The sequence below is a fragment of the Roseovarius sp. CH_XMU1461 genome (assembly GCF_037027165.1).
In the GTDB taxonomy this organism is placed as follows: domain Bacteria; phylum Pseudomonadota; class Alphaproteobacteria; order Rhodobacterales; family Rhodobacteraceae; genus Roseovarius; species Roseovarius nubinhibens.
In genome coordinates this window covers 1-54,703 of record NZ_JAYMDV010000002.1, presented here as the reverse complement: position 1 = coordinate 54,703, position 54,703 = coordinate 1, and the positions used below count along the sequence as shown (strand labels likewise).

The 54,703-nt window shown below is 64.7% G+C and carries 60 protein-coding genes and 1 tRNA gene (1 of these 61 cut by a window edge); 18 read left to right on the top strand and 43 right to left on the bottom strand.

Annotated features, from left to right (window positions below; translation table 11 throughout):
- From WA237_RS05680 to miaB, 4 genes are all read right to left on the bottom strand, one after another.
- Positions 1–498: the beginning of a PhoH family protein gene (locus WA237_RS05680; RefSeq protein ID WP_050754088.1), read on the bottom strand. Its footprint begins 516 nt before the window's first position; only the first 498 of its 1,014 coding nucleotides appear in the window; it begins with the start codon at positions 496–498; its stop codon lies off the left edge, out of view.
- 161 nt (positions 499–659) lie between these two features.
- On the bottom strand, positions 660–956 hold the full coding sequence (locus WA237_RS05675; RefSeq protein WP_336096982.1) for a hypothetical protein: 297 nt from the start codon (positions 954–956) through the stop codon (positions 660–662).
- Between the two features lie 12 nt (positions 957–968).
- A complete protein-coding gene (locus tag WA237_RS05670) occupies positions 969–1,466 on the bottom strand; it encodes an OmpA family protein (protein WP_246557921.1) in 498 nt (165 codons plus the stop codon).
- 345 nt (positions 1,467–1,811) lie between these two features.
- Positions 1,812–3,134 (bottom strand): tRNA (N6-isopentenyl adenosine(37)-C2)-methylthiotransferase MiaB, encoded by a 1,323-nt coding sequence (miaB, locus tag WA237_RS05665; protein WP_336096981.1) that lies wholly within the window; start codon positions 3,132–3,134, stop codon positions 1,812–1,814.
- Positions 3,135–3,242: 108 nt separating this feature from the next.
- On the opposite strand from miaB, the gene WA237_RS05660 reads away from it, so the two are divergent.
- Positions 3,243–4,112, top strand: a complete 870-nt coding sequence (locus WA237_RS05660; protein WP_336096980.1) for a glycosyltransferase family 2 protein — start codon at positions 3,243–3,245, stop codon at positions 4,110–4,112.
- A 289-nt stretch (positions 4,113–4,401) separates the two neighbouring features.
- Here the strand turns inward: WA237_RS05660 and WA237_RS05655 are convergent, their stop codons facing one another.
- From WA237_RS05655 to fabA, 3 genes are read right to left on the bottom strand one after another with little or no spacing between them, the layout of a single operon-like run.
- The gene (locus WA237_RS05655; protein ID WP_009812184.1) at positions 4,402–5,181 is read right to left on the bottom strand and encodes an enoyl-ACP reductase FabI; all 780 of its coding nucleotides are present in this window, start codon (positions 5,179–5,181) and stop codon (positions 4,402–4,404) included.
- Between the two features lie 18 nt (positions 5,182–5,199).
- The gene (gene fabB, locus WA237_RS05650; protein ID WP_336096979.1) at positions 5,200–6,429 is read right to left on the bottom strand and encodes a beta-ketoacyl-ACP synthase I; all 1,230 of its coding nucleotides are present in this window, start codon (positions 6,427–6,429) and stop codon (positions 5,200–5,202) included.
- A 26-nt stretch (positions 6,430–6,455) separates the two neighbouring features.
- Positions 6,456–6,965 carry a bifunctional 3-hydroxydecanoyl-ACP dehydratase/trans-2-decenoyl-ACP isomerase gene (gene fabA, locus WA237_RS05645; RefSeq protein ID WP_009812186.1) on the bottom strand — a complete coding sequence of 170 codons (510 nt, stop codon included), beginning with the start codon at positions 6,963–6,965 and terminating at the stop codon, positions 6,456–6,458.
- 159 nt (positions 6,966–7,124) lie between these two features.
- On the opposite strand from fabA, the gene irrA reads away from it, so the two are divergent.
- From irrA to WA237_RS05600, 9 genes are all read left to right on the top strand, one after another.
- Positions 7,125–7,544, top strand: a complete 420-nt coding sequence (irrA, locus tag WA237_RS05640; protein WP_009812187.1) for an iron response transcriptional regulator IrrA — start codon at positions 7,125–7,127, stop codon at positions 7,542–7,544.
- A gap of 42 nt (positions 7,545–7,586) precedes the next feature.
- A complete protein-coding gene (locus WA237_RS05635; RefSeq protein WP_336096978.1) occupies positions 7,587–8,576 on the top strand; it encodes an NADPH:quinone reductase in 990 nt (329 codons plus the stop codon).
- Between the two features lie 106 nt (positions 8,577–8,682).
- Positions 8,683–9,369, top strand: coding sequence for a haloacid dehalogenase type II (locus WA237_RS05630; protein WP_009812189.1), 687 nt, complete (start codon positions 8,683–8,685; stop codon positions 9,367–9,369).
- Positions 9,369–10,202, top strand: coding sequence for an alpha/beta fold hydrolase (locus WA237_RS05625; RefSeq protein WP_336096977.1), 834 nt, complete (start codon positions 9,369–9,371; stop codon positions 10,200–10,202). Before WA237_RS05630 ends, WA237_RS05625 begins: the two co-directional genes overlap by 1 nt.
- Positions 10,199–11,179: a threonine ammonia-lyase gene (locus WA237_RS05620; protein WP_336096976.1), complete on the top strand. Its 981-nt coding sequence runs from the start codon at positions 10,199–10,201 to the stop codon at positions 11,177–11,179. Before WA237_RS05625 ends, WA237_RS05620 begins: the two co-directional genes overlap by 4 nt.
- A 14-nt stretch (positions 11,180–11,193) precedes the next feature.
- The gene (locus WA237_RS05615; RefSeq protein WP_336096975.1) at positions 11,194–12,399 is read left to right on the top strand and encodes an endonuclease/exonuclease/phosphatase family protein; all 1,206 of its coding nucleotides are present in this window, start codon (positions 11,194–11,196) and stop codon (positions 12,397–12,399) included.
- Complete coding sequence (locus tag WA237_RS05610) at positions 12,396–13,196, top strand: alpha/beta fold hydrolase (RefSeq protein ID WP_336096974.1); 801 nt, start codon at positions 12,396–12,398, stop codon at positions 13,194–13,196. The genes WA237_RS05615 and WA237_RS05610 overlap by 4 nt, the downstream gene beginning before the upstream one ends.
- Positions 13,197–13,256: 60 nt before the next feature.
- Positions 13,257–14,342 (top strand): Zn-dependent alcohol dehydrogenase, encoded by a 1,086-nt coding sequence (locus tag WA237_RS05605; RefSeq protein WP_009812194.1) that lies wholly within the window; start codon positions 13,257–13,259, stop codon positions 14,340–14,342.
- A gap of 67 nt (positions 14,343–14,409) precedes the next feature.
- Positions 14,410–15,639: a mandelate racemase/muconate lactonizing enzyme family protein gene (locus tag WA237_RS05600; protein WP_336096973.1), complete on the top strand. Its 1,230-nt coding sequence runs from the start codon at positions 14,410–14,412 to the stop codon at positions 15,637–15,639.
- Between the two features lie 159 nt (positions 15,640–15,798).
- On the opposite strand, the gene WA237_RS05595 is transcribed toward WA237_RS05600, so the two are convergent.
- Genes WA237_RS05595 through WA237_RS05565 form a run of 7 tightly spaced genes read right to left on the bottom strand, consistent with a single transcriptional unit; the run spans position 15,799 to position 22,270 of the window.
- Positions 15,799–16,728, bottom strand: a complete 930-nt coding sequence (locus WA237_RS05595; protein ID WP_009812196.1) for an AEC family transporter — start codon at positions 16,726–16,728, stop codon at positions 15,799–15,801.
- 3 nt (positions 16,729–16,731) lie between these two features.
- The gene (locus WA237_RS05590; RefSeq protein WP_336096972.1) at positions 16,732–17,541 is read right to left on the bottom strand and encodes an MBL fold metallo-hydrolase; all 810 of its coding nucleotides are present in this window, start codon (positions 17,539–17,541) and stop codon (positions 16,732–16,734) included.
- On the bottom strand, positions 17,538–18,341 hold the full coding sequence (locus WA237_RS05585; protein ID WP_336096971.1) for a TatD family hydrolase: 804 nt from the start codon (positions 18,339–18,341) through the stop codon (positions 17,538–17,540). The genes WA237_RS05590 and WA237_RS05585 overlap by 4 nt, the downstream gene beginning before the upstream one ends.
- A 27-nt stretch (positions 18,342–18,368) precedes the next feature.
- Positions 18,369–19,484, bottom strand: coding sequence for a DNA polymerase III subunit delta' (locus WA237_RS05580; protein ID WP_336096970.1), 1,116 nt, complete (start codon positions 19,482–19,484; stop codon positions 18,369–18,371).
- Entirely contained in the window at positions 19,481–20,113 is a 633-nt protein-coding gene (tmk, locus tag WA237_RS05575) for a dTMP kinase (RefSeq protein ID WP_336096969.1), read from the bottom strand. Before tmk ends, WA237_RS05580 begins: the two co-directional genes overlap by 4 nt.
- Entirely contained in the window at positions 20,110–21,321 is a 1,212-nt protein-coding gene (locus tag WA237_RS05570) for a D-alanyl-D-alanine carboxypeptidase family protein (protein ID WP_336096968.1), read from the bottom strand. Before WA237_RS05570 ends, tmk begins: the two co-directional genes overlap by 4 nt.
- 28 nt (positions 21,322–21,349) lie before the next feature.
- Positions 21,350–22,270 carry an SPOR domain-containing protein gene (locus WA237_RS05565; RefSeq protein WP_336096967.1) on the bottom strand — a complete coding sequence of 307 codons (921 nt, stop codon included), beginning with the start codon at positions 22,268–22,270 and terminating at the stop codon, positions 21,350–21,352.
- A 234-nt stretch (positions 22,271–22,504) separates the two neighbouring features.
- Here WA237_RS05565 and WA237_RS05560 point away from each other — a divergent pair.
- Positions 22,505–22,594 (top strand) — tRNA-Ser (locus WA237_RS05560).
- A gap of 37 nt (positions 22,595–22,631) precedes the next feature.
- Here WA237_RS05560 and WA237_RS05555 read toward each other — a convergent pair.
- Positions 22,632–23,087 (bottom strand): hypothetical protein, encoded by a 456-nt coding sequence (locus WA237_RS05555; protein WP_009812208.1) that lies wholly within the window; start codon positions 23,085–23,087, stop codon positions 22,632–22,634.
- A gap of 197 nt (positions 23,088–23,284) precedes the next feature.
- Between WA237_RS05555 and WA237_RS05550 the strand changes: the two genes are divergently transcribed.
- Positions 23,285–24,643, top strand: a complete 1,359-nt coding sequence (locus tag WA237_RS05550; RefSeq protein ID WP_336096966.1) for an autotransporter outer membrane beta-barrel domain-containing protein — start codon at positions 23,285–23,287, stop codon at positions 24,641–24,643.
- 235 nt (positions 24,644–24,878) lie between these two features.
- On the opposite strand, the gene WA237_RS05545 is transcribed toward WA237_RS05550, so the two are convergent.
- The 6 genes from WA237_RS05545 to WA237_RS05520 all read right to left on the bottom strand — a co-directional run bounded on the left by WA237_RS05545 (position 24,879) and on the right by WA237_RS05520 (position 31,440).
- A complete protein-coding gene (locus WA237_RS05545; RefSeq protein ID WP_254655626.1) occupies positions 24,879–26,636 on the bottom strand; it encodes a TRAP transporter permease in 1,758 nt (585 codons plus the stop codon).
- 146 nt (positions 26,637–26,782) lie between these two features.
- A complete protein-coding gene (locus tag WA237_RS05540) occupies positions 26,783–27,745 on the bottom strand; it encodes a TAXI family TRAP transporter solute-binding subunit (protein ID WP_336096965.1) in 963 nt (320 codons plus the stop codon).
- Between the two features lie 107 nt (positions 27,746–27,852).
- A complete protein-coding gene (locus tag WA237_RS05535; RefSeq protein WP_336096964.1) occupies positions 27,853–28,623 on the bottom strand; it encodes an iron ABC transporter ATP-binding protein in 771 nt (256 codons plus the stop codon).
- Positions 28,620–29,564, bottom strand: coding sequence for an iron chelate uptake ABC transporter family permease subunit (locus WA237_RS05530; RefSeq protein WP_336096963.1), 945 nt, complete (start codon positions 29,562–29,564; stop codon positions 28,620–28,622). Before WA237_RS05530 ends, WA237_RS05535 begins: the two co-directional genes overlap by 4 nt.
- Entirely contained in the window at positions 29,557–30,513 is a 957-nt protein-coding gene (locus tag WA237_RS05525) for an iron chelate uptake ABC transporter family permease subunit (protein WP_336096962.1), read from the bottom strand. Before WA237_RS05525 ends, WA237_RS05530 begins: the two co-directional genes overlap by 8 nt.
- A gap of 3 nt (positions 30,514–30,516) precedes the next feature.
- Positions 30,517–31,440: a siderophore ABC transporter substrate-binding protein gene (locus tag WA237_RS05520; protein WP_336096961.1), complete on the bottom strand. Its 924-nt coding sequence runs from the start codon at positions 31,438–31,440 to the stop codon at positions 30,517–30,519.
- A 137-nt stretch (positions 31,441–31,577) separates the two neighbouring features.
- Between WA237_RS05520 and WA237_RS05515 the strand changes: the two genes are divergently transcribed.
- Positions 31,578–31,877 carry a DUF2218 domain-containing protein gene (locus tag WA237_RS05515; protein ID WP_336096960.1) on the top strand — a complete coding sequence of 100 codons (300 nt, stop codon included), beginning with the start codon at positions 31,578–31,580 and terminating at the stop codon, positions 31,875–31,877.
- A gap of 99 nt (positions 31,878–31,976) precedes the next feature.
- Here WA237_RS05515 and WA237_RS05510 read toward each other — a convergent pair whose 3' ends face one another.
- From WA237_RS05510 to WA237_RS05465, 10 genes are all read right to left on the bottom strand, one after another.
- Positions 31,977–32,378: a VOC family protein gene (locus WA237_RS05510; RefSeq protein ID WP_336096959.1), complete on the bottom strand. Its 402-nt coding sequence runs from the start codon at positions 32,376–32,378 to the stop codon at positions 31,977–31,979.
- Between the two features lie 223 nt (positions 32,379–32,601).
- Entirely contained in the window at positions 32,602–34,551 is a 1,950-nt protein-coding gene (locus tag WA237_RS05505) for a TonB-dependent receptor domain-containing protein (RefSeq protein WP_336096958.1), read from the bottom strand.
- Positions 34,552–34,729: 178 nt separating this feature from the next.
- Complete coding sequence (locus tag WA237_RS05500; RefSeq protein ID WP_336096957.1) at positions 34,730–35,017, bottom strand: hypothetical protein; 288 nt, start codon at positions 35,015–35,017, stop codon at positions 34,730–34,732.
- Positions 35,014–35,679, bottom strand: a complete 666-nt coding sequence (locus tag WA237_RS05495) for a hypothetical protein (protein WP_336096956.1) — start codon at positions 35,677–35,679, stop codon at positions 35,014–35,016. The genes WA237_RS05500 and WA237_RS05495 overlap by 4 nt, the downstream gene beginning before the upstream one ends.
- A 63-nt stretch (positions 35,680–35,742) precedes the next feature.
- Positions 35,743–37,158 (bottom strand): APC family permease, encoded by a 1,416-nt coding sequence (locus tag WA237_RS05490; RefSeq protein WP_216016773.1) that lies wholly within the window; start codon positions 37,156–37,158, stop codon positions 35,743–35,745.
- A 3-nt stretch (positions 37,159–37,161) separates the two neighbouring features.
- Complete coding sequence (locus tag WA237_RS05485) at positions 37,162–37,338, bottom strand: hypothetical protein (protein WP_009812222.1); 177 nt, start codon at positions 37,336–37,338, stop codon at positions 37,162–37,164.
- A gap of 25 nt (positions 37,339–37,363) precedes the next feature.
- Positions 37,364–37,741 (bottom strand): hypothetical protein, encoded by a 378-nt coding sequence (locus WA237_RS05480; RefSeq protein ID WP_009812223.1) that lies wholly within the window; start codon positions 37,739–37,741, stop codon positions 37,364–37,366.
- Between the two features lie 11 nt (positions 37,742–37,752).
- Entirely contained in the window at positions 37,753–38,049 is a 297-nt protein-coding gene (locus WA237_RS05475) for a hypothetical protein (protein WP_246557911.1), read from the bottom strand.
- A gap of 235 nt (positions 38,050–38,284) precedes the next feature.
- Complete coding sequence (locus tag WA237_RS05470; RefSeq protein WP_336096955.1) at positions 38,285–38,881, bottom strand: amino acid synthesis family protein; 597 nt, start codon at positions 38,879–38,881, stop codon at positions 38,285–38,287.
- A complete protein-coding gene (locus tag WA237_RS05465; protein ID WP_336096954.1) occupies positions 38,871–39,929 on the bottom strand; it encodes an LLM class flavin-dependent oxidoreductase in 1,059 nt (352 codons plus the stop codon). The genes WA237_RS05470 and WA237_RS05465 overlap by 11 nt, the downstream gene beginning before the upstream one ends.
- Before the next feature lie 150 nt (positions 39,930–40,079).
- Here WA237_RS05465 and WA237_RS05460 point away from each other — a divergent pair, with 150 nt between their 5' ends.
- On the top strand, positions 40,080–40,955 hold the full coding sequence (locus WA237_RS05460; protein WP_336096953.1) for a LysR family transcriptional regulator: 876 nt from the start codon (positions 40,080–40,082) through the stop codon (positions 40,953–40,955).
- A 32-nt stretch (positions 40,956–40,987) separates the two neighbouring features.
- On the opposite strand, the gene bfr is transcribed toward WA237_RS05460, so the two are convergent.
- From bfr to hemP, 3 genes are read right to left on the bottom strand one after another with little or no spacing between them, the layout of a single operon-like run.
- Entirely contained in the window at positions 40,988–41,473 is a 486-nt protein-coding gene (bfr, locus tag WA237_RS05455; protein WP_009812228.1) for a bacterioferritin, read from the bottom strand.
- Positions 41,440–41,715, bottom strand: a complete 276-nt coding sequence (locus WA237_RS05450; protein WP_009812229.1) for a (2Fe-2S)-binding protein — start codon at positions 41,713–41,715, stop codon at positions 41,440–41,442. The genes bfr and WA237_RS05450 overlap by 34 nt, the downstream gene beginning before the upstream one ends.
- Before the next feature lie 7 nt (positions 41,716–41,722).
- Positions 41,723–41,881, bottom strand: coding sequence for a hemin uptake protein HemP (hemP, locus tag WA237_RS05445; protein WP_083780950.1), 159 nt, complete (start codon positions 41,879–41,881; stop codon positions 41,723–41,725).
- A 359-nt stretch (positions 41,882–42,240) separates the two neighbouring features.
- Here hemP and WA237_RS05440 point away from each other — a divergent pair, with 359 nt between their 5' ends.
- Both WA237_RS05440 and WA237_RS05435 read left to right on the top strand, forming a co-directional pair.
- A complete protein-coding gene (locus tag WA237_RS05440) occupies positions 42,241–42,774 on the top strand; it encodes an RNA polymerase sigma factor (protein ID WP_336096952.1) in 534 nt (177 codons plus the stop codon).
- Complete coding sequence (locus WA237_RS05435) at positions 42,758–43,519, top strand: hypothetical protein (protein ID WP_336096951.1); 762 nt, start codon at positions 42,758–42,760, stop codon at positions 43,517–43,519. The genes WA237_RS05440 and WA237_RS05435 overlap by 17 nt, the downstream gene beginning before the upstream one ends.
- Positions 43,520–43,593: 74 nt before the next feature.
- Here the strand turns inward: WA237_RS05435 and WA237_RS05430 are convergent, their stop codons facing one another.
- The 9 genes from WA237_RS05430 to WA237_RS05390 all read right to left on the bottom strand — a co-directional run bounded on the left by WA237_RS05430 (position 43,594) and on the right by WA237_RS05390 (position 51,945).
- On the bottom strand, positions 43,594–44,355 hold the full coding sequence (locus WA237_RS05430) for a c-type cytochrome (protein WP_336096950.1): 762 nt from the start codon (positions 44,353–44,355) through the stop codon (positions 43,594–43,596).
- Between the two features lie 72 nt (positions 44,356–44,427).
- Complete coding sequence (locus WA237_RS05425; protein ID WP_336096949.1) at positions 44,428–45,723, bottom strand: sulfite oxidase; 1,296 nt, start codon at positions 45,721–45,723, stop codon at positions 44,428–44,430.
- Between the two features lie 224 nt (positions 45,724–45,947).
- Positions 45,948–46,289 (bottom strand): RidA family protein, encoded by a 342-nt coding sequence (locus tag WA237_RS05420; RefSeq protein ID WP_009812235.1) that lies wholly within the window; start codon positions 46,287–46,289, stop codon positions 45,948–45,950.
- Positions 46,286–47,701 carry an FAD/NAD(P)-dependent oxidoreductase gene (locus tag WA237_RS05415; protein ID WP_336096948.1) on the bottom strand — a complete coding sequence of 472 codons (1,416 nt, stop codon included), beginning with the start codon at positions 47,699–47,701 and terminating at the stop codon, positions 46,286–46,288. Before WA237_RS05415 ends, WA237_RS05420 begins: the two co-directional genes overlap by 4 nt.
- Positions 47,691–47,999, bottom strand: a complete 309-nt coding sequence (locus WA237_RS05410; RefSeq protein ID WP_336096947.1) for a (2Fe-2S)-binding protein — start codon at positions 47,997–47,999, stop codon at positions 47,691–47,693. Before WA237_RS05410 ends, WA237_RS05415 begins: the two co-directional genes overlap by 11 nt.
- Positions 47,977–49,074 (bottom strand): NAD(P)/FAD-dependent oxidoreductase, encoded by a 1,098-nt coding sequence (locus tag WA237_RS05405; protein WP_336096946.1) that lies wholly within the window; start codon positions 49,072–49,074, stop codon positions 47,977–47,979. The genes WA237_RS05410 and WA237_RS05405 overlap by 23 nt, the downstream gene beginning before the upstream one ends.
- 75 nt (positions 49,075–49,149) lie before the next feature.
- A complete protein-coding gene (gene dctP / locus WA237_RS05400; protein WP_336096945.1) occupies positions 49,150–50,142 on the bottom strand; it encodes a TRAP transporter substrate-binding protein DctP in 993 nt (330 codons plus the stop codon).
- Between the two features lie 37 nt (positions 50,143–50,179).
- Positions 50,180–51,478, bottom strand: coding sequence for a TRAP transporter large permease (locus WA237_RS05395; protein WP_009812240.1), 1,299 nt, complete (start codon positions 51,476–51,478; stop codon positions 50,180–50,182).
- On the bottom strand, positions 51,475–51,945 hold the full coding sequence (locus WA237_RS05390; protein WP_009812241.1) for a TRAP transporter small permease: 471 nt from the start codon (positions 51,943–51,945) through the stop codon (positions 51,475–51,477). Before WA237_RS05390 ends, WA237_RS05395 begins: the two co-directional genes overlap by 4 nt.
- Before the next feature lie 120 nt (positions 51,946–52,065).
- Here WA237_RS05390 and WA237_RS05385 point away from each other — a divergent pair, with 120 nt between their 5' ends.
- Both WA237_RS05385 and WA237_RS05380 read left to right on the top strand, forming a co-directional pair.
- Entirely contained in the window at positions 52,066–52,995 is a 930-nt protein-coding gene (locus WA237_RS05385) for a LysR family transcriptional regulator (protein WP_336096944.1), read from the top strand.
- Between the two features lie 441 nt (positions 52,996–53,436).
- Positions 53,437–53,910 carry a hypothetical protein gene (locus WA237_RS05380; RefSeq protein ID WP_336096943.1) on the top strand — a complete coding sequence of 158 codons (474 nt, stop codon included), beginning with the start codon at positions 53,437–53,439 and terminating at the stop codon, positions 53,908–53,910.
- The last annotated feature ends 793 nt before the right edge of the window (positions 53,911–54,703 follow it).

Below are 54,703 nucleotides of genomic sequence, written 5' to 3'. Positions count from 1 at the left end.
CCCCACCGCCACCGCAAGATAGGTCTTGCCGGTGCCCGCAGGCCCGATGCCAAAGGCCATCTCATTCTGAAAGAGCGAGGTGACATAGGCCTTCTGCGCCTCGGTGCGCGGCTCCACGAGCTTCTTGCGGGTCTTGATCTCGACCCGCCCGCCCTGAAACATCTCGAGCTGCCGCTCGGTGCCGCTCTCGCCCTCGGCGGGGTGGCCCATGCGCAATTCGCGGTCGATGTCGCCGGGTTCGAGCCCCTTGCCCCCTTCGAGCCGCGCATAAAGCGCCCGCAACACCTCGATCGCCTCCGCCCGCGGCTCGGCCTCACCGAAGACCGCAAGCTGATTGCCCCGGCGGAGAATCTGCACACCCATCGCGCGCTCGATCTCGGCCAGGTTCCGATCATGCTCTCCGCACAGATCGATCAACAAAAAGTTGTCTGGAAATTCAATGACCTCCTCGCCAATGGCAGAGTGGTCGGGCTCAGGCGTCAGCGTTGTCGTAGACAATCAATGCTCCCCAAAACAAGTGTCATAACTCATCGTGCCCCCTCGCCGCCCCTGGCGCAAGGCAGAATGCCCCGATCATTGCCATACTGACGAAATCGGCAGAAAAAAGCCGCGCCCCTTTCGGAGACGCGGCCCTTGGTTGTGCTGGCTGTCGCCCGACATCAGATCGGATCGGGGACGGTCGTGCCTTTGTTATAGGGGCCCACCGCCGTGTTCGGCGGCGCCACGCCGGAACAGACCGGCTTGCCATATTTGTCGAGACGCTGCGACAGATAGCCTTCGATGCCGTCGTCGATGATCCAGTGGTCACAGCCATTGGGATCGACCCAGATCCCGGCCTTGAGCTGGCTCAGGTGCTTGCTGTCAAAGCCGCGGTCAACGGTCTTGTTCTGCTTGTCGTCGCAGGCGCCAAGCGCGATTGCCGCGGTCAGGGCGAGCGTGATTTTGGTCAGTTTCATGATCTCGTCCCCTTAGCGGATGCAGATGATTTCAACGCGCCGGTTGGCCTGCATGCCCGCCGCCGTTGCGTTCGATGCCTTGGGCATCCGTTCGCCATAGCCCCGGACATCGGCGATACGCGCGCCGGTCTGGACCGCCACCCGCGCCACCGAATTGGCCCGGCGCAGCGACAGGTTCATGTTATAAGCATCCGAGGCCCGGCTGTCGGTGTGGCCCGTGATGATATAGGACACCGCATTGGCGTCGCGGAAAAACTGCTGCAGCCGCGCCCGGCCCGACGGGCTGATATTGGCGCTGTCGGTGGCAAAGAGCTGGTCGGAATTCATCACGCCACAGACATTGCCCCGGCGGCAGACCGGAATGCCCTGACGGTTGGTATGGGGCGACATATAGCCTTCCCAGCCATCGTCCATGACCCAATGCTCGCACCCGTCCGGATCAACCCAGATTGTCGGTGTATAGTCGTTCTTGCGGCTCTGCGCCTCAATCGGTGTACCTGCGACAAGCATCGTGACCCCAAGAGCCATGGCCGCAAAGCCACCAATGATGCGTCGCGCGGACGTAGAAAATCTCTCCGTCACAGCCTCTATCCTTCTATCTGTTCCCCCAAGGCGGCCACACAGATCAATGTTTCACACACCCAGTTTGCCGCCAGACTATATTATCTTGCGACCTTACCAGCTTTCCTTAACTTGTGAAGCCTAAAACGGGCAGGCCAAAGCGCATACAATCAAAGGATGCTACCCTCGCGCGTTTCAGCAACAATATGCTGCGTCCCGACCAATTGTTTCAGACCCGGGCACGTTAACCTTTGGCCGCGCCCCAGCGCCCGCGCCACACGCCCCGATGAGACCTCAGATCAATTCGCCTGCCAACGAGTTGGTCATGCTCTCGACGATCCGCACCCGGCGCAGATCGCCCACCGCAACCGGCGCATCTTTGACATGGACCGCATGCAGGTAATCCGACTTGCCGACCATCTGCCCCTCGAACCGCCCCGGCTTTTCGAACAAGACGCTCATCTCGCGCCCGACCATGCCGTCCTGGATTTCGCGCTGATGCCGGGTGATCAGATCCTGCAACCGTCCGAGCCGCTCGGTCTTGACCGCCTCTTCGACCTGCGCCCGCTCTGCCGCCGGGGTGCCGGGCCGGGTCGAATATTTGAACGAATAGGCATAGCCGTATTTCACCGCCTCCACGAGGTCGAGCGTCGCCTGAAAATCCTCTTCGGTCTCTTCCGGAAAGCCCACGATGAAATCGCCGGACAGCACGATATCGGGCCGCGCCGCGCGGATCTCCTCCATCAGCCGCAAATAGCTCTCGGCCGTATGGCTGCGGTTCATCCGCTTGAGGATCCGGTCCGACCCCGACTGCACCGGCAGATGCAGATAGGGCATCAGCTTGGCACAGCTCCCCAGCGCCTCGATGAGCGCCGCATCCATGTCGTTGGGATGGCTGGTGGTGAACCGGATGCGCTGCAACCCGTCGAGCTTGTCCAGCTCCCAGATCAGCCGCGCCAGCCCCCATTCCGCCCCATCCGGCCCCTCGCCGTGATAGGCGTTCACATTCTGCCCGAGCAGGGTGATCTCGCGCACCCCGCGCTCGATCAGATCGCGCGCCTCGTCGAGAACCGCCTTGACCGGGCGGCTATATTCCGCGCCCCGCGTATAGGGCACCACGCAGAAGGCACAGAACTTGTCACAGCCCTCCTGCACGCTGAGAAAGGCGCTCGGCCCCCGCTGCGCCTTGGGCCGCCCCTTGAGCCGGGCAAACTTGTCCTCTTCGGGAAAATCGGTGACCAGCGCCTTCTGGCCCTGCCGCGTCTTCTCTTCCATCTCCGGCAGCCGGTGATAGCTCGACGGGCCGACCACCAGATCGACCAGCGGCTGCCGCCGCATGATCTCTTCGCCCTCGGCCTGCGCGACACAGCCCGCCACGCCGATCTTGAGATCGGGCTTGGCCTCCTTGAGACCGCGCATCCGGCCCAGCTCGGAATAGACCTTTTCCGCCGCTTTCTCGCGGATATGGCAGGTGTTGAGCAGAATCATATCCGCCTCTTCCGGGCTCTGGGTCTCGACATAGCCCTGCCCGCCCAGCGCCTCCGCCATGCGCTCGCTGTCATAGACATTCATCTGACAGCCATAGGTCTTGATATAGAGTTTCTTGGCATCGGACATGCTGTCTCTCCCGGATCGCGCTTTGGGCGCTTGCTATATCAGATGCCGGAGCACTTGCAATGCAAGGGCATTTCCCCCAGTCTTTGACGAAAACGCCCGAGGCCCGATATGCAGTTCTCCCAGTTTGACGATTTCCTCACAAATGGCCGCGACCTGCTGGCGAAAGGGCCGATCGCGCTCGTTTTTCTCGAAGACGACACCGAGATCGACAGCACCCTGCGCCACCATCTCGACGCGGGCTTCAAATCGGTGCTGGTCTTCGCCCCCGATCCCTTCCCGCTCGCGCCCGACGTCGCCGAAGAGGTGCACCGCATCTCCTTCGACCGCACCCGTGGCGATGATTACGTGACCGCGATCAACAAGATCATCCCGCTGGCCGCCGGCCAATGGCTCTATTACTGCTTCAACGCCGAATATCTCTTCTACCCGTTCTGCGAGACCCGCAACGTGGCCGAGCTTCTGGCCTTCCATGCCGAAGAACGCCGCGACGCGATGCTGAGCTATGTGGTCGATCTCTATGCCGACGATCTCGACCGCTTCCCCAATGCCGTCTCGCTGGAAACCGCGCTTCTCGACCGCACCGGCTATTACGCGCTGGCCCGGCTCGATGCGGCCAATCACAACCACCCCAAGGACCGCCAGCTCGATTTCTACGGCGGGCTGCGCTGGCGCTACGAGGAACATATCCCCGCGCCCCGGCGCAAGATCGACCGCATCGCCCTCTTCCGCGCCAAGGACGGCCTCACCCTGCGCCCCGACCACACCTTCTCGGACGAGGAATACAACACCTACGCCTGCCCCTGGCACAACAACCTGACCTCGGCCATCGTCTCCTTCCGCACCGCCAAGGCGCTGAAACAGAACCCCGGCTCGACCTTCGACATCCAGACCTTCAAATGGCACAATTCGACGCCCTTCGAATGGCACTCGCGCCAACTTCTCGACCTCGGCCTCATGGAACCCGGCCAGTGGTTCTGAACTGACGCGCCCAACACCCCGCCCCCCGCTTCCCCCCCGCTTCTTCTGGCCAAAAAATATCCCGGGGGTCCGGGGGCTGGCCCCCGGCCAGGCCGCAATCCTTAACACCGCCGGTCGCACTCCGGCCCCAAACCCCCACAGTCGCAATACCGCCGTAATACCGACGCGTCACCGACCCGCCATTTTCACCCCCTCCGCCCCTGCGGCCCAAAAGCTTAACAACGAAAACCGGCCGCGGGATCGCCCCCACGGCCGGTCTCAAATGTCACAGTCTGAGCCGCTCAGAGGCTCAGAGATTGTCCGCCTGCGGCATGCCCAGCACATGGAACCCGCCATCGACCCGGATGATCTCGCCGGTGGTGCAGGCCCCCGCCTCAGAGGCGAGATAGACCGCAGTCCCCCCCACCGCCTCAAGCGTCGCATTGGCCCGCAAGGGCGCGTTCTGATCGCAATGCTTATAGGTCCGCCGCGCGCCGCCGATTGCCGCGCCCGCTAGGGTTTTCATCGGCCCGGGCGAGATCGCATTGACGCGGATGCCATCGGGGCCGAGGTCATTGGCGAGATAGCGCGTCGCGCTCTCCAGCGCCGCCTTGGCGACCCCCATCACATTGTAGTTCGGCACCACCCGGTTCGACCCTTGATAGGTGAGCGTGATCAGGCTGCCGCCCTTCTCCTTCATCAACGGATAGGCGCGCCGCGCCACGTCGATAAAGCTATAGGCCGAGATATCCATCGAATGTTTGAAATTGGCGCGGCTGGTGTTAAGGAACCGCCCCGTCAATTCGGATTTATCCGAGAAAGCAATGGCATGGACGACAAAGTCAATGCTGTCCCAGCGCGCTTGCAGCGCCTCGAACGCCGCATCGAGCGAGGCATCATCGGTCACATCCACATCGAGCAGCAGATCCGATCCGACGCTTTCCGCCAGCGGCTCGAGCCGCTTGCCAAAGGCTTCGCCCTGGTAGGAAAAGGCGAGCTCGGCGCCGGCCTCATGCATGGCCTTGGCGATGCCCCACGCGATGGAGCGGTCATTTGCCACCCCCATGATCAGGCCGCGTTGGCCCTTCATTGCACCCATAGCTTTACCCTACCCTTGAAACTTGCTCAGCAGCATCGAGCCATTCGTGCCGCCAAAGCCAAAACTGTTGGTCATCACCGTGTCGAGCCCGGCATTGTCGACCCGCGCCGTCGCGATCTCTTCCGGCTTCAAGGCCGGGTCGAGCGTGTCGACATTGATCGAGGGGATGATGAAATCATGCTCGAGCGCCAGCAGGCAATAGACCGCCTCCTGCGCGCCGGTCGCGCCCTGACTGTGGCCGGTCATCGACTTGGTCGAGGAAATCGGCGGTGTCGCCCCCTCGCCAAAGACCCGGCGCACCGCCTCCACTTCGCCCACGTCACCCACCGGGGTCGACGTGCCGTGTGCGTTGATATAGCTCACTTTTCTGCCCTCAGGCAGCCCATCGAGCGCCAGCCGCATGGCCCGCTCGCCGCCCTCGCCCGACGGCGCGACCATGTCGGCCCCGTCCGAGGTGGCGCCAAAGCCGGTGACCTCGGCATAGATCTTGGCCCCGCGCGCCCGCGCGTGATCGAGCTCTTCGAGCACCAGAATGCCGCCGCCGCCCGAGATCACGAACCCGTCGCGATCCACATCAAAGGCCCGGCTCGCACGTTCCGGCGTGTCGTTGAATTTCGACGACATCGCGCCCATCGCGTCAAACAGGCACGACAGCGTCCAGTCGAGCTCTTCGCCGCCGCCCGCGAACATCACATCCTGCTTGCCCATCATGATCTGCTCGGCGGCATTGCCGATGCAATGCAGGCTCGTCGAACAGGCCGAGGTGATCGAATAGTTGATCCCCTTGATCTTGAACGCCGTCGACAGGTTGGCCGAGATCGTCGAACACATGGTTTTCGGCACCGCAAAGGGCCCGATCCGCTTGGTCGATCCGGTTTTGAGCACGGTCTGATGCGCCGCCAACATGGCGCTGGTCGACGGCCCGCCCGACCCGGCGATGAGCCCGGTGCGCGGGTTGACGATATCGCTCTCCTCGAGCCCGGCATCGGCAATCGCCTGGCTCATCGCGATATGGGCATAGGCCGCCCCCGGCCCCATGAACCGCAGCGTGCGCTTGTCCACATGCTCCGACACATCCAGATTGACGGCCCCCGCCACATGGCTGCGGAACCCGTGTTCCTTCATGTCCTCATTGGCGGTGATCCCCGATCGACCCGCCTTGAGCGAGGCGAGTACCTCCTCGGCATTGTTGCCGATCGAGGATACGATCCCCAGCCCTGTCACGACCACGCGGCGCATGGCTGCCTCCTTTTTTCAGTGATGGTTTAGCTCTCGGAAAGAGCGACCTTCATATCCTTGACCTGATAGATCACCTCGCCATCGGCCTCGACCCGACCATCGGCCACCCCCATGGTGAGACGCCGGGTTTGCACGGCTTTGGTGAAATCCACGTAATAGGTGAGCATCTTGCGATCCGGCCGCACCATCCCGGTGAGCTTGACTTCGCCGACGCCGAGCGCATAGCCCCGCCCCTGCCAGCCGCGCCAGCCGAGGTTGAACCCGGTGAGCTGCCACAGCCCATCCAGGCCGAGACAGCCGGGCATGATCGGGTTGCCGGGGAAGTGGCAGTCAAAGAACCACAGGTCCGGGGTGATGTCGAATTCGGCAACCACATGACCCTTGCCATGGTCACCGCGGTCGGCGCTGATATCGGTGATCCGATCCATCATCAGCATCGGCGGTTCGGGAAGCTGTGCGTTGCCCGGGCCAAACAACTCGCCACGCGCACATTTCAGCAGATCGTCCTTATCGAAGCTGCTCGGGTAATCGGCCATGTAGGCATCCTTCTCATTTCTGGTGCCGGTCTTTAAGTCCCTCTAACATCGGCGGCAACGACCATGCAAGCGCGTCCGATTGACTGAGGTGCCGGATTTCCGTTTGAAATCCCCGGTAATCCCCCTTTATATTTAGCTCATCTGAAAGGATGCCAGCATATGACGCCGCAAGCGATCGAAAGAGGGACCGAATGGCTGACCCAAGCCGGGTTGCGCCCCACGCGTCAGCGCGTCGCCTTGGCGACCCTGCTGATCGGCGACGGTCAACACCGCCATGTCACCGCAGAGAGCCTGTTCGCCGCCGTGCGCGACACCGGCGACAGCGTGTCGCTGGCCACGGTCTACAACACGCTGCGCGCCTTTTGCGAGGTCGGGCTTCTCAACGAGGTGACGGTCGACGGCTCCAAGAGCTATTTCGACACCAACACCCATGACCACCCGCATTTCTTCTGGGAAGACGAAAACCGTCTCTCCGATGCCCCCGCGGATCAGCTCGAAATCACCCGCCTGCCCGACGCCCCCGAAGGCGCCGAGATTGCCAAGGTCGATGTGGTGATCCGCCTGCGCAAACGCAGCTAAGCCCGCCCCTATTCGCTCACCCCTATTTACCGGAGCCCAACCATGCGCGCCGTGACCTATTCCCGCTTTGGCCCTGCCAGCGATGTCCTCTCCCTCGCCGAAATCGACCGCCCCAGCCCCGCTGCGGGCGAGGTTCTGGTGCGTCTCGCCTTCTCTGGCGTGAACCCCTCCGATGCCAAGGCCCGCGCTGGCAGCCGTCCGGGCGTGACGCGGCCCGATCACCCGCTGATCGTGCCGCATTCCGACGGCGCCGGCGTGATCGAGGCGGTGGGCGACGGGGTTGATCCGTCCCGCGTCGGCCAAGAGGTCTGGCTCTGGAATGGCCAATGGCAACGCGCCCTTGGCACCGGGGCCGATTACATCGCCCTGCCCGCCGCTCAGGCCGTGCCCCTGCCCGAGGGCATCAGCCTCGAGACCGGCGCAACCCTCGGCATCCCCGGCCTCACCGCCGCCCATACGGTCTTTGCCAGCGGCGCGGTCAGCGGTCAGACGCTGCTCATCAGCGGCGGCGCAGGCTCGGTCGGCCATAACGCGGTGCAATTGGCGAAATGGGGCGGCGCCAAAGTCATCGCCACCGCCAGCGCCTCGGCCCATGACCGGGTGCGCGCCGCCGGGGCGGATCACGTCTTTGACTACCGCGACCCCGATCTGGCCGCCAAGATCCTCGCCGCCAGTGATGGCGCGGGCATCACCCGCACGGTCGAGGTGGAATTTGGCCAAAACGCCGCGCTTCTGGGCGAGGTCATGCGCCCCAATGGCACGATCTGCGCCTATGGCTCGGGCGGCGACATGACCCCTACGATGCCCTTCGGCCCCTATCTGTTCAAGGCGCTGACCCTCGACATTGCGCTGGTCTATATCCTCCCCGAGGCCCAGCGAGAGGCGGCCATCGCCCATCTCCATAAGGCCCTGACCGCAGGCGCGCTGCGCCCCGAGATCGACCGCATCCTACCGCCCGATGCCGCCGCCGAGGCGCATGAGGCGGTGATGACCCCGGGCCGCGCCGGCGCGGTGCTTCTCGACATGCGTTAAGGCACGCCGTTCCCTTCCCCCGCGCCTTTCCCTTCCCCCCGATCCGTGCCAGTCTCGCCCGCGACAAGACCGCGAAGAAGACCGCACAAAAGATCGAGGGGACAGCATGCCAATCACAACCTGCATTTTCGACGCCTATGGCACGCTTTTTGACGTGGCCGCCGCCGCCCGCATCGCGGCACAGGAACCGGGGCGCGAGGCCTTCGCCGCGCTGTGGCCACAGATTGCCCGCGACTGGCGGCTGAAACAGCTGCAATACACTTGGCTGCGCGCGGTGACCGGCGATCACACCGATTTCTGGGCGGTGACGCAGGACGGGCTCGACTGGGCGCTCGAGGCCGCCAAGCTCGACGGCGACGCCGATCTGCGCGAACGCCTCCTGCAACTCTACTGGGAGCTCGAGGCCTACCCCGAAGTGCCCGCCATGCTCGCCGCGCTGAAAGAGGCCGGGCTCAACACCGCGATCCTGTCGAACGGCTCGCCTGACATGCTCAATGGCGCGGTGAAATCCGCAGGCATCGGCGATCTGCTCGACGATGTGCTCTCGGTCGAAAGCGTCGGCATCTTCAAACCGGCCCATGTGGTCTATGATCTGGTGGGCCAGCGCTTTGACTGCGCCGATGACGAGGTGCTCTTTGTCTCGTCCAACGGCTGGGACGCGGGCAGCGCCGCAGGCTATGGGTTCACCACCGTCTGGGTCAACCGCGCGGGCGAACCGGTCGACCGGCTCCCAGCCCGTCCCGGCACCATCCTGTCGGACTTGACCCGCATCCCCGAACTGGCGGCGCGCTGATGCCGCGTTTCGCCGCCCGCGATGGCCTGATGCTGCATTACGAGGACGAGGGGGACGGCCTGCCGTTCCTCTGCCTCGCGGGGCTCACCCGAAATTCCGGTGATTTCGAGTTTCTGCTGCCGCATCTGGCGGGCTGCCGGGTCATTCGCATGGATTACCGAGGCCGAGGCCAATCGGACTATGCCGATCATTTCATGCGCTATTCCATCCCGCAAGAGGCCGAGGACGCCATCGCGCTTCTCGATCACCTCGCCATCGACCGCGCCGCGATCCTTGGCACCTCGCGCGGCGGGCTCATCGCCATGACGCTGGCGCTCACCCATCACGACCGGCTGGCGGGCGTTATCCTCAATGACATCGGCCCCGAGATCGACGGGCTGGGGCTTGGCCGGATCATGGACTATCTCGGCCGCAGACCGCAGTTCGACACGCTCGACGCGGCGGCTCAGGCGCTCAAAGCCGCGATGGAGCCGGGCTTTCCCGGCGTGCCGCTCTCGCGCTGGCGGCGTCAGGCTGAACTTATGTGGTATGAAGACCCCGAAGGCGGGCTTGGCCTGCGCTATGACGCGCGGCTCCGCGATGCGGTCATCGCCCAATCCGCGAGCGGCCCCAGCCCCGATCTCTGGCCTTTGTTCGAGGCCATCGGCCCGCTTCCCGTCACCGCCCTGCGCGGCGCCAATTCCGACCTGCTGAGCGCCGCCACGCTGGACGAAATGGCCCGACGCCTGCCCCATCTGCGCGCCGTCACCATCCCCGACCGCGCCCATGTGCCCTTTCTCGACGAACCCGCTTCCCTGACCGCCATCCAAGAGTTTCTGGAGACCTTTCAATGACGTCCATCGACATGATCCGCGCCGCTGCCACACGGATCAACGGCCACGCCCGCCGCACCCTGCTTCTTTCCTCGCCCTTCCTCGACGAGATCGCCGGCCGCCGCGTGCTGATCAAACCCGAATGCCTGCAACAGACCGGCAGCTTCAAATACCGCGGCGCCCGCTCGGCCATCTCGGCGCTCGACGACGCGACCCGCGCCAAGGGCGTCATCGCCTTCTCGAGCGGCAACCACGCCCAGGGCATCGCCCTCGCCGCCCGCGAAATGGGCGCCCCCGCCGTGATCATCATGCCCGAGGACGCCCCACGCCTCAAAATCGACAACACCCGCGCTTTCGGCGCCGAGGTGGTGCTCTATGACCGCGCCCGCGAAGACCGCGACGCCATCGGCGACCGCCTGTCCCGCGACCGCGGGCTGACCCTGATCAAACCCTTTGACGAGCCCCAGGTGATCGCCGGCCAAGGCACCACCGGGCTCGAGATCGCCGAAGACGCAAGCGCCCTTGGCATCACGGAGGCCGATGTGCTGGTCTGCTGCGGCGGTGGCGGGCTCACCTCCGGCATCGCGCTGGCGCTCGAGGCCGACGCCCCCGGCCTGCGCGCCCGCCCGGTGGAACCGCAGGGATTTGACGACGTGACCCGCTCGCTCAGCGCCGGTGAGATCCAGCGCAACAGCAGCATGGAGGGCGGGCTCTGCGACGCCATCCTGACGCCCCAGCCCGGCAATCTCACCTTCCCGATCATGCACCGTCTCTGCGGCCCCGGCCTGGTGGTGAGCGACGAGGACGCGCTGCGCGCCATGGCTCTCGCCTGGCAACGGCTCAAACTTGTGGCCGAACCGGGCGGCGCCGTGGCCCTCGCCGCCGCCCTCTTCCAAGGCGCCGAGACCCGGGGCGACACCATCATCGCCGTCATCTCGGGCGGCAATGTCGACCGCCCCGTCTTTGACCGCGCCCTCGCCACCCTGCCCCAGGACTGACCCCGGAGACCGCCATGACCCGCTTTACGATTGCCTCCTTCAACGTCAAGAACCTCATCGGACCGGACAAGGAATATTACGAGTTTCAGAGCTACACCCCCGAGGAATACGCCTGGAAAGAGGATTGGATGGCCGATCAGCTGGTCACCATGGATGCCGATATCCTGGGCTTTCAGGAAATCTTCGAAGAAGAGGCCCTGCGCGCCGTCCTGCGCGAGGCCGACGCCCGCGCCGAGATGCTCAACGAGGCGGTCATCCCCGACCGGACCAAGAGCTATCGGCGCAAGGTGATCTTTCGCAAGCTGCGGGTCGATCCCTATACCGGGGCCGAGCTGGCCTTTGCCGCCAACAGCGCCGATGACGGCGTCGCGGGCAAACGCCGCCCCGGTCTCGCCATCCTGTCGCGCTTTGGCTTTGCCGGCACGCCCGAGGTGATCCAGGATCTCGCCACCCCGATTGAGATCCCCTTTCAGGCGCTGCGCGGACTCGAAGGCGACACCGACGCCGGCTTCTACCGCATCCGCCGGCTGAGCCGCCCGATCCTCAAGGCCCGCATCCCGGTGGGCGACCGCACCATCACCGTCTTCAACTGCCACCTCAAATCGAAACTGGGCGAATATCTCACCCCCGAAGGCGCGGATTACGCCCCCGAAGAGGACCTCACGAATTACGACCCCGTCGGGCGCGCCTTGGGCAGCCTCCGCGCCGCCCTGCGCCGCATGGCCGAGGCCTGGGTGCTGCGGGCCGAAATCGTGCGCGAGATCGAGGCCGGCCACCCGGTCATGGTGCTCGGCGATTTCAACGATGGCGAAAACGCCGTCTCCACCGAAATCATCACCGGCGAGGCGCCGTTTCGCAACTATGCCTGGATGCTGCGCCACGACGCCAAGGACCGCAACGACCGCTACAGCGAGGAAGAGCACCGCCAGATTTCCGAGGATGTGCAGCGCCTGCGCCTGCGCTCGGCGGAAAAGCTCTTCGTGCGCAAATCCCTGCGCGACATGGTCTATACCACGGCCTTTGGCGGGGTCTATGAGAGCATCGATCAGATCTTCCTGTCGCGCCATTTCGACCCGGATCACGAGGGTCGCATCGGCGAAATGACCTATTACAGCGTCTTCAACGACCACATCACCGATGGCAGCCACCCCGAGGCCCCGTATAATAAACTCGCCTCCGACCATGGGCAGATCATGGCCCATATCACCCTGCGCAAATGACGGGGGCGCAAGACATCGCGCTGGCCCATGACCTGATGGGACCAGAAGACGCGCCCGCCGTGGTGCTTTTGGGCACGCTCGGCACCGATGCCGCGCTCTGGCAGCCGCTCTTGCCGCATCTGCCCGGCACCCTGCGCTATCTGAGCGTCGATCTGCGCGGCCACGGCGCCTCGCCCTGCCCGCCCGGCCCCTACCGGATGGGGGCGCTGGTGGGCGATGTGGAACGACTGCTCGACGGGCTCGGCCTGCGCGACACGCTTCTTGTCGGCTGTGGCTTGGGCGGCATGATCGCCCAGGGGCTCGCGGTCAAACGGCTCGATCTGGTGCGCGGGTTGGTGCTGATCAATTCCGCCGCGCGGCTTGGCCAGGCCGCCCCGTGGCAGGACCGCGCGAGCCGCATCCGCACCGCTGGCATGGGTGCCTTTGCCGAGGAGATGCTGCCGCTCTGGCAGGCCCGCAACCCTGAGGCCCAGACCGCTGACCCCGCCGCCCTGCTCGCCCGGCAATCGCCCGAGGGCGTCGCCGCCACCTGCGAGGCCATCGCCGGCAGTGATTTCTACACCCCCACCAGCGGGCTGCGCCTCGCCTGTCTCGGGCTGGCCGGGATCGACGACCGGTTCTGCCCGCCGGACCTCACCCGGGAAACCGTGGGGCTCATCCCCGGCGCAAAATTCGAGATCCTCCGCCGCGCCGGTCACCTGCCGATGCTCGACGCGCCCGAGACCCTCGGCGCGCGGCTGGCTGCCTTTTTTGACGGCATCGGCCACCCTGCCCCCACGTCCCAGCACAGACATTGAAATTCGCCCTTGAATGCCCCCCGCGAATAAGCGCAGGCTGACCGAAAACAGGGGGGTGCCATGCCCGAGATCCAAGCCGCCGTTTGCCACGCCTTTGGCGAAGAGCTTCGTATCGAAACCGTGCATCTGCGCGGCCCCGCCGCGGGCGAGGTCATGGTCGATCTCGACGCCGTCGCCATTTGCCATTCCGACATTTCCTATGCCGACGGCATCTGGGGCGGCTCGCTGCCGGCGGTCTATGGCCATGAGGCGGCAGGCCGCATCACGGCGGTGGGCGATCATGTCACCGGGCTGGCCCCCGGCGATCCGGTCGTGGTCACGCTGATCCGCGCCTGCGGCCAATGCGGCACCTGCGCCACCGGCACGCCCACCCAATGCGAAACCCCCTATGATGGCGACGCCGGCCCGCTGAGCATGCCCGACGGCAGCAAGCTGCATCAGGCCATGGCCTGCGGGGCCTTTGCCGAAAAGGTCACCGTGCATCACAGCCAGGTGGTGAAACTGCCCGAAAGCGTGCCGATGGACAGCGCCGCGCTCATCGCCTGTGGCGTGATCACCGGCATCGGCGCGGTGGTCAACGCGGCCCATCTGCGCCCCGGTCAGGACGCGGTGGTGATCGGCGCGGGCGGCGTCGGGCTCAACGCGATCCAAGGCGCCCGCATCGCCGGGGCCCGCCGCGTCGTGGCGGTCGATCTCAACGCCGACAAGCTCGAGGTCGCGCGCGAGTTTGGCGCGACCGACACCGTGCTCGCCAGCGACCCGAAACCCTGGCGCGCCGCCAAAACGGCGCTGGGCCGGGGGGCGGATGCGGTGCTCGTGACCGTGGGGGCGATCCCCGCCTATGATAGCGCGCCGCGCTATCTCGCGCCGGGCGGCAAGATCGTGATGGTCGGCATGCCCGCCTCGGGCGCGGTGTCGAGCTATGAGCCGGTGAATTTCGCCGCCGTCGGCCAGTCGATGATCGGCTCCAAGATGGGCGATGTGGTGATCCGCCGCGACATCCCGTGGATGATCGACCTCTATGGTCAGGGACGGCTCAAGCTCGACGAGCTGATTTCGCGCCGTTGGCGGCTCGACGAGATCAACGAGGCCATCGCCGACACCCGCTCGGGCAGTGCCAAGCGCAATGTCATCATGCTGAAATAGCCACAGTCGCTTTGCCGTCGCGATACCGACGCAATACCGACCCATGAATCACAGGAAAACCGACGTCATGAAGCTCCAGGACCTCGACATCATCATCACCGCCCCGCCCGCGCCGGGCTGGGGCGGGCGCTACTGGATACTGGTCAAGCTGACCACCGCCTGCGGCATCACCGGCTGGGGCGAATGCTATGCCGCCTCTGTTGGCCCAGAGGCGATGCGCGCGGTGATTACCGATGTATTTCAAAGGCATATGGAGGGTGAGAACCCCGAGAATATCGAGCTGATGTTCCGCCGCGCCTATAGCGCGGGCTTCACCCAACGGCCCGACCTGACGGTGATCGGCGCCTTCTCCGGCCTCGAGATCGCCTGCTGGGACATCCTCGGCAAAGCCCGCAACCGCCCCGTCTGGGCCCTGCTCGGCGGCCGCATGAACGACCGCGTCCGCGCCTACACCTACCTCTACCCCCAACCCCAGCACGACATCGCCAGCTTCTGGACCTCGCCCGAGATGGCCGCCGAGAGCGCCAAGGCCATGATAGATAAGGGATATACGGCGGTGAAGTTCGACCCCGCCGGCCCCTATACGCTGCGCGGCGGGCATATGCCGGGGATGCGTGACATCAGCCTGTCGGTCGCCTTCTGCAAGGCCATTCGCGAGGCGGTGGGCGACCGCGCCGACCTGCTCTTTGGCACCCATGGGCAGTTCACCACCGCCGGTGCGATCCGGCTCGGCCAAGCCATCGCGCCCTACCAACCCTTGTGGTACGAGGAACCCATTCCGCCAGATAATGTGGCTCAAATGGCCGAAGTGGCGCGGGCGGTGGGGGTGCCGGTGGCGACGGGCGAGCGGCTCTGCACCAAGGCAGAATTTGCCCCCGTGCTGCGCGCCGGGGCGGCCTCGATCCTGCAGCCGGCGCTGGGCCGCGCCGGGGGCATCTGGGAGGTCAAGAAAATCGCCGCCATGGCCGAGGTATATAACGCCCAGATGGCGCCGCATCTCTATGCCGGGCCGATCGAATGGGCGGCCAATATCCACCTCGCAACATCGATCCCTAACCTCTTGATTGCAGAGACAATTGAGACGGATTTCCACCGTGATCTGATCAAGGGAAGCCTGCAGATGGACGGCGGTTACATTCTGCCGCCCGAGGCGCCGGGACTGGGCATCGACGTCGATGAAGAGCTCGCCCGGGCGCATCCCTACAAGGGCTCTGGCCTGCATCTGGAGATGCAAGAAGCGCCCTGCGACTACGAGCGCGGCAATGCCTTCCAAGGGGGCGCTGCCACCGAAAAATGACCTGTCGGTGACACGTCGGTATTGCGTCGGCAACGCGACTGTGGCCCGGATCGCCCCTCAGACCAAGGCGGGCGATCCCTGACAGCCGTCGGATTTTGGGTATTTGAAACCAGAAAGAGGCAGGCGCGGCGCGGTCCTCTCAGGGGCCGCGCCAAGCCGTCAGGGCAGCAGCCCGAGCCAGAGCCAGGCGGTCAGCACCGTGAGCCCGGTGGCCAAGAGCACGCTCGACGCCACCACGCGTTTCGCGCGGTCATACATATTGGCGAAGAGATAGGCGTTGATCCCCGGCGCCACCGACGCGGTGATCACCGCCGAGCGGGTGGCCTCGGTCGGCAGGCTGAGGGTTTGGGTGAGCCCATAGGTGATCGCCGGATGCAGCCCCAGGGTCAGCACGATGACGCAGGCGATGAGCCGCAGATCGCCCTCGGGGCGGTATTGCACCAGCACGCCGCCCAGCCCGAAAAGGGCTGCCGGAAGGGCTGCGCGCCCGATCAGTTCGAGCCCCTCCCAGAGCGGGCCGGGCAAGGGCAGACCGGTGAGATTGACCACCAGGCCAAGCCCGATGCCGATGATCATCGAATTGGAGAACATCGCCTTGAACACCCGTTTCACCACCTGCCCCACCGGGGTGCCGCGGGCGCGGACCATCTCCATCACGGTGATGCCGACGCCGTAGCAAAAGGGTGAATGCAGCGCGATGATCGCATAATTGGCGGTGAGCGCGTCCATCCCATAGGCGCGTTCGGTGATCGGCAGGCCGAGCAGCACCGAGTTGGAGAAGAGACAGCAAAACCCCACCGCCACCGCGTCCTCGATGTCGCGGCCAAAGACTTTCCAGGTGATCAGCAGACCAACCACAAAGGCGACGACGGCCCCGGTGTAAAAGCTCGTCATCAGCCGCCATTCGAACCCGGCCGAGAGGTCGAGCCGCGCGATGGCCACGAAGAGCAGGCAAGGAATGGCAAAACCCTGGGCAAAGCGCATCAGCCCTTCGACATTGACCGCCGCGACCCAGCCGCGCCAGACCGCGAGATAGCCAAAGCCGATGACCACGAAGATCGGCAGGATAACGTCGAGAAGTGCCTGCATGACCTAAACCTTCTGTGTCAGCACCATGCCGTCATAGGCCGGTCTGATCCAATCGGGCAGCTCGTCGCAGAGCGTCTCGTAATCCATATCCACATGCATATTGGTGAGCACGCCCTGTTTGGGCCGCGCCCGGTGCATCCACTCGAGCGAGCGGGCGAGATGGGCATGGGTCGGATGCGGCGTGCGGCGCAGCGCGTCGAGGATCCAGACATCGAGCCCCTCGAGCAGCGGCCAGACCTCTTCGGGGATCTCCGAGACATCGGGCAGATAGGCCAGCGCCCCGATGCGAAAGCCCAGCGCGTCGATGCCGCCATGGGCGACCTCGAACGGGGTGAGCGTGATCGTGCCCCCGGCCCCGTCCACCGCGATATCGCCGTCGATGGCGCAGAGGTTGAGGATCGGCGGATAGGGCGAGCCCTTGGGCTGCACGAAGGCATAGCCAAAGCGCGCCAAGAGCGCGTTTTGCGTGTCGCCATCGGCCCAGACATCGAGCCGCGCGCCCCGGTTGAACACCACCATGCGCAGATCGTCGAGCCCGTGCACATGATCGGCATGGGAATGGGTATAGACCACCGCATCAAGATGGCCGACCCCGGCATCGAGAAGCTGTGAGCGCAGATCGGGCGAGGTGTCGACCAGCACCCGGGTCATGCCCTCCGGCCCCTCCTGTTCGATCAGCAGCGAACAGCGGCGGCGGTGGTTGCGCGGGTTTTCCGGGTCGCAATCGCCCCAGAGCCCGCCGAGCCGCGGCACGCCGCCGGACGAGCCGCTGCCCAGGATGGTAAAGCGCTGTGTGCCGCCCTGCCCGCTCATGCGGCGGCCTGATAGGCTGCGGCCTTGGCGAAGAGCCGGTCGAAATTGGCCTGGGTCTGCGCCGCGAACTCGGCCCAGTCGAGACCAAAGACCTCGGCGCCCTTTTGGCCGGTGTGCACGGTATAGGCGGGCTCGTTGCGTTTGCCGCGATGGGGCGGCGGCGCGAGATAGGGCGCGTCGGTTTCCAGAAGGATGCGGTCGACCGGGGCGGCGGCGAAAATATCACGCAGCTCCTGGCTGCGCGGGAAGGCGGCGATGCCCGACATCGACAGGTAGAACCCAAGGTCGAGCGCCGCCCGGGCGAGATCGGGTCCGGAGGAAAAGCAATGCATCACGCAGGAATAGGTGCCATTGGCATGTTCCTCGCGCAGGATGCGGGCCATGTCCTCGTCCGCGTCGCGGGAATGGATGATGAGCGGCAGCCCGGTCTCGCGCGCGGCGGCGATATGAATGCGCAGGCTTTGCTGTTGCGCCTCGGCGCTCTCGGAGGTGTAGTGATAGTCGAGCCCGGTCTCGCCGATGCCGACGAATTTCGGGTGTTTGGCCAAGCTGAGCAGCTCGTCCAGCGTCGCCATCGGCTCGTCCGCGACGGACATCGGATGGGTGCCCGCGGCATAGAAGACCGGCGCATGGGCCTCGGCCAGGGCGCGGACCGCGGGTTCATTGCGCAGCCGCGTGCAGATCGTCACCATCCGCGTCACCCCGGCCCGCGCGGCGCGGGCCAGCACGTCGTCGAGCTCGTCGGAAAGTTCGGGGAAATCAAGGTGACAATGGCTGTCGGTGATCTGGATCTGGGTCATCGCGGCCTCGGCTTGCCGCCGCCCTCATCAGGCAGCGGTGTCTTGCAGTTTAAACACCGTATCCAGCACCAAGGCGGCAGGGTCAAGGTTCACCGCGCGGCCATGACGGGCCCGGGCGCCGATCCCTTGCGCACAGCTGGCCCAGGCGCGGGCGGCGGCGGCATGGGGGGCGAGGCGCAGAAAGGTCGCGGCTTCGTCGGGGGCCGCCTCGGGCAAGAGCGCCTGCCCCATGGCCCCGGTCCGTGCCAGCCGCGACAGCGCCGTGTCAAAGAGCGTGATCAACAGGTCGAGCCGCTCTTCGGCGCCGCGCTGGGCGGCGGCCTCGGCGAGGCGCAGGGCGCGCGGCCGGTCGAGCCGTGGCAGGCTGCCGAGGATGCCGATGAGTTCGGCATAGATGTCGAGCCCGCCGAGATTGCCGAGCCGCAGCGCCTCGCCCACCGAACCGGCGGCCAGCGCCGCCAGCGCCTCGGGGCGGTCGGTTTCGGCCCCGGCCTGGGTCAGCGCCTCGGCCATCTCCTCGGGCGAGAGCGCGCCGAGCCGCAGCTCGCGGCAGCGCGAGCGGATGGTCGGCAGGAGGCGGGCGGGCTGATGGCTCACCATCAGGATGGTGGTGCGGGCGGGCGGCTCTTCGAGCATCTTGAGCAGCGCGTTGGCCGCCTGCACGTTCATCTCATCGGCGCTGTCGATGAGCACGACCCGCGCCCCGCCCTCGGTGGCCGAGAGCTGGAGAAAGCGGTTCAGCTCGCGCACATCCTCGGCGACGATCATCGGTCGCAGACGGCCAGTGTCGGGATTGACGCGGCGGGTGATGTGGTAAAACCCCGGCTCGGACCCGGCGAGAAGCCGCGTGGCGACAGGGTGATCGGGGGGAATGGCGAGGCTCTCGGGCGGGGGTGGCGCGCCAAAGAGACCATCCTCCGCCCCCGGCGCCGGGGTGGCCAGCAGGAAGCGGGCGATCTGCCAGGCGAGCGTCGCCTTGCCGACGCCGCGCGGCCCGGTGATGAGCCAGCCATGGTGCAGCCGCCCCGAGGTGAAGGCGTCGAGAAAGGCCCGCTGGGCCGCGTCCTGGCCGATCAGCCGCGCGGTTTCGCGGGGGTGCGGCGCGCCTTCGACGCGGTCGGGCTGGGGCGCATCGTCGCTCATGTCAGGGCCGCGTCGGTGAGCGTGGCGATTTGACCTGCCACCGCGTCAATCTCGCCCGCGCCATCGACCACGCGGATACGCTCGGGATGGGCCTTGGCCAGATCGAGAAACCCGGCGCGCATCCGGCGCTGCCACTCGATGCCGCGCCCCTCGAACCGCTCTTCGCCGCCCTGCCGCGCCAGCGCACGGGCGAGGCCCACCTCCGGGTCCATGTCGATGAGCAGGGTCAGGTCCGGCTCGCGTCCGATCATCAGATCGTGGAGCTGATCCACCAGCGCCCGCATCTCGGCACTGGCGAGGCCCTGGTACATGCGGGTGCTGTCGGCAAAGCGGTCACAGATCACCACCTCGCCCGCCGCCAGCGCGGGCAGGATCACCCGTTCCATATGGTCGCGGCGCGCGGCGGTGAAGAGCAGGATCTCGGTCTCGGGCGACCAGCGGTCCCCGGCCCCTTCGAGCACCAGCTTGCGGATGTCCTCGGCCCCCGGCGAGCCGCCCGGCTCACGGGTGAGCCGCACGCTCAGGCCGCGGGCCTGCAGATGGTCGGCCAGACGGCGCACCTGGGTCGATTTGCCGGAGCCGTCGATGCCTTCGAAACTGATGAATACCCCGGCGCGTCCGGCGCTCAAGACGCGCCCTCCGCCGCCGGGTCTGCCGGGCTGGCCTCGGGGGCCGGACCCTTTTGCAGCCGCCCGAGCAACAGCCCGGTCACCGTCTGCAGCCGCGCCGAGAACCCGCCGCGCGCCACCGAGGCTGAGGCCACCAGCGGGATGCGTGTTTCGGGCAGACCTTCGGGGGCAAAGACCAGCTCGGCGAGCTTGTCGCCTTGCTTGACCGGTGCCTCGATCGGCCCGGTATAGACCACCTCGGCCTTGAGCGGCCCGGCCGACATGGCGGGCATCAGCGTGCGCACATCCTCGGCGGCCTCGAGCCCGACGGTCGTCGCATCGCCCATCCAGACCTTGGCCCGGGCCAGCTCGACCCCGCCGCGCACCACCTGCTGTTCGGCGAACTGGCGGAAGGCCCAGTTGACGATGGCCTCGGCCTCTTCGGCACGCGCCTCGGCGCTGGCCAGACCGGAGATGACAAAGATCACCCGACGGCCGTTCTGCACCGCCGAGCCCACCAGCCCATATCCCGCCTCGGCGGTATGCCCGGTCTTGAGCCCATCGGCGCCGATCCCCAGCCCCAAAAGCGGGTTGCGGTTATAGCGGTTCTGGCTTTCCTTCTCGTCAAAGAGGAATTCCTCCTCGGCGAACATCGGGTAGAATTCGGGGAAATCCTCGATGAGCTTGCGGGCCAGCAGGCCGAGATCGCGCATGCTCATCCGGTGGCCCGGCGCGGGCCAGCCGTTGGAATTGGTAAAGGCCGAATTGGTCATGCCCATATTCTGCGCCCGGCGTGTCATGAAGCGGGCAAACCCGGCCTCGGTGCCATCGGGGCTGAGCGATTCCGCCAGCACCACACAGGCGTCATTGCCCGAGAGCACAATGATGCCGCGCAGAAGATCCTCGACCGAAACCCGCTCGCCCGCCTGCAAAAAGAGGGTCGAGCCGCCATAACGTGCCGCATGGGCCGACACCGGCAGCGTCTCGGTCATCGACAGCCGGCCGTCGCGAATGGCCTCGAAAGTCACATAGAGCGTCATCAGCTTCGACATGGAGGCTGGCGGCAGCGGCTGATCGGCGTTCTTCGCCAAGAGCACCGTGCCCGTCCCCACATCCACCACATAGGCCGCGGTGGCCCGGGTATCAAAGGCGCGGGCGGCCTGGGTCAGTCCCAGAGCCAGGCCAAGCGCCAACAAGAGCGAAAGGGCGATGCGGGGCAATAGGGTCATATCAACAGGTCCGTCCGGGGTTGGTGTCTCAGTTACTCACGGCATAGGCATCGTCAAACCCGATGCCCTGGATTTTCTTCAGCAAAGCGGCACGCTCGCTCTCGGTGCTCGCCGGGCCGACGATGACGCGCCAGAAGGTCTTGCCCTTGGAACTCTGTTCGAGAACCGTCGGTACCATCCCCGCCTGCCGCATCGCGGTGGCGGTGTTGTTGGCGTTGTCCTCGACGCTAAAGATGCCGATCTGCAGGTAAGGCTTGCTCAGCTTCGAGCCGCCCGAGGCCGGTTTCGGCGCGGCGGCGGGGGCCGGCGCGGCCACCGGTTTCGGCGCGGGCGCAGCGGCCGGGGTGATGGCGCTGTCGCCCGCCTCGGCCTCGGCCTTGTCGATGGCGGCGGCGGCCCCGGCGATGGGATCGAGCGCCGTGGTCTCGACCGTGTCGGCGGCGAGCCCGGCGGCAGCGGGATCGGCTGCGGCCCCGGCCTCGGGCGCGGCCTCGCGGCGCAGCGCCGTCACGTTAAGCTTTTGCGGCGATCCGGCCAGCATGCCAAGGGCTGCGGCGGCGTCCGAGGACACCTGCAGCCGCGGCCCGGGATTGGCCCGTTCGCGGCGGAACAGCGCGCCGATGACAAACTTGCCATTGCCCGCGTGGCGAATGATCACCCGCTCGGGCTCTTTCACGTCGGGATGCGCCACCCAGACCCCGCCGAGCGACGGCCGCCCGTCCCAGAGCCCCTCATCGGTGACTTGGAACACCTCGGGTGCCTCGACATCGCGCTCGACCAGCCGCACCGAAGAGGTGCTCGCCGTGCCGCTCTCGGCGGCGGCGTCGGGGCGTTTCTTGAACGGGTTGTTTTCGCCCAGGCCCTGACAGCCCGCCAGCGCAAGTGCCGCGACGCTTGTCAGCATCAAGGCAGAAGCCCGACGCGCGTTTGTCTTGCTATAAATACTCATGCCTCACCGACCCTTGCCTGTTTGCAGCGCCGCTCGGCGCCGCCATCCCTCATGCTCACTGTTGCGGCCCGGCTGTGCCCCGGGTTCAATCGTTACAGGCGCGGTCATTGCCACGCAGGGGCAATGTAGCGAAACGCCCCTCGCATGGAAAGGACATCGGGCGCGGGTCGGCAAAAATCCCCGTGATTTCGCATCTTTCAGAATCGCGCCACCCGGTGTAGCACCGCTCGGACCGGAGGAGTGGCAGAGTGGTCGAATGCACCGGTCTTGAAAACCGGCGTGGGTTCACGCCCACCGTGGGTTCGAATCCCACCTCCTCCGCCACGTAGATTTTCCCTGATATCCACCGGACCGCCCCGCCCTACTTCCGGAACAGCCGGGCCAAGAGGCTGGGCGGTTTGGGGTCGTTTTGGGCGGCGAGGATCTTGTCGACATAGGCCTGATGTTTCCGCCGTCCTGCGTCGGGGTCCTCGGCGAGGTTGAGCCATCGGGTGGTCGACACATCGAGAAGCCGCCAGCCGGTGGCCGCCATCAGGCGCAGCGCGGCGCCGGTGGCCGCGCCTCGGGCATGGATGCCGAAACTGTTGGTCCGGGCCAGCCCGTTGAGCGAAAACTCAAAGGTGAACCCCTCGCCGATCACCACGCCCCAAAGCGGGTCGGTCCAGTCGGTGTCGGGAAATATGTCAGAGATCTGGCGGCGGATCTCGGCCTCGCTGCCCATCGGCGGTGGCGTCCAATGGTCGGCAAACTCTGCCACCCCCTCTGCATCCATGCGCAGCGGGGTGTCGGCGGAAAAAACGATCAGATCCCAGCTCATCTCGGGCCCTCCACCGTACAGAATAGCGCAGTGCCGCAATCAGGGCCAATTGTTACTGATTTACCGCAGTTTCGCCGCAATTTTTCCGCAGCACAGGAAGAGATTGCGTCTGTGCACCAATGCAGAGAGTAAGGGGGTACATAAAAGTCATGTGCGATTTCATCCTTGTGTGTGCCAATTCAACTCTTGGGGACACCATGCACTTCCACCACAAAAGCTTTCTCGCCGCCGCGCTGACGCTCGGCCTTGCCACGCCCGCCCTCGCCGCGCCCGCCTTTGAGGTCACCCATGACGGGGTGATCGACGGGACGCAAAGTTTTGGCAGTTCATACTATATGGACGAGCTCGAACTGCGGATCACCAATCCGTCCAGTTTCCTCGCCCAGATTTCGGCTATGAACATCCAATCGACCAACAATATCGCTCTCTTTCTTTATAATGAGGGTGAGTTCACTCCCGCAGATTACTGGCAGAACAATCTCGCGGTCACCTCCGGCTATCTGCCAGGCCTGTCCGGGGCAGGTGCCTATCCTGAGGGCAATTACATCCTCGCCGTGGTCGGGAATTTGCCGGGAAATACAGGCACCTACACCCTGGGCCTCATTGGCGCTATCCTCGGCTGGGGACCGACGCAGCAGCAGCTTCTTGAAGAGATGCAGAGCGCCGGGATCACCTTGGGCCGTCTCGCGCTGCGGCAATCGGCGGGCAACACCTCGCAGGGCGCGCGCGGCTCTTTCGTGGCCCGCGACCTGCAATCGCCGCTCAGCTTTGGCGATTTCGAGGATGGCGAAGCGCCGGTGATCTCGACCAAGAACGGTCAGCTGATGGGCAATGTCTATGCCTGGGTCAATTTCAACGGGTTCATCGCCCGTGGCTCGGCCAATGATTACAGCGGCAGCGGTGTGCAGCTCGGCGCCGATATCTCGGTCAGCCCGAACATGGTGCTCGGCCTGTCGCTCGGTCATGACGATCTCAACGCCAACACCGCCACCACCTCGACCAGCGGCGATTTCACCTATGTGCAGCCCTATCTCGGCTATCGCTCGGGCGCGTGGTCGGGCGAGCTGGCGCTGCTCTACGGGCAGGCCGACTACAAACAGACGAGCGCCGGTGGCGTCGGCCGCGCCGACAGCGATGTCTGGGCCCTCAGCATCGCCGCCCAGCGCGACATCGCGCTGAGCGATATGCTCACCTTCACGCCGATGGCCTCGGCGCGCTATGGCGAGGAAAAGATCACCGGCAAATCCGGCACGCTGGCCGGCACCGGCTCGACCACGGTGGATTACAGCGAGCTGTCGCTCGGCGCGCGCTGGACGCGCTCGGTGCGCGACACGCTGGTCTATACCGGGTTGCATCTCGACTATGTCACCACCGACGCGCCCGCGGCGCTGGCGGGCGGCGGCTATGATCCTGATGGGCTGAGCGGCCGGGTCGAGCTTGGCGGCGCCTTCCCGATCACCGCCAACGGCGATCTGATGATCGGCGCGGAAATGGGCGGCATCGGCAGCGAGCTGACCAATTACAGCGGCCAGATGCGCTTTGTCTTCAGCTTCTGAAGAGGCGATGAACGGATAGGAACAGGGCGGCCTTCGGGTCGCCCTTTTTCATGTGGGTAAGCGCATCACAGGGCCGCGGTGCGGCGACCAAGCCCTTGCGTCCTGACGCTTTATCGCCGCCACGTCAGCCTGCCCTCGTCACCGCATGGCCCGGCTGCCAAATCGCCGTGCCGGGGGGCGGCCCGGCGATGCGCGGCGGGCTTCGCCCTTGTTCCGCGCTGCGCGTCTCAGCGCCTCAGAGCACCAACCGCACGAAGATCAACGCCAGCCCGCCGAAAAACAGCCCCGCCCGCAGCGCCCAGCTCCGTTTCGAGATGATCGCATGCGACATGAGACCCAGCCCCAGCCCGATCTGCAGCGCCGCCAGCACCGCCGCCAGCGGCGTCTCGGCCAGCGCGATGAGCGACGGGTTGGCAATCATCGCCAGCGGAATGACATAGAGCCCGAATCCAAGGCTCATCGCCGTCAGCGCCACCTTGAGCCAGCTCTCGCCAATCATCCCCGCCGCGATGAACACCGCGCCGCAGACCGGCGGCGTGATCGTCGACAAGAGCGCGAACCAGAACACGAAAAGATGCGCCTGCAACGGTGCCAGCCCAAGCTGCGCCAGCGCCGGACCCGCCACCGAGATACAGATCACATAGGCCGCCGTCGTCGGCACCTCCATCCCGAGGATGAGACAGGCCAAGGCGGTGAGCAAGAGCGCCGGCCAGAGCATCCCCCCCGATCCCGACAGGATCAGCGAGGTGATCTTGACCCCCAGCCCGGTGACCGACAGCACGCCGATGATGATCGAGGCACAGATGATGATCGCCGCGATCATCGACACCTGCCGCGCGGCGGTCAAAAGCGCGGTCTCGAACCGGCGCACCGTGTCGCGCCACGGGTTGAGGCCACGACCGTTAAAGATCAGCAGCACAAAGCCCGTGAGAATGGCGAGGCTCGCGGCATATTGCGGCGTCACCCCGACCCAGAACATGCCCAGGAGTAGCACGGCAAAGGGCACCGCGAAAAACGCCGAGGTCACCACCACATCGCGCAGCGCCGGGCGGTCTTCGGCCGCCACGCCGCGCAGGTCCATGCGGCCCGCATAGGCGTTGACCCCGACCCAGACCGCGAGGAAATAGAGGATGGCGGGCAACAGCGCCGCCGCCATGATCGAAGTATAGGGCACGCCCGTCAGCTCGACCATGACAAAGGCCCCGGCCCCCATCAGCGGCGGCATGATCTGGCCGCCCGACGAGGCCACCGCCTCGACCGCCGCCGCCAGCCGCTTGGGATAGCCGAGCCGCGTCATCGCCGGCAGGGTGATCGCCCCGGTCGAGGCCACATTGGCCGAGGCCGAGCCCGAGATCGAACCAAAGAAGGCCGAGGACAGGACCGACACCTTGGCCGCCCCACCCTTGAGCCGCCCGGCGGCAGCCGAGGCGAGGTTCATGAACCCCTGCCCCGCCTCGCCCGCGTTGAGCACCGCGCCAAAGATCACGAAAATCGCCACCACATTGACCGAGACGCCGGTGAGACTGCCCCAGAGCCCGCCCTCGGCAATGGTCAGCGTGCCCAAAAAGCTCGCCAGCGGCGTGCCGGAATGGCCGAACTCGCCGGGGATATGTTGACCAAAGAGGCCATAGAGCAGCGCCAGCAGCGCCACCAGCGGCAAGGGCCAGCCGATCGCCCGCCGCGCCGCCTCGAGCACCACGCCAAGAAGGACAAAGCCCACCACGGTCTGAAACGGCGTCTCGAGAAACCCGTATTGATCGATGAGCGCTTCATGCGACAGCGCCACCCAGAGCGACGCCGCCACGCCAAGCCCCATCAGCGCCACGCCCGACCAGCGCATCCAGCCGCTCTGCCCCGGCACGATGAGAATGAACGGCAGCGCCAGCGCCAGATGCAGCGGGCGGCTCACCAGATTGGGCACCAGCCCGGAAAAGATCAGGCCAAGATGAAAAACGACCAGCCCGAGGGCCAGCAAAACGGGAACCAGGCGCATGACGGGGCTCATCTCATTCTCTGGGAATATTCTGGGAATCGTGTCTGGGAATCGTGCTGGGGACGTCTTTAGCGGTCAGCGCCTCGGGAAAGAAACGACCCCGGCGTGACGGGCACGCCGGGGCCTTTGTCCAAGGCTGGCACAGATTACATCTGCGCGTCGCTAAGCGTGAAACCGGCTTCTTTATAGTAGCGGATCGCCCCGGGGTGGATCTGGCCGGTGATGGTCTCCATCAGCGCCTGATCGACGGCAAGCCACCAAGGCGCGGACTCGCCCATCGCCTCGCGCTGCTCCCAGAAGGTCTTGGTCAGCTCATAGGCCACGTCGTCGCTCATCTTGGTGGTGGCAAAGGCCACCACGGGCAGCGACGTGGTCACGATATCGGCATCCTGACCGGCATAGGTGCCCGCCGGGATGACCAGACGGGTGCGCTTGGTCTCGGCGATCTGCTCGTCGGTGAGCGACAGAATGTCGACCTCGGTGCTCGCCGCCGCCTCGATCACGTTCGGCGCGGGATAGGACCCCGCCGTCACGAACCCGTCGATCTGGCCGTTCTTGAGCGCCGCAACCGCGTTCGACAGCTCCACCTCGGCCAGCTCGACCTTGCCTTCAAGCCCGAACATCTCGAGGTATTTCTGGCCTTCACGCGCCCCGAAAGAGCCCTTGCCCAGCAGGATCGTCTTGCCTTCGAGATCGGCAAAGCTTTCGACACCGGCGGATTTGGCGGTGACGAAATGCATGGTCAGCGACGGGATCGGAAAGAGCGCGCGGATCTCGTCAAAGGACGGGTCCGACTTGCCCTCGAACATCGCCTTGCCCTCTTGCGCCAGACGCACCAGCGCCGGCGGCGTGGTAAAGACGTAATCGGCACCGCGCGCGCGCACCTCCATCACGTTCTGCACCGAGCCTTGGCTCTCCTCGACCGTGACGATGACATTGCCCTCGGTCCCGGCCTTCATCGCCTCGGCGATCTGCACGCCCATTTGGTAATAGGACGAGCTCGATTTCGCGGACTTGTAGGTCACACGTTCCTGCGCCTCGGCCTGGCCGCCTGCGAGACCGGCGGTCACGGCCAGCGCCGCCGCCGCGATGGTTGCGGTAAATTTCATGACATCCTCCCTGGATCATCAACCAACTTAGATCGGGGCTGTCTTACAATGGATCTGCGCCGGGTGCCAATGGGCCGTGGCTCTTGGCCCATAGGTTTTTTCGCGGCTCAGCCGGGAATGACCACGGGCCGCCCGGCATGGCGCACCACATCAAAGCGCAACCCGAACACCTCCCACAGCCGCTCGGGCGTCAGCACCGCGTCACAGGGCCCCGCCGCATGGATCCGGCCATCGCGCAGCGCCACCACGTGATCGGCCCAGCGCGCGGCGGCGTTGATGTCATGCACCACCAACACCACGCTGCGCCCGGTCTGGCCCGCGCGCCCGGGCCGCGACAGCGCATGAAGCCGCGCCATGAGATCATGCGCATGGCGCGGATCGAGCGCGTTGAGCGGCTCATCGAGCAAGAGCCACGGCGCCGATTGCGCCCAGACCATCGCCACCAGCGCCCGCTGCCGCTGCCCGCCCGACAACGTATCGAGCGCCCGGCCCGCGAGATCGTCGAGCTCGAACGCCGCCAGCGCCTCGGCCACGATGGCGCGATCCTCCGCCCCCTCGCGTCCGCCATGATGCGGCCAGCGGCCAAACCCCACGAGATCGGCAACGCTCAGCCGCGCCACGATGCTCGGCGATTGCTGCAACAGCGCCACGCGCCGCGCCCGCGCGCGATCCTCCATCGCGAACGGGTCCTCGCCATCGATGCCGACCGCGCCCGCGCCGGGCCGGTTGAGCCCCGCCATGCAATGCAGAAGCGTCGATTTCCCGGCCCCGTTCGCGCCGATGAGCGCGGTGATCCCGCCGCGCGGCAGGATGGCGTTCACATCCCTCAGGATCGGCGTGCCGCCCGCCGCATAGCTCAGATTTGTCAGCTCGATCACATCCGCCTCCGTCGCAACACAAGGCCGAGAAACACCAGCCCGCCAAAGAACTCGACCACCACCTCGAGCGCCGATTGCTGCCCCAAGAGCCGCTCGAACAGGAACTGCCCGGCCACGAGGATCAGCGCCCCGGTCATCGATGCCGCCGGCAAGAGAAGCGCATGGCGATGGCTCGGCACGAGATAACGCGCGAGGCTCGCCGCCAGCAGCCCGAGAAACATCAACGGCCCGACAAGCGCCGTCGCCACCGCCACCAGCACCACCACCAGCCCCAGCGCCCGCCGCACCAACCCGTCATGATCCAGCCCCAGCCCCCGCGCCACCGGCCGGCCTAGCCCCGCCACGTCAAGCGCCGGCACCATCCGCCACGCCAGCCCCAGCGCCAGGATCAGCGCCCCGGCCGCCACCGCCAATTCGCCCCGATCCACCCGGCCGAAACTCGCCACCACCGCCTGCTGCACCACGCCGAACTCTGACGGATCGATGAGCCGCCCCATCAGGTCCGAGAGCCCGCGCAGCAAAAGCCCAAGCACCACACCGGTGAGCACCACCCGCGTCACGTCGCTGACCCCGCCGCGCAGGAAGAGGTGAAACACCGCCAAGACCACGATCAGCAGCACCGAGACATTGAGCGCAAAGCCCCAGCCCGGCCCGATCCCGGCATAGCCCGCCGCGCCAAAGACAAAGACCAGCGCCATCTGCAGGAAGATATAGAGCGCATCGAGCCCCATCAGGTTCGGCGTCAAAAGCTGATTGCCGATCACCGTCTGAAAGATCAGCGTCGCCGCCCCGGCCGCAGCGCCCACCACCAACAGCGCCGCAAGCTTGCTGGCGCGCAGGCCAAGGATGATCCCCACCGGCCCGTTGAGCTGCCACAGCAGAAACCCCGCCGAGACCAGCGCCAGCACCAGCCCGAGCCAGATGAGACGCCGCTCAGCCATGCGCGCGCCCTCCTGTCCGCCCCCGGCTACGACCCAGAAGCCACAGGAACACCGCCGCCCCGGCCACCGCGAAAATCGTCCCCGCCGGCACCTCATAGGGCGCGCGGATCATCCGGCCCAGAATATCCGCCGCCAGCACCGCCGCGCCGCCAAGCCCCGCCACCAAGGGCAGGTTGCGGCGCAGATTGTCACCGCGCCACTGCGACACGATATTGGCCGCCACCAGCCCGACAAATGGCAGGCTGCCCACGGTGACCACCACCACCGCCATGATCAGCGCCACCGCCATCAACCCGAGCATCCGTGTCTGCCGGTAATCGAGGCCAAGGCTACGCGCCTGCGTCTCGCCCAGACCCAAGAGCGTGATCCGATCCGCCAGCGCATAAAGCCCCAGCGCCAGCGCCGCGATCAGCCACAAAAGCTCATAGCGCCCCTGCACCACGCCGGAAAACTCCGCCAGCCGCCAGGCCCCGATATATTGCACAAGATCGGTCTGCCACGCGATATAGACCCCGGCGGCCCAGAGGATCCCGCCATAGATCAGCCCCACGATCGGCAAGAGCATCGGGTCCTGTCGCGGCACCGCGCGGGCGAGCATCAGAAAGGCCGCCATGCCCAGCATGGCCGCCCCCGCGCCGCTCAGCATCTTGAGCCAGAGCGCCGCGCCGGGCGCCAGAAGCGTCACCGCCAGCAGGCCCAACATGGCCGATTCCGGCGTCCCGATGAGCGACGGCTCGACAAGCCGGTTCTGCACCGATTTCTGCACCACCACCCCGGCCAGCGCGAGGCCGATCCCGGTGAGGATCGCTGCCGCCGTGCGGGGAAAGCGGCTCACCAGGATGAGCCAACCGGCATCCATTTCGCCCGAGAAAAGCGGCGCCGCCCCGATCACGAGGCTGAGCGCCGCCAGCCCCGCCAGCGTGGCCCAGATCAGCACCGCATCGCGCATGGCCTAGCCCTTGGCCCCGAACCCGGCGATGATCTGATCGAGAATGATTGTGAGCGATTGCACCCCGCCGCCGCCGATATAGAGCGCCCCGGCGTCGAGATAGAGGATCTGATCCTGTTTCGCTGCCGTGGTCCGCGCCACCAGAGGATTGTCGAGCGTCGCCCGCGCCGCCTCGCCGCCCGCGTCAATCGCCGCGCCGCGATCCACCACGAGGATCCAGTCGGGGTCGATCTGGGCGATGAACTCAAAGGACACCGCTTCGCCATGGGTCTCGGCCTTGACCTCCGGATAGGCCTCGGGCAGGCCGAGCTCTTCATGCAGCCAGCCAAAGCGGCTGTTGCGCCCATAGGCGGAAATCTTGCCGCCATTGGTCAAGAGGATCAGCCCCCGGCCCTTGCCCGCGATGGCCGCCTTGGCCTCGGCGATCCGCGCGTCGAGATCCTGCGCCAGCGCCACGGCCTCGGCCTCGCGACCAAAGAGCGCCCCATAGGCCGCCAGCCGCGCCTTGGCCTGCGCCGTCACATCCATGCCCCAGATGGTCATGTCGATGGTCGGCGCAAACGCGCTCAGCGCCTCGCGCTGCGGCGACGACCGCCCACCCGCAATGATCAGCCCCGGTGCCATGCGCGCCAGCGCCTCGAAATCCGGCTCAAAGAGCGTGCCCACCGGTGCCGCCGCCTCGGCCACATCCGCCAGATAGGGCAGGAAGAGCTTCTCGGGCACCCCGTCCATCTCGACCCCCAGCGCCTCGAGCGTGTCAATCGCCGTCACGTCATAAACGACGAGCGGCGTCGTCGCGCCGCTGACCTCGACCGGGCCGGTGGCCGTCTCGACTGTGACGGGATCGGCCTGCGCCGCCATCGGCAGGGCAACGGCCAGAGCGAGCGCCGGCGCAAGCGCCAGCACGGAGGACGGAATGAGACGCATGGGTCCACCTTTCGACATCAGGTTTCTCCCCTCTCGGCTTGCGTCTGGCTGGCGGCGGGGCTGTTGGCCTGTGCAATACGCCCTTGTCGTCCCGGACCGCAAGCCCTAAATCTTATCAAAACAATCAGGATAATAGCATGACCGAGACATTGACCTATCAGACCGGCACCTTCACTACCGACCATGCGAGCAAATATCTGCAACAGCTCTGCAAGCATTTCGCCCATAAGATCGAGGTCGAGTATGACCCTTCGAGCGCCCGCATGGCGCTGCCCACCGGCCCGGCGACCCTTGCCGCCGATGGCGACCGCCTCACCGCCCGCATCTCCGGCGCGGATGACGCAGCGCTCGACCGAGCGCGCCATATCATCGACGACCACCTGAAACGCTTTGCCCATCGCGAAAACTTCGAGGCGATGGACTGGAAAGCGGCCTGAAACCCGCACTGTCGGGACACTGCCGCGATACCGACGTCTTGCCGACAGTCAAAAAGGGCGCCCCGAGAGGCGCCCTTTTCCATGGCCAAACCCCGGGCGTTATACCGCGTCGGGACCGACCGTTTGGATCAGCTGGATCAGATTGCCACAGCTATCGTCGAACACCGCCATCCGCACCGGTCCGGCATCCATCGGCTCTTGGACAAAGACAACACCGCGCTCTTTCAATGACCGACACTCCGCATCGAGATCTTCGACCTGAAAGGAATGCGCAGGAATCCCATCCGCCACCAGCGCCTGAGTGTAGGACCTCACCGCCGGGTGGTCACTCGGCTCAAGAAGAAGCTCCGGCCCGTCAGGCTGGTCCTTGGCCACCAGCGTGAGCCAGCGATGCCCGCCCAAAGGCACGTCGTGTTTCACCGCAAAACCCAGCTTGTCACAATAGAACGCTTCGGCTTTTGCCTGATCCTCCACGAAGATGCTGGTGATATAGATTTTCATGGCCCTATCCTCCCCGCCGCATTGCCCTTTGGCCCGGTCAGCCGCGCCCATTGCGTCAACTAGCTCGACGCCGTGAGACATCAAAAGCCGCGCTGCTGCAATGGAATGCGGAGATAGGCCCCATGGCAAGGGGCCTGAAACCTGCACTGTCGTCATACCGCCGCAATACCGACGTCCTACCGACAGTCAAAAAGGGCGCCCCGAGAGGCGCCCTTTCCCATGATCAGAACTTGATCTTCGCGGTCAGCGCGAGGGTCCGCCCCGGCTCGTTGATGGGCACCACATTGGCGAGGCCAACCCCGTCCGAGCTGCGCGACGCATAGGTCTTGTCGAAGAGGTTGTAGACGTCGAGCCGCAGCTCGAGATTGTCCATCTGACGCGGCGTATAGGTGCCGTAGACATTCACCACCTCATAGCTCGGCAGGGTCGTCGGCGTGTCGTCATTCTCGAGCGCGATCTGCGCCGTGCCGCCGACGCGCCACTGGTCGCTGATGTCATACCCGGCCTCGAGACCAAAGATATGACCCACCGGACGGCCCAGGTAATAGGCGGTCGAGGCGATGGTCGAGCCGCTGCTTTCGACATCGGCATAGGTGTAGTTGACCTTCACGAACCCTTGGCTGCCGCTATAGGCGACCGAGCCGTCAAAGCCCTGCGAGGTGACATCGGCAATCGCACCACGATCCCCGCCCGTGGGCAGTACCGCGTTGATATCCTTGACTTCCGTGTAGAAGAGCGCGCCGCTCACCTCCCACGGGCCAGAGGCATAGCGCAGACCGACACGCGCCGCATTGGCCCGCGATGTCGTGGTGCCGTTATAGGTCCAGGCCCCGCCGAAATTGACCAGCGCCGCCTCGCCCAGCTCATAGCCGCCCCAGCTCGACGCGACACCGGCGTTGAAGGTCAGCGTGTCGGTGAGGATCACATCCACCGCCGCGTTGACGCTCGCCCCGGTGTCGGTGAATTTCGACCCGTCCGCGCCTTTGAACTCTTGCGTGTCCACCCGCGCCCCATAGGAGACCGAGACCCGGTCGCTCAGATCCTGACGGGCCTGCGCGAAGATGCCAAAGCTCGTCAGCTCTTCCTTGCCGCTGCTGCCATAGAGACCGGTGCCCCGGCCCAGACCGCGTGCGGTTTCGTGGAAAAAGTCGAGCCCCGCCGTCAGCGTGCCATTGCCAATGTCGAACTCGTTCTTGGCGGTGCCGCTCAGGCTCTCGTTGATGCCCCAGACCCCAGAGGCGTCGATTTCTTGTTCATTATAAGCAAGTTGCAAGGTGGGGTTCAACCAGCCCTCGGGCGTCTCATCGGTATAGGTGAGCGTGTAGGACCGCCGCCGCGACAGCGCGTCGACCATGGTCGAGGTGCGGCCCACGACCGAATCGAAATCGGGCCGGATGAAGAGAATACCGCCCGGACCCGCCTGCGCCGAACGCGCACCGGTGTCTTCGGTCTGCGAGGCCGAAAACGCCAGCCGCCCGCCGCCCTCGGCGGTATAGGCGAGCTTGACCATGTAATCGGTCAGATCGGCCTCGGTGCCCGGCACGGTATGGCCCGAGCCATCCTCGTAATCGTCGCCCTTCTGCCGGGTGCCGCTGAGCAGGTATTCGAACCCGCCCTGACGACCAAAGACCGTGGTGCTGGCCCGCACGCCGGTGCCATTGGTGCCGCCGGTGATGCTGCTCATGCCGCCGAATGTGTCGCCCTCTTCGAGCAGGTCGCGCGCGTCCTTGGTCTCATAGGCGATGCTGCCCGCCAGCGCGCCGGGGCCCGCATCCGCAGGCGCGATGCCCTCGCTCACCTCAACCCGCTTGAGCAGCTCGGGATCGAGCAGCACATTGCCGGTATGGTGGAAGGCCGATTTGTTCTGCCGCGCGCCGTCGATGGTCACCGACAGCAGGCTTTCTTCGATGCCGTTCACGTAGATCTTTTGCGCGATGGGCGCGCCACCCCCGGCGGTGACCGAGGATTCGCCTGCGAACACATCCTTGGCGGTCTGCGGGTTGCGGTTGTCGAGATCCTCTTCACTCACCACCTCATTGCCGAGAAGCGCCTGCGCCTCTTCGGTTTCAATGCGCAGCGTGCCGAGGAAATAACTGTCGCTCTCTTGAGCATAGAGCGTGCCGGCCCAGGTGCAGGCAGACAGGAGCAAAAGGCTCCGGGCGGTACGGGTCATGGTTTGTCCTTCCAAAGTCCGTGATATTGGCTGGAAGGCACGTCAGGGCGGCGATCTGGCTTTGGGATGATTGAGCAGAAATGCTAGGCCGCGCGTTACCTGAGTCTTTTACTCAGGGCAAGGGGGCCGCCCCATCTTCCCCGCAACCCGTGCAGGAATGCCACGCAAACCCCGCGACTTAGCTGTGATCGCGCTGCCAGATCTGCCAGCGGAACTTGGCCTCGCGCAGCGCATCCATGAAGGCGATCGCATGGATCATGAACCCTCCGGCATAGCGGCCCACGAAACTATGCTCGGGCGTCGTCAGGTTATAGCTGACCCAGGCCAGCGACAGCGCGGTAAAGGCCATCATCAGCCCCCGCCCCGCCTGCCCGTTGAGCACCTGCCCCATGCCGGTGAGCCCGGCCGCCACGATCCCGACGATGAGCGGCCGGTAGGGCCGTGCCTCTGCGATCCTGTCGGTCATGCCGCGCCCTCCCCCAGCTCTGCCAGATCCGCGGCCCGCGCCAAGAGCGCCTGCGCGCCGGCCCGGTCGATCTCGGCCCGCTCGAACCGCGCCAGACGCGTGGTGAGGTAATGCCCGCGCTCGGTCTCGGCCACCCGCCATGTCAGGCGCACGCCCTTGGGGGTGAGGAGCAGCTCCTTGGCCCGATCGTCCGTGAAAAACTCCAGCGCCGGATCCGCGAGCCGCGCGGCCCAATCCTCAGCGGCGGCCTTATTCGAGGCTTTGAGGCTCAGCTCGGGCGGAAAGCCCGGCGGCGGCCGCATGTGATGGTCAAGCTCGCCATGCGGCGAGAAAAATTCGGTATTGGACGCCCGTTTCATCAGGCTCAGCACGCCGCCGATGGCGACGGGGCGATGCAGCGTCGCCTGCAGCCAGAGCACCGGCAGCTTGCGCAGCTGGATCATATCGACCACCAGCCGCAGCTCGGCCCGATGGCCCGCATAGGTCCCGGTGAGCGACGGATAGCCCGCGTGATCATGCTGCAGAACTTCGCCGTCGAGCGCCCCCCGGCAGCCCGCCAAAAGATCATGGCGGCGGCTCTTCTCCTGACGCTGATCGCGCAGAAAGGCCGCGCCGAGACCGACGATCCCGACCGAGGCAATGGCAATGGCGGCGGCAGTCATGATGGCAATCTCCCCCTTGAATTTGCTGCGCGGCCCCGCCTGATGACAGGGCCGCGCCTTGGCTCAATAGCCCTGCGGTTTCGGCCAGTTCATGGTGAACTGATCCGCCCGGCGCACGTATTTGTAACGATGCATCGAGAACCACAGCGACACCACCACATAGAACAGCATCATCGCCAAAAGCTGCGTCCCAAAGCCGAGATAGGTGGCAAAGAAGGTGGTGATGCAAAGCAGCATCAGCACGATCGCCGGGATCGGGTGGAACGGGTGGACATAGCCGCGCCGGATCGAGCCCAGCGGCCATTTGCGGCGAAACATGATCATGTTGATCGGCATGAACGTATAGCCCAGAAGGCCTGACAGGATCGAGAAGGTGATCACCTGATCCAACAGCCCGGTGAAGGCAAAGCTCACCGCGATGGGAATGAGGAACAGGATCGACCGGTAGGGCGTGCGATAGCGCGGATGCACCGCCCCGAACCAATGCGGCATATAGCGGTCACGCCCCATCGAGAACCACGCCCGCGACGCATCGTTGATACAGCCATTGGCCGAGGCCGTGGCGGCAAAGAGCGTGCCGACAAAGAGGAACACCTGCAATGTGGTGCTGCCCGTCATCCGCGCCGCGTCATAGAGCGGAACGGTCGCCTGGCCGAGATATTCCCACGGCAACAGCCCGGAACAGACATACCAGGTCAGCGTCGCCGCAATGAGCAGCGTCATGATCCCGGTCATCGTGCCCAGAGGCAGCGAGCGGCTCGGCGAGCGGACCTCTTCGGCGGCCTGACAGGTGCCTTCGATGCCGAGGTAATACCAGATGCCGAACTGAAACGCCGCGATGACCCCGATCCAGCCATAGGGCAGATCGGTGAGCAGGTCGCTGTGCTTGAGCACCGCCCCCGCCGTCCAGGGCTGAACCCCAACGAACAGGATCACGATGGTGACAAAGGCCGCCGCCGTGATGATGAAGTTGAGCGTCAGCGTCATGAACACGCCGCGATAGTTGAGAAAGGCCAGCATCGAGATGATCAGGATCACGAAGGGCTTGGGATCCAGCGCGTCATAGCCTGTCTGCTCGGCCAGAATGGTCAGCAAATCGCCCACGATGAGCGCATCCGCCGCCTCGAGCATCGTGTAGGCCATCACCAGATAGAGCCCCACGTTAAAGGCCATGAGCGGCCCCATGATATGCTTGGCCTGGGCGTATTGCCCACCGGCGGCGGCCACGGTCGAGGTCACCTCCGAGTCGATCATCGCCACGCAGGTATAGAGCAGCCCGATCACCCAGCAGGCGATAAGCGCGCCCATGGCGCCGCCCTTGCCCACCGAAAAGTTCCAGCCCATGAATTCGCCCACCAGCACGATGCCGACGCCGAGCGCCCAGACATGCACCGGCCCGAGCACCCGCAAGAGGCCGACGCGGTCGGTCTCGGCGGCGGCGCCTGAAACGGCGGCGGGGTTTGACGTTTGGTCTACCATCGATCAGCCCTCCCGCGCTTCGGGGACATCCCCATGTTCGAGCAATTCATCAATGCCTTCGCGCGACGACAGAAGCGTGTCCTCGTCATATTCGCGATTGACCCTGGCCGCATCGACCAGCATCCACAGCAAGAGACAGGCCGAGGCCGCCCAGGCTGCATATTCAAGTAAAATCCACATTGGGTTTCCTTTTCTCGGCCCGGGTTCAGTGATCGAATTTCTCGGCAATCACGTCGCGATATTCCTTGTCGGAGACGCGCACGAGAAAGACGAAATAGCCGATGATGACCGCCGCGGTGAGCAACAGCATCAGCGGATCGATGGAATAGTCGAACTTGGTGGTGATGATCTCGGCGGCGGTGTCGGGCGTATAGCCGAGCTTTTCCCACTGCCCCTGCATCACCTCATTTTGCTCGAGCGTTTCCCAGCTCACGGTGTCGGGCATGACATTGGTGCTCCCGGCACCGGTCAGGCCAAGGATCAGCGGCGTGAAGAGCGCCACATAGACCAGAACCAGCAGGAAGGCGGAATCGAAAAACTGCCCCGCTCCAGACTGTTTCGGGGGTTCATAACGAGGTTTCATCTGTGTCTCCCTCAGCCGCGCTTTTTGGCGGCGCGCATCTCGTCGAGATGGCGAATGTCGAGCCCGTAGATAAAGCTCTTTTCATGGCTGTAATGGCGGATCATCGCGGCGATGGCGGCGGTGTTGAACAACAGGACCAGCGCCCCCGCGATGATGAGAACCGTGGCGATGGGACCACCGCCGATGATGGCGTAGATCTGGACAAAGACAAAGAGCACGACCGCCCAGAGAACCACCACAAACGCCCAGGCGAACAGCCTGTCCCCCGCAAACATCCGTTCTATTCGGATCTTCATATCGTCAGACATCCAATTCCTCCCTTTGGATTTTCTCTGTTGGAAACTTTTTTTATTTAGAAGAATAGTTTTGCTTTGCTTAAAAAATCAACGTTTTTCTCGCAAAGCGGGCGAGACAAGCGTGTCACACAGCCCATCCGCGGGTGAGGAAACGCAAGCAACCCACTGTATCCAAAAGAAAACGGCCCGGAAACTCCGGGCCGCTCTGCGATCTCATTTGACCACAAACTGATTAAGGATTGACCAGTTAGACCCCGGCTGGATTGTCGATTTCATGGCCCATTTCGCGCAGATCGGCATAGCGGTCGCCGATCCGATGGTTCGGATGGCCGCCAATCGACGCACCGAGCGCCAGGATGATCTCGTCATCGGCGGGCGCGTCCGGCACCACCGTGTGAATGGTCTGGTAATGCGAACGCCGCCCGCCATCATCCTTATCCATCAAGGGGATGATAAGCGAAGTTCCCGCCGCGCCGCGCGTATTGGCAAAGGCGAGATAGGATTTCGCCTTGACCGCATCGCGGAATTTATTGCCGAACCACAGCGTATGGGTTAGCCCCTGCCCGTGCTCCTGCTCGCCGCCCATGCCGACCACCGAAGCCTTCCCATAGCCTTCGAGCCGGTCGCCCGTCACCGCGAGAATCATTTCGGTCAGAAGTTGGCCCAGCACCGGCCCATGTTCACGGATCTCGGGGCTGAGATCCTCGACATGGCCGCGCCCGTACCAAGGGTTGCCAATGATCGCCATGGCCGCGACCAGCGTGGTGGGCTCGGCCACCTCTTTCCAGCCTTCCTTATGGGTGGTCTGCACCGTGGTCAGGGTGCGGCGGATATCAATCGGCATGGACGAGTTCCTTGTCGGCAAAGGCGGGCATCACCCGGTCGATGAAAAGTTGCAGCGAGCGTTTCTGCTGCGCCATATCGAGCCCCATGGAGGCGTAATAGATGAAGGCATCGACACCGAGCGCCTCATAGGCGCGCAGCTTTTCGGTCACCGCCTCGGGGCTGCCGAAGGTGAGGTTTTTCTCGAGCATCTCGGGATTGACCCGCGCATTGCCCTCAAGGCTCTCGAGCGCCACCCGCTCGGGGAAGCCATTTACCACCTCGCCCGATTTGGTCATCAGATTGCCGAACTGCGCCAGCGCCACGCGCAGGCTGTCGATGGCGTTTTGCCGGTCGGCCTCGGTCTCATAGACGCAGGTGTGCCGCATCAGCGACCAGCGCCCGTCATAGCGCCCGCCGTTCTTGGCAATCGCCTCGTCGAGCCGCTGGCGATAGGCCTCGGCCTCGGACATCGGCATGGTCAGCGGCCAGCTCATGATGTTGCAGCCATGTTCCACCGCATAGTCAAAGGTGATCGGCGCCCGCGCTGCGACCCAGACCGGCACCTCGTCCTGCACCGGCTTGGGACAGGCGGTGGCGGTCGGAAACTGCCAGAACTCGCCGTCATGGGCGTAATCCCCGGCCCAGAGTTTCTGGATCACCGGCAGCGCCTCTTGCATGTAACGATAGCTGTCGCGCTGATCGAGCCCCGGTTTCATCCGGTCGAACTCGCGCTGATAGGCGCCAGAGCCGATGCCGAACTCAAGCCGCCCGCCGCTGATCAGGTCGAGAAACCCGGCCTCGCCCGCCAGGTTGATCGGGTGCCAATAGGCGGCGTTGGCCACGCCCACGCCGAGGCGGATGTTTTCCGTGTGCTCGGCCCACCATGTCAGGATCTGGAACGGGTTCGGCGCGATGGTCATCTCGATCGCATGGTGTTCCGCCGCCCAGACGATCTCGAACCCTGCGGCATCGGCCATCTTGACCATCTCGAGCGTATGGTCGCGCACCGCCGCCATATCCGTCTCCGGCGTCATCCTTTCGAGGTTAATGGCCAGGTGAAATTTCATCCCTTAATCTCCGGTCAACTCACGGCTGCCTCATGCGGCCCTCGGCATCGCAGCCCGTGTTGGCCGTTAAGGTGACACAGGCGTTGACTTCTTGAAAACGAAATGTTTTGCGGTATTAATTCGACAAATTCGAATTGAGGACCCGCCCCCATGAACATCGTCTCGCTGCGTACCTTCATCGCCATCGTCGACACCGGCAGCCTCGTGCGCGCCTCGCAAAAGATGAACGTGACCCAATCCACCGTCACCGCGCGGCTCAAGACGCTCGAAGAGGGGCTGGGGCAGATCCTGCTCAACCGCCACAAATCCGGCATCACCCTGACGCCGGCGGGCACCAAGCTCTTGCGCTATGCGCGGATCATGTCGGGGCTCTGGCGGCAGGCGCAATACGAGACCGCCCTGCCCGCCGGCCTCAGCTCGGTCTGCACCTTTGGCTGTGACCGCGAGCTTTGGCACGGGCCGGGGCGCGCCTTTCTCGACGGGGTGGTGTCGGGCCATCCCGATATGGCGGTCTCGGTCCAGCAGGGCAGCGGCCGCGATCTTGAGGATTGGCTCAACTCGGGTCAGGTCGATGTCATCATGACCTATGAGGCGGTGACAAGGGGCCGTCAGACGATCCACCCGCTGCCCGCCGAAGAATTGGTCCTCTATGCCGACAGGCCGGACGCGCCAATCGACTGTTATCCCAAGTATATTTTCGTGGATCACGGCGAGGATTACCGCCGCCAGCATGCCGAGACCTATCACGACGCGGGCATCGCCCGGATCAGTTTCGACAGCTCATGGTGGGCGTTGCAGCACCTGTTGGAGCGCGGCGGCTCGGCCTATCTGCCGCGCCCGCTGGCCGCGCCCTATGCCGCGCGGGGCGAGATACACGAGCTTTCCGCCCCGATCTATGAGCGCAAGAAATACCTGATCGTCTCGGATGAGGCGGCGGCCAGTTGGGACTGGTTCCCCGGTCTGGTGGAACGGCTGAGCACTGGGCTCGGCACTGGGCTCGGCACGGGGCTCAGCACGGAGGGCTAAGCCCCGGCGCGGCAGCGCGAGGGCATCGGCGCTTACTCGGCCTCGTCCATTTTCGTCGCATTGAGATGGGCGTAATTCTGCGGCCCGATCTTGTCGAGCAGGTCGAGCTGCGTCTCGAGAAAATCGATATGCCCCTCTTCGTCGCGCAGCAGATCGTCAAAGAGATCCTTGCTCACATGGTCGCTCACCTCTGCGCAATATTCCCGGGCCTCGCGATAGAGCTCGCGCGCCTCATGTTCCGCCGCCAGATCGCATTCGAGCGTCTCTTTCGGCGTCTCGCCAATGCGCAGCGCATCGAGCTTTTGCAGGTTCGGATGGCCCTCGAGGAAAATGATCCGCTCGATGAGCCGGTCCGCGTGGTTCATCTCTTCGATGCTTTCCTCGCGGCTTTTCTTGGCCATATGACCCAGGCCCCAGTCTTCCTGAAGCTTGTAATGCACCCAGTACTGGCTGATCGCCGTCAGCTCGCTGCGCAGTGCCCGGTTCAGATAATCGATGACTTTCGCGTCGCCTTGCATGTCTGGTCGTCCTTTGTTGTCCGCGCCCGAAGACCGCGGAGCTCCATGGGAACTTCTAGATTAGCGTTCTTGCGCATGGTGGCAAGAAAGAGCGGCATGCACCCGCCGCAATCGGCCTGTTTCCCCAAGGCGCGATAAATCTTGCCCGGCGTGATCAGCGCGGCGCTGTCCGAGGCGCGCATCCAATCGATGGCAGAGTTGATATCGCGGTCAGAGATGTTCTGGCACTGGCAGACGATCATGCGGGGCTCACTTGGTCAGGATCAGCTTTCCGGCGCGGGTGATCCGCAGCGTATAGAGCTGATCGCCCAGCTGGATACGCGCCTGATCGCCGCCCTCGGTGAGGTCGGTGGCTTTGTAGACGGGATAGGTCTCGATCGGTTCAGAGAGGATTTGCTTGGCCATCATTGTGTGACCCTTTCGGTTTGTGTCTGGCGTATCGAGATGATCCAGAAACCGTTCCAGCCCCTCCCCGGAGGCCATGCAATCGCAGGCCCCGATGAGAAGTTCGGCTCGGCTGTGAGAGGTCATCTGATACTGTGTCATTTCAGGCCTCGCGGCCTCCTTGCATCACTGGCGTCTCATCGGGCTGAGCCGGTCCCCGAGGATCGCCCCGGGCAGCTTGGCTAGACGATTCCATTTCTGATTTATTCTGTCAGATATGTCAATCCGACTTTTTTAGTCAGAATTGAAGCGTGGCGAGGTTTTCGCGCCCGCCCCCACGCGCGGGGATTTGCGCGCCCGCCACGATGCGCTAAGGCTGCGACATGGTATCGCTGTCCCAGATCGAACTGCTCCTGCCGGAGCTGCGCGCCTTTGCCCAGGCGATCGGAGACACGCGCGATGATGCCGAAGATCTGGTGCAGGATGCCATCGAACGCGCCCTGCGCGCCGCTGACCCGCCCGGCAAGCTCTCCGAGCTGCGGCCCTGGCTCTTCCGGGTGATCCGCAACCTGCATTACGACGAGCTGCGAAAAAGACGGGTGCGGCGGGAATATTTGGCCGATGCCATACGTCAGTCAGATATCGCCGCACCGCAGGCCGAGACCGAACGCGATGTGCTGTTGCGGCGGGCCTTTGACCGGCTGCCGGCGGAGCGGCGGGAGATCTTGTTTCTCGTCGATGTGCTCGGGTTGAAATACAGCGAAACGGCCGAGGTGCTCGGTCTCGCCCCCGGCACGGTGATGAGCCGCCTGAGCCGCGCCCGGCGCGCGCTTCTGGCGCTGGTCGATGGCGATGAGGCACCACAGGATGAAACGTCAGCTACGGGAAAGAGCGCAGAACATGCACGGTCTGAGTGACAAGGATTGGGAGGCGCTGAGCGCCTATCACGACGGCGAATTGCCGGCCCCGGCCCGCGCCGCGCTCGAGGCGCGGCTCGCCCAGGAACCCGCCCTCGCCCGCGCCCTGGCCGAGATCGCCGGGCTGAGCGACGGGCTGCGCCGCCTGCACCCGGTGCCACAGCCTGCCGCCGTTGCGGAGGCTCTTACGCCCGCCATCGCGCCCCCGGCCAACCTGCCCCACCCGCCGGCCCGCCTCTTGCGCTTTGGCGCCACGGCCACGGCGCTCGCCGCCTGTCTCGCGCTGGCCATCGGGCTGGCCTCGCTACTGCACGACACCGCCCCCGGCCCCCGCGCGCTCCATCAAGAGCTGAGCACGCTGGAGCTCAGCCCCGAGGCCCAGCTCACCCCCGCCGCCCTGGGCGACTGGCCCGATCTCGGCGCGGCGCGGCTCGCCCCCGTGGCACAGCGTGACCTCCCCGGTGGCACCATGGCCCATTACAGCGGGCTCAACGGCTGTCGGCTGAGCTATTTCCGCGGCCCCAACCTGCCCGCGCTGGACCGCACAGACGGCACGCCGCCTCAATCCGCCACCTGGCAGACCGCCGACGGGCTGCACCACCTGATCCTCGCCAGCGGCATGGACGCGGCCCGGTTCGACGCCATCGCCGCCTATCTCGAACATCTGAGCCGTGGCGAGGCCGGCGGCTCACAGCGCTCGGCGCTGTCGGACAAAACAAAAACCGCCACCCCATGTCTGGGGTGACGGCTCTGCCTCTGGCGCGAACAGGCTAACAGGGACACTCACCAAACGCGCCCGCGGCATCTCGGCCCGATCCGTTACTCCGGCGTCGGGAAATTCGGGCGGTCCTCGCCGTAATTGGTGGCGAGATAATCCAGAACAGCGCTGAGATCGGGCTCTTCGAGCGCGCTCATCCCCTGTTCCTCTACCATCCAGTCGAGCATCTCTTCCCAGCCCTTCCGGGTCAGCCCCTGCTGCGCCACGATCATTTCCGAATGGCACGCGGTGCAGGCATAGAACGTCTCTTCCGCGCCGGGACCCGCGACCAGCAGGCCGAACTCGTCCGACCCGGCTTCGGCGCCGGTCTCTGCACTGGCCTCAGCACTGGCCTCAGCACCGGTCTCAGCACTGGCCTCTTGCGCCGCCGCAGCCGCGCCAAAACGCATCGGCTCATCCGAATGGCTCGCCAGATAGGCGATCAGCGCCGCGCGATCCTCGGGCTTTTTCAGCCCCGGAAAGCTCATCCGCGTGCCTTTGACCTCATCCTTCGGCTTTTCCAGAAACGCACCGAGCCGCTCGGGCGACCATGCGCCGCCATACTCGCTCAGCGCGCCGGAATATTTGAACCCTTCGCGCGCCGCCACCGGGCCGCCCACGATGTCATAAAGGTTCGGACCGCTGCGCGATTTGCCGTCTTTCTCGACCGTGTGGCAGGCCTTGCACTTGCGGAAAATCTTCTCGCCTTCGGCCACATCCGCCGCTGCGAGCAATTCGTCCAGACCGGCCTGCGCAGGCAGCGCCGGCATCAGCAGCACCAGCGCGGCAAGCGCCGGGCGCGACATGGAAAACATCATCGTCATCTCCTTTGAAATGGGTGGGCGGCCGGGCCCCGTTCGGCCTGACCGCCTTACCTGTCTTGCACCTCGGCGCGCTTAGCTCACACGCAACCCGACCCGGTGCATCGTGTTGTTGAGATAGCCCTTGGGGTTCCAGTCGATGGCAAAGGGCTGCATCTCGCCGGCGCTGTCCTTGGCGCGGGCCCAAACCTCGTAATAGCCCGCCTGCGGGAATGTCACCTGCGCCCGCCAATTCTGCCAGGCCCCGGAATTGACCGGCGCGTCGAGCTCGGCTGCCTGCCATGTGGTGCCGAAATCGATGGAAATCTCGAGCGCCTCAACCGTCCGGTCGCCCGACCAGGCATGGCCGCGCACCTCGGTCTCGGTGCCGATCTCGGCCCCGTTCGCCGGGTGGGTGATCAGCGATTTCACCGGCATCCGCTCGATGATGACGAAATCCTCGGTCTCGACCTTTTCGCCCGGCGCCACAGGACGGTTCGGCAGGCGATAGGCGGTGCCGGTCATCTTCGGCCCGTCATGCACCACATCGCGCAGCTCGATCCGGGTGAGCCATTTCTGCGCCGTCGACGCAGGCCAACCCGGCACCACGAGACGCAGCGGCGCGCCGTTCATCGGGTGCAGCTCGGCTCCGTTCATCTCGAAGGCGATCAGGATAATGTCGGTCATCGCCTTGGCAATCGGCATGCCGCGCGAAATCGGCAGCTTCTCCGGGTCGCCCGAGAGATGCGTATCGGCGCCGTAATGCGCGGTATAGACCACGTTCGACTGCACCCCCGCCTTCTCGAGCACATCCTTGAGCCGCACGCCGGTCCACTCGGAACAGCCCACCGCGCCATAGGTCCATTGGTTGCCCTTCGCCGGCGGATCAAAGGCCGCCCGCCCATTGCCGCCGCATTCGAGCGTCAGCGCCATGGTGACCACTTCGAACTGATCGCGCAGGTCCTGAATGCTGAGCTCGAGCGGCGTGTCGACAAACCCGTCAATGGTGAGCGTCCAGCTCGCCGCATCCACCTCTTCGGGCGGGATGCCGTTGTTGCGGATGAAATGCCGGTTGGTCGGCGTGATCGCATCGTCGAGCAGCTCGGGCGGCGTCTCGGCATTGACCGGCCGGTCATTGAGCAGCGTCAGACCGTCCTTGCCGACGAGCACATCCTCCTGCGCCATGGCGGCGGGGACAAAGCCGATGGGCATGTTGCGATGGAACGGGATCGAGGTGCCGACCATGGCCGCCATCGTGGCGAGTCCGGTGTTGCGCAGAAAGCCGCGCCGGTCGGGATTGGCCACCCGGCCAAAGAATTCGCGATCCGCGCGCTCGGGGTCTTGGGCGAAAAACTCGCGCAGGCTGCGGGGTTTCTGATCTTGGTCTGACATGGTCACCTCCCTGAATTGATCCGCGACGGCATGCCATCGGATACCGCCATTCAGGTAAGAGACGCCCCGCCCCCCGCGATTATTCCGCGGCCTGCGATTTTTTTTCGCATCCCGCCGTTTTTTTGGGCGCACCTCTCTGCAGACCGCCCGCAGCACCCTGATCCCCCCAACGCAAAAGGCCGCCGGATCGCCCCGGCGGCCCCAAAACCTCACTGACCGCGATCTCAGTCGCAGGCGGCGGTCACGATCATCTCGACCTTGAGCGTCTCCCGGGCAAGCTTGGCCTCGCCACAGGCGCGCGCCGGCGCATGACCTGCGGGCACCCAGGCGTCCCAGACCGCGTTCATCTCGGCGAAATCGGCCATATCCGACAGCCAGATCACCACTTGCAGCATCTTCTCGGGCGACGAGCCCGCCTTGTCCAGCAGCGTCTCGATGCGCGAGATACAGTCACGGGTCTGTTCGGCCACGGTGTCCCCGTCGCCCACCTGACCACAGAGATAGGCCACGCCATTATGCTTGACGATCTTGCTCATGCGGGTCGCGGTGTCGATACGTTCGATCAATGGGTCTCTCCTTGAATTGGGGCAAATCCTTCGCCCTCTTGCATCTGCGCCAACTCGCCCAGGGTGACGGGCTTAATCGGCGCGCGAATTCGGTAATAGCCGGTCTCATCCTCGGACCGCCCGTTTGCCTCGGCCAGTAGCGCGGTCACGGTCAAGCCGCAATAGCGCCCCTGACAGGGGCCCATGCCCGGACGGCCAAAGGCCTTGGCCTGATTGGGCCCGAGACAGCCGAGCCGCGCATAGGCGCGAATGTCGCCGGCGCTGATCTCTTCACAGCGGCAGATGGTCACCGCATCCTCAGGGCAGAGCGCGCCGTCGTAGGGCGGATAGGCCGCGTCGAGAAAGGGCCGCGCCGCCAGTTCTCCCCGGCTCGCCCGGCGCAGCGGTACAGCCCGTAGATCGCGGTCACCCGTCGTGATCTTGCCCGCCGCGCAGGCGATATCGAGCGCCGCCAGACGCCCGGCGATCTCGGCCTGTTTCGCGCCGCCGATCCCCGTGCCGTCGCCCGCCATCCAGATGCCCGGCTGCCTTGTCGCGCCCCAGGCGTCGCATTGCGGCAGAAATGCCCGCTGCCCCCGGTCCCAGCGATGCGCGATGCCAATCGACCGCGCCGCCTGCGTGTTGGGCACCACCCCGTGATGCAAAAGCACCGTGTCGCACTCGATGCGATGCGCCTGCCCGCGCGCGGTGAACCGCACCGCCTCGGCGACCTCGGCCCCCTCGATGGCAATCTCGCGCGCGCCCCGGTAGCGCACCACCCCGGCGCGGCGGATCTCCGCGAGCATCCTTGCCCCCTTGAGCAGATAGCGCCAGCCGCGCAGCGCCCCCGGCAGATGCCACAGCGCCCCGGTGAAATCCTGCCGCGTCTGGGTTTCGACCAGCGCCAGCGGCGGCACGCCCGCCCGCACCATCTGCGCCGCGATGAGATAGAGCAGCGGCCCCGACCCCACCAGAACCGCCCGCCGCGCCACCATCCCCGACGCCTTGAGCAGGATCTGCCCCGCCCCGGCGGTCATCACCCCCGGCAGGGTCCAGCCCGGCATCGGCATTGGCCGCTCCAGCGCCCCGGTCGCGATCAAGAGCCGCGCGCCATGGATCTGCATCGCCCGCCCCTCGCGGGTGCAGGAAACCGAAATCCCCTCTGCCGCCTCCTCGATGGCCCAGACCACCGTGCCCGCCATATGGCTGATCCCCGGCACGTGGATGCCGCGCACGAGATCAATGCCGTGCGTGTAATCCGCCCCGAGGATAGCGCCCCGCCGCGCCGCAGCCCGCTCCACATCGCGGTAAATCTGGCCGCCCGCACGCGGCTGTTCATCCAAAAGCGCCACCGAAAGACCGGCCTCCGCCGCCTCACGCGCCGCCGCCAGCCCCGCAGGCCCGGCCCCCAAAACGATCAGATCATAGCGCATCCTGGCCCTCCCGGCGTTGATGCGCGGGCCGGATATCGAGCCCCGCGCGCACCTCGATCATGCAGGCCTGCCGCGCCACGCCCTCGATCTCGACCAGACAGTCGAAACAGGCACCCATCATGCAAAATGGCCCGCGCGGCGCCCCCGACACCGGCGTGTCGCGAAACCGGTCGATCCCCGCCGCCAGCAGCGCCGCCGCCAGGTTCGCCCCCTCGGGCAGATCGAGCGGCGCGCCGTCCCAATGCACGGTGACGGTGTCGCCCGCCTCAAACCTCTCAAAGCGTGAAACGGTCTTCACTGAACACCTCCAGATTGGGCGCGGCCTCGGTCGCGTCGAGCCACTCGGGCAGGAACCGCGCATGAGCCGCAGAGAGCGTGATACCGCTGTGACAGGTGACCAGATAGGCCCCCGGCATCTCGCGGCTCTGTTGATAGATGGGCAGCCCGTCCGGCGTCAGAATGCGCAGCGCCGCCCAGCTCCGGACGAGCTGCGCCCGCGCCAGAAACGGATAGGCCGCCACCGCCTCGGCGGCGAGATGCGCCACCCCCGGCGTGGTCACCCGGTCGTCATGGCCCACCTCTTCATTGGTGGCACCGATCTGAATACCGCCCTCATCCACCTGCCGCGCGATGAGCGAGGGCCGGTTGATCATCTTTGGCAGTTTCTCGGTGATCAGAACCTGCCCGCGCTGCGGCCTGACCGGCGCCTTGAAGCCAAGCTGCGGCCCGATCTGCGCCGCACCAAGCCCGGCGGTCACCACCACCTTGCCCGCCTCAACCACCGTGCCATCGTCGCAAGTCAGGCGAAACCCATCGGGCTTGGCCGCCTCGACGACCCGTCGGCCATTGACCACCCGGCCGCCCCGCTTGCGCACCCCATCCGCCAGCGCCACCAAGAGGCGCAGCGGGTTGGTATGCCCATCCTGATGATGCAAGATCGCCGCCGCCACCTTGGGACCAAGATGCGGCTCTTCCCGGCGCAGCGCATTGCCACGCAAAATCTCATAGGGATAATTGCCGCCAAGCTTGGATTTGAGCGTCTCATATTGCGCGACGGTCTTCTCCAGCGTCTCATCCGAGAAATGCAGATCGAGCCCGCCGCTCTGATCGAGCGGAATGTCGCGCCCGGTCTCCTCCGCGAGCTCTGCGGCATAGCCCGCCCAGGCCGCCGCCGAGCCTTGCGACCATTCGGCATAGCGCGGCTGGTTCATGCCCTTGGACTGCACCCAGACGAGACCGAAATTGCCCCGGCTCGCGCGAAACGCCCCGTCCTCGCCGTCGATCACGATGACCTTGTGACCCCGGCCCAACAGGCCCCAGGCCACCGACAGCCCGACGATGCCCCCGCCAATGATCGCGTAATCCGCCTGCATTCCGGGCGTCCCCCCAGCTTGACCTTGATTGAAAACGGGACGGCATGGTGCACGCCGCCCCGCGTCTCTTATGGCTTACCTGTTGATCTGATCAAGAATGCCCTGGCCCCATTCGGCCCCCACATCCTCGAGAACCACGGGCCAGACCTCGGCGCGGATCTTGTCGGACATCGCCTTGAGCTGCTCATCGCTGAGCGTCACCACCTCGGCGCCCAGCTCATCGGCGAGCTTGGCTTCCCATGTGCCCTGATCTTCTTCGGCCACGGTCCAGCGCTTGGCCTCAAACTCGGCCGCCGCGGTCTTGAGCGCCTCCTGATCCTCGGCATCGAGATCGGCGAGCGAGGCGTTGGAAATGATCATATACCAGACTTCGAAATGGGTGTTGGCCGGGATATAGGTCTTGGTCACATCGCGGAACGAGGCGTAATAGCCCTCGGCCCCCGACCCGATCACCCCATCGACCACACCGGTCTGGATCGAGGTGAAGGCCTCGGAGAACGGGATGGGCGACGGGATATAGCCCAACGCCTCACCGGTGAGCTGAAAGCTCTTGATCCCCGGCACCCGCACCTTGATGCCGTTCTTCTGCGACGGATCGCCGGGATGCACCGCCTCTGTGTTGAGGGAAATCCCGCCGAAATAGACCGGATAGGCCGCCAGCATGGTGATGTCCTGCGCCTGATAGAGCTCGGCCATCACATTGCGCACCGGGCCATCGGGCCCATAGATCGCCCGCGCCTCGTCCCAGGTGTTGGCAAGATAGGGGAACGAGCTGATCTGCATCCGCCGGTCGGCCCCGGCCCCGGCGGGCTGGGTCGCCATGTCGATCGCACCGACGCTCACCCGCTCTTGCACCGTGGTGTAATCGCCGAGCGCCGAGGCCGGGAAAATGCGGATCGTCACATCGCCTGCGGTGGCCGTCTCGACATCGGCGGCGAAGGCGCGCAATTCCTTGTCGATCGTGGTGTCTTGCGGGCGCACATGGCTCATCTTGAGACCGGCAGCCTGGGCCATCCCCGCCAGCGCCATCAGCGCCGCCACAGCCGTTCCAGTCATAAAGCGTTTCATGGGTATACCTCCTGTAGGTGTTGGTTTTTTTTGCAGATCAGTAGCCGAACAGCCGCGGCAAAAAGAGCGACAGATCGGGCCAAAGAGACGTGAGGAACACAACCGGCACATATCCGGTGACAATCAGGATCATCGCGGGCTTGATCACCTTGGTGACCTTCACCTTGCCGATCCGCGCCCCGAGATAGAGGATCGACGCATAGGGCGGCGTCACCCCGCCCATCGCCGTGTTGACCCCCATGATCGCGGCGAACTGCACCGGGCTCACCCCGATGGCATTCATCAAGGGCAGCAACAGCGGCGCAATCAGGATGATCGCGGTCACGTCATTGACCACCATGCCGACGAGAAAGAGCAGGATGTTGATGAGGATGAGCAGCAGAACCTTGTTCTCGGTGATGCCGAAAATGGCGCTGACGAGCTGTTGGGGAATGCTCTCATAGACATACATCTGGCCGAGGATCATCGAGAAGAGGATCATCACCATGATTGCCCCCACCGCCGTCGCGGCCTCTTTGCCCGACAGAAGGAAGGTCTCCCAGTTGAGCCCCTTGTAGACGAAGAACCCGACCGGGATCGCATAGATCACCGAAATCGCCGCCGCCTCGGTGGGCGTCATGATGCCGCCATAGATGCCGCCCAGAATGATCACCGGCATGAAGAGCGCCGGCATCGCATAGACGCCGCGCCGCCCGACCTCACCGGCGAACTCGCCGAAATTGGGCTTTTCATCAAGCTTCAGGTCGAACTTGCGCGACATGAAGATGTTGACCACCGAAAAGTTGAACATGATGAGCAGCCCCGGCCCCAGCGTCGCCAGAAAACAGGCAAGGATCGAGGTGTCGGTGACCCAGCCATAGACGATCATCGTGACCGACGGCGGGATCAGCAGGCCAAGGATCGAACTGTTGGCAATGAGCGCCGTGGCATATTCCCGTGGGTAGCCGCGCTTTTCCATCTCCGGGATGAGCAGCGGCCCGATGGCCGCAATCCCGGTGAGACCCGAGCCCGAGATCGCGCCAATCACCGCACAGGACACCGCCGCCACCACGCCAAGCCCGCCCCGGACATGGCCGATGAACGCGTTGACGAATTTGAGCAACGCCGCCGCGATGCCGCTCGCCGACATGATGGTGCCCGCCAGGACAAAGAGAGGAATGGCCAGAAGCACCGGGTTGCCCAGCTGCTGCACCCCCCAGAGCATCATGCCCCGCATCGTCACATCGCCGATGAAATACATCACCATCAGCGCCGCGCCGAAACAATAGGGCAGCGGCACGCCCAGCGTCAGGGTGATCACCAGGACCGCAATGGCCAAAAGTGCGATCTCGATCATTGCGGCTCTCCTTTGGCCAGGTCGCGGATATGGCGGATCATGTGCCAGACCGTGTAGACCATCATCAGCGTCAGCCCGACGACCAGCGCCACATCAGAATAAAAGGTCGGAATGTAGAGCGTCGGGCTCTCCTTCCAGATGCGCCAGGCATAGCGGGTGAACTCCCAGGCCCAGCTCAGCAGCCAGAGCCCGACGATCAGGCTAATCACTTCGCCGATGATCGCGAGGATGCGATGCTGACGCGGCGTGGTGAGCCAGATTTCAAGGACATTGGCGCGGATATGCGTGTTCTCGCGCGACGCGTTCACCGCGCCGAGGATATAGAGCCAGACGGTCGGATAGAGCATCGTCTCTTCCAGCCCCATCACCGGCACCTGAAAGACATAGCGGGTGATCACCTGCACGAACTGGCCGAGCGCCACAAAGACGATCAGCCCGGTCAGCAGGTATTTCGAAAATTGATCCATGGCCCCTCCGATTCCCCGTTGGCGCTCTGCGGCGCTGGTTGTCGGCGATATCACTGGACGAGGCCCATCAAATCAATTTAAAAAATATTGTGAATCCATCAACTCAATTTATGGGGTGTCATGAACCTGTCGATCCGCCAAATCGCCACCTTCCGCGAAGTCATGCGCAGCGGCTCGATCTCGCAGGCCGCGCGCAGCGTCGGCCGCACCCAGCCCGCCGTCTCCGCCATGATCGGCACGCTCGAGGACGCGCTGGGCTTTGCCCTCTTCATCCGCGAACATGGCAAGCTCACCCCGACCCCCGAAGCCCAGTTTTTCCTGGAAGAATGCGACGCGATCCTCGCCCGGCTCGACCGCACCAAGGACACGCTGCGCCGGATGAAAACGTTAGAGACCGGCACGCTGCGCATCGCCTGCCACCCCGCCGCCTCGAGCCGCTTTCTCCCCGGTCTGCTCACCCGGTTTCTGGCCGACAAGCCCGAGGTCGAGACCGCCTTCATCATGCGCTCCTCCGGGGTGATCGAGGATCTCATCGCCTCGCAGCAATATGATCTGGCGCTGGCCGAAACGCCCCAGCCCCGCGCCTCGATCCGGCAGGTGGATTTCGACATGGATCACGTCTGCATCCTGCGCCAGGACGACCCGCTCGCCGCCCGCGACGAGCTCAGCCCCGCCGATCTCGCTGACCGCCCGCTGGCGCTGCTCTTTGACGACCATCCGGCCACCATCGCCACCGACGCGGTCTTTCGCGCCTGCGCCATCCGCTACCGCCGCCGGTTTGAACTGCGCACCTATCAATCGGGCCTGCCCTTCGTCGAGGAAGGGCTCTGCTACATGATCTGCGACCTGATCACCGCCTATAGCCAGATCCACCAACGCCCCGAAAGCAACCTCACCATCCGCCGCTTCCGCCCCCGCGTCCATGGCAGCATCTCGATCCTCTCCCCCGGCTACACCACCCCCACCCTCCTCGCCCGCAGCTTCCACCAATCCCTCACCGAAGCCCTGCACCAAATGCAACGCGAGATGTCTGAAGTGGTGGGGGGATGAGGGCGCACACGCGCTGAACCGCGGGGCGTTCTACACACTCTTCAGCTTCGTAAAACATGGTGACTGGGGGCGGAATCGAAACACCGACTCAAGGATTTTCAAAGAGGACTCAAAGCCTAGTATTTATTGAATAAAATATGAACTGAACGGTGCACGAGGATAATTCGTCTTCTGCTCGCACCCCCAGAAACCTTGTGATCAAAACCCTGATTACTCCTAAAGGGGTCAGGGTTCTGGTTTGCTTAACTACAAGCTCATGTCGAAACATCAATTACTATTAGTATTCTTCACAACATGAAAATGCAGAGTTTGCGGTAAAGCCTTCCCCATCAAGACAGATGACGGAAATGAAAAATGGGCAACTCACTGTGAGAAGCGTGTCAGATGGCCTCGTTCCGGCGCTAAGATGTAGTCGAGGTCACGGATTATGGAGGATTTTAGTTGAAAAAACCGAAGACTACTGCCGTAGCACTTTTCAACTACGCCCATTCATACGCTCAGTCGGCTGTGACGTTGGAGGACAACCAGACAGAGGCAACACATTGGAATGCTCCAGTTTACTTCCTCTACTTCCTCTACTTCCACGCCATCGAACTGTACCTTAAGGCGCTTTTGGTCAGCTTTGGCCTTGACCTTGATGAACTGCGGAAGACCTACGGCCACCGTGTCAGACCGCTTGCGGAACTTTGCCAGAAGCAAGGTCTGCAACTAAGCCTAGACGCAGAACAGGCAATCGACCTGATGTCCGACACGGATAACGTCATCACCTCTCGATACATCCGTGTTGGGAAACACAAGCGTCTCCCCTTCTCGGTCTACTACGAGTTGTGTCTATCCTTACACGAACAGATTGGCAGGAAGGTCTACCAGGACAGTAGCGTGACGGGTCGCCCGGTGCTCAAACGGGCAGACTAAAACGAGACTACGCCCAGCCGGGCGCTCTCGTCGTTCCGATAAACATCAATTTTTCTTATGTAAAAATGGTGCCCGGGGGCTGCTTAGGTTTCCCGTTCAGCTCCCGTTACAGGCATCTGATCTGCTGACTGCCTCAGTGAAACAAGGGGTATCAGCAGAAGACTCCGAGGGTCAACAGGCACGATATGTCCTACGGTCTGTCCTACGATGCAGGCCGAGTGGTCCTCTAGGGTATACGAGGGGTTGACGGGGGCAGGAGCTGTCTCAGGCGAAGACCACCGACTAGGTGAACGGTGGCTATGGTCTGTCATGTGGGGGTAGTCCTACCTTTTTTGCTATCTCATCACCCCACCGGGGGGGAAGACAGGTATGGCCACCGTTAGAGAGGCACTCAGATTTTTGCTATCAAATCGGATCAGAAGCAGGTGCTATCTAGGTGGCGTATGCCTCCACGCTCTCCCTCCTTGTTCACACTGACGCCTGCACAGAGTTCGTGGTCGGTGGACTACCTACCTGCCTCCATCTCGGCGGGATCATTGTGTAGTCTTTAGGTAGGGGGGCACTGGTGCAGCTCAAGGAACACAGGAGATCACCTGTAGTGTAACTAAGAGGTTAACCTTGGGTATCACTTATCATAAGGGGGGTAAAACTCCCCCTCCGTCTAAGCCCTTGTTTTCTAACATGGTAATGGACCATGCCACATCACCATCCCAGCAGCTCCGAGGCGCTGGTCTTTGATGATGGCCGGGTGAAAAACGCCAGCTACGACGCCTCCGAGGGTTTCGGCCTGCGC

What these genes read in the sequence shown, in the direction of transcription:
- WA237_RS05595 (WP_009812196.1), bottom strand. Translation starts at nt 16,728, where the DNA reads ATGCAGGCACTTCTCGACGTTATCCTGCCGATCTTCGTGGTCATCGGC.
- WA237_RS05475 (WP_246557911.1), bottom strand. Translation starts at nt 38,049, where the DNA reads ATGTCTGACGATATGAAGATCCGAATAGAACGGATGTTTGCGGGGGAC.
- WA237_RS05470 (WP_336096955.1), bottom strand. Translation starts at nt 38,881, where the DNA reads ATGCCGATTGATATCCGCCGCACCCTGACCACGGTGCAGACCACCCAT.
- WA237_RS05555 (WP_009812208.1), bottom strand. Translation starts at nt 23,087, where the DNA reads ATGAGCTGGGATCTGATCGTTTTTTCCGCCGACACCCCGCTGCGCATG.
- WA237_RS05415 (WP_336096948.1), bottom strand. Translation starts at nt 47,701, where the DNA reads ATGCGCTATGATCTGATCGTTTTGGGGGCCGGGCCTGCGGGGCTGGCG.
- WA237_RS05565 (WP_336096967.1), bottom strand. Translation starts at nt 22,270, where the DNA reads ATGAGTATTTATAGCAAGACAAACGCGCGTCGGGCTTCTGCCTTGATG.
- WA237_RS05525 (WP_336096962.1), bottom strand. Translation starts at nt 30,513, where the DNA reads ATGCGCGATGCGGTGCTGATCTGGGCCACGCTGGCGGGGCTGGCGGCG.
- dctP (WP_336096945.1), bottom strand. Translation starts at nt 50,142, where the DNA reads ATGAAACGCTTTATGACTGGAACGGCTGTGGCGGCGCTGATGGCGCTG.
- WA237_RS05660 (WP_336096980.1), top strand. Translation starts at nt 3,243, where the DNA reads ATGCAGTTCTCCCAGTTTGACGATTTCCTCACAAATGGCCGCGACCTG.
- WA237_RS05550 (WP_336096966.1), top strand. Translation starts at nt 23,285, where the DNA reads ATGCACTTCCACCACAAAAGCTTTCTCGCCGCCGCGCTGACGCTCGGC.
- WA237_RS05460 (WP_336096953.1), top strand. Translation starts at nt 40,080, where the DNA reads ATGAACATCGTCTCGCTGCGTACCTTCATCGCCATCGTCGACACCGGC.
- WA237_RS05615 (WP_336096975.1), top strand. Translation starts at nt 11,194, where the DNA reads ATGACCCGCTTTACGATTGCCTCCTTCAACGTCAAGAACCTCATCGGA.
- WA237_RS05655 (WP_009812184.1), bottom strand. Translation starts at nt 5,181, where the DNA reads ATGAAGGGCCAACGCGGCCTGATCATGGGGGTGGCAAATGACCGCTCC.
- WA237_RS05500 (WP_336096957.1), bottom strand. Translation starts at nt 35,017, where the DNA reads ATGACCGACAGGATCGCAGAGGCACGGCCCTACCGGCCGCTCATCGTC.
- WA237_RS05430 (WP_336096950.1), bottom strand. Translation starts at nt 44,355, where the DNA reads ATGACGATGATGTTTTCCATGTCGCGCCCGGCGCTTGCCGCGCTGGTG.
- WA237_RS05465 (WP_336096954.1), bottom strand. Translation starts at nt 39,929, where the DNA reads ATGAAATTTCACCTGGCCATTAACCTCGAAAGGATGACGCCGGAGACG.
- WA237_RS05485 (WP_009812222.1), bottom strand. Translation starts at nt 37,338, where the DNA reads ATGTGGATTTTACTTGAATATGCAGCCTGGGCGGCCTCGGCCTGTCTC.
- WA237_RS05540 (WP_336096965.1), bottom strand. Translation starts at nt 27,745, where the DNA reads ATGAAATTTACCGCAACCATCGCGGCGGCGGCGCTGGCCGTGACCGCC.
- WA237_RS05610 (WP_336096974.1), top strand. Translation starts at nt 12,396, where the DNA reads ATGACGGGGGCGCAAGACATCGCGCTGGCCCATGACCTGATGGGACCA.
- WA237_RS05515 (WP_336096960.1), top strand. Translation starts at nt 31,578, where the DNA reads ATGACCGAGACATTGACCTATCAGACCGGCACCTTCACTACCGACCAT.
- WA237_RS05395 (WP_009812240.1), bottom strand. Translation starts at nt 51,478, where the DNA reads ATGATCGAGATCGCACTTTTGGCCATTGCGGTCCTGGTGATCACCCTG.
- hemP (WP_083780950.1), bottom strand. Translation starts at nt 41,881, where the DNA reads ATGATGGCCAAGCAAATCCTCTCTGAACCGATCGAGACCTATCCCGTC.
- WA237_RS05505 (WP_336096958.1), bottom strand. Translation starts at nt 34,551, where the DNA reads ATGACCCGTACCGCCCGGAGCCTTTTGCTCCTGTCTGCCTGCACCTGG.
- WA237_RS05675 (WP_336096982.1), bottom strand. Translation starts at nt 956, where the DNA reads ATGAAACTGACCAAAATCACGCTCGCCCTGACCGCGGCAATCGCGCTT.
- WA237_RS05510 (WP_336096959.1), bottom strand. Translation starts at nt 32,378, where the DNA reads ATGAAAATCTATATCACCAGCATCTTCGTGGAGGATCAGGCAAAAGCC.
- miaB (WP_336096981.1), bottom strand. Translation starts at nt 3,134, where the DNA reads ATGTCCGATGCCAAGAAACTCTATATCAAGACCTATGGCTGTCAGATG.
- WA237_RS05390 (WP_009812241.1), bottom strand. Translation starts at nt 51,945, where the DNA reads ATGGATCAATTTTCGAAATACCTGCTGACCGGGCTGATCGTCTTTGTG.
- WA237_RS05450 (WP_009812229.1), bottom strand. Translation starts at nt 41,715, where the DNA reads ATGATCGTCTGCCAGTGCCAGAACATCTCTGACCGCGATATCAACTCT.
- WA237_RS05635 (WP_336096978.1), top strand. Translation starts at nt 7,587, where the DNA reads ATGCGCGCCGTGACCTATTCCCGCTTTGGCCCTGCCAGCGATGTCCTC.
- WA237_RS05545 (WP_254655626.1), bottom strand. Translation starts at nt 26,636, where the DNA reads ATGCGCCTGGTTCCCGTTTTGCTGGCCCTCGGGCTGGTCGTTTTTCAT.
- WA237_RS05495 (WP_336096956.1), bottom strand. Translation starts at nt 35,679, where the DNA reads ATGACTGCCGCCGCCATTGCCATTGCCTCGGTCGGGATCGTCGGTCTC.
- WA237_RS05570 (WP_336096968.1), bottom strand. Translation starts at nt 21,321, where the DNA reads ATGACCCTATTGCCCCGCATCGCCCTTTCGCTCTTGTTGGCGCTTGGC.
- WA237_RS05405 (WP_336096946.1), bottom strand. Translation starts at nt 49,074, where the DNA reads ATGCAGGCGGATTACGCGATCATTGGCGGGGGCATCGTCGGGCTGTCG.
- WA237_RS05435 (WP_336096951.1), top strand. Translation starts at nt 42,758, where the DNA reads ATGCACGGTCTGAGTGACAAGGATTGGGAGGCGCTGAGCGCCTATCAC.
- WA237_RS05630 (WP_009812189.1), top strand. Translation starts at nt 8,683, where the DNA reads ATGCCAATCACAACCTGCATTTTCGACGCCTATGGCACGCTTTTTGAC.
- bfr (WP_009812228.1), bottom strand. Translation starts at nt 41,473, where the DNA reads ATGCAAGGCGACGCGAAAGTCATCGATTATCTGAACCGGGCACTGCGC.
- WA237_RS05480 (WP_009812223.1), bottom strand. Translation starts at nt 37,741, where the DNA reads ATGAAACCTCGTTATGAACCCCCGAAACAGTCTGGAGCGGGGCAGTTT.
- WA237_RS05625 (WP_336096977.1), top strand. Translation starts at nt 9,369, where the DNA reads ATGCCGCGTTTCGCCGCCCGCGATGGCCTGATGCTGCATTACGAGGAC.
- WA237_RS05580 (WP_336096970.1), bottom strand. Translation starts at nt 19,484, where the DNA reads ATGAGCGACGATGCGCCCCAGCCCGACCGCGTCGAAGGCGCGCCGCAC.
- WA237_RS05590 (WP_336096972.1), bottom strand. Translation starts at nt 17,541, where the DNA reads ATGAGCGGGCAGGGCGGCACACAGCGCTTTACCATCCTGGGCAGCGGC.
- irrA (WP_009812187.1), top strand. Translation starts at nt 7,125, where the DNA reads ATGACGCCGCAAGCGATCGAAAGAGGGACCGAATGGCTGACCCAAGCC.
- WA237_RS05440 (WP_336096952.1), top strand. Translation starts at nt 42,241, where the DNA reads ATGGTATCGCTGTCCCAGATCGAACTGCTCCTGCCGGAGCTGCGCGCC.
- WA237_RS05585 (WP_336096971.1), bottom strand. Translation starts at nt 18,341, where the DNA reads ATGACCCAGATCCAGATCACCGACAGCCATTGTCACCTTGATTTCCCC.
- WA237_RS05620 (WP_336096976.1), top strand. Translation starts at nt 10,199, where the DNA reads ATGACGTCCATCGACATGATCCGCGCCGCTGCCACACGGATCAACGGC.
- WA237_RS05385 (WP_336096944.1), top strand. Translation starts at nt 52,066, where the DNA reads ATGAACCTGTCGATCCGCCAAATCGCCACCTTCCGCGAAGTCATGCGC.
- WA237_RS05530 (WP_336096963.1), bottom strand. Translation starts at nt 29,564, where the DNA reads ATGGCTGAGCGGCGTCTCATCTGGCTCGGGCTGGTGCTGGCGCTGGTC.
- fabB (WP_336096979.1), bottom strand. Translation starts at nt 6,429, where the DNA reads ATGCGCCGCGTGGTCGTGACAGGGCTGGGGATCGTATCCTCGATCGGC.
- WA237_RS05600 (WP_336096973.1), top strand. Translation starts at nt 14,410, where the DNA reads ATGAAGCTCCAGGACCTCGACATCATCATCACCGCCCCGCCCGCGCCG.
- WA237_RS05425 (WP_336096949.1), bottom strand. Translation starts at nt 45,723, where the DNA reads ATGTCAGACCAAGATCAGAAACCCCGCAGCCTGCGCGAGTTTTTCGCC.
- fabA (WP_009812186.1), bottom strand. Translation starts at nt 6,965, where the DNA reads ATGGCCGATTACCCGAGCAGCTTCGATAAGGACGATCTGCTGAAATGT.
- WA237_RS05670 (WP_246557921.1), bottom strand. Translation starts at nt 1,466, where the DNA reads ATGCTTGTCGCAGGTACACCGATTGAGGCGCAGAGCCGCAAGAACGAC.
- WA237_RS05490 (WP_216016773.1), bottom strand. Translation starts at nt 37,158, where the DNA reads ATGGTAGACCAAACGTCAAACCCCGCCGCCGTTTCAGGCGCCGCCGCC.
- WA237_RS05520 (WP_336096961.1), bottom strand. Translation starts at nt 31,440, where the DNA reads ATGCGTCTCATTCCGTCCTCCGTGCTGGCGCTTGCGCCGGCGCTCGCT.
- WA237_RS05605 (WP_009812194.1), top strand. Translation starts at nt 13,257, where the DNA reads ATGCCCGAGATCCAAGCCGCCGTTTGCCACGCCTTTGGCGAAGAGCTT.